The 41155-nt window shown below is 74.0% G+C and carries 36 protein-coding genes and 5 tRNA genes; 20 read left to right on the top strand and 21 right to left on the bottom strand.

What is annotated here, in order from left to right:
• Positions 1-80: 80 nt before the first annotated feature.
• Together ACFV4G_RS16250 and hrpA are read right to left on the bottom strand one after the other, a co-directional pair.
• A tRNA-Asp gene (locus ACFV4G_RS16250) sits at positions 81-154 on the bottom strand.
• A 120-nt stretch (positions 155-274) separates the two neighbouring features.
• On the bottom strand, positions 275-4258 hold the full coding sequence (gene hrpA, locus ACFV4G_RS16245; RefSeq protein WP_380440675.1) for an ATP-dependent RNA helicase HrpA: 3984 nt from the start codon (positions 4256-4258) through the stop codon (positions 275-277).
• 199 nt (positions 4259-4457) lie between these two features.
• Between hrpA and ACFV4G_RS16240 the strand changes: the two genes are divergently transcribed.
• The 3 genes from ACFV4G_RS16240 to ACFV4G_RS16230 all read left to right on the top strand — a co-directional run bounded on the left by ACFV4G_RS16240 (position 4458) and on the right by ACFV4G_RS16230 (position 7212).
• Positions 4458-4979, top strand: a complete 522-nt coding sequence (locus tag ACFV4G_RS16240; protein WP_380440673.1) for a SigE family RNA polymerase sigma factor — start codon at positions 4458-4460, stop codon at positions 4977-4979.
• A complete protein-coding gene (locus ACFV4G_RS16235) occupies positions 4976-5911 on the top strand; it encodes a hypothetical protein (RefSeq protein ID WP_380440671.1) in 936 nt (311 codons plus the stop codon). Before ACFV4G_RS16240 ends, ACFV4G_RS16235 begins: the two co-directional genes overlap by 4 nt.
• Positions 5912-6024: 113 nt before the next feature.
• On the top strand, positions 6025-7212 hold the full coding sequence (locus tag ACFV4G_RS16230; RefSeq protein ID WP_380440669.1) for a serine hydrolase domain-containing protein: 1188 nt from the start codon (positions 6025-6027) through the stop codon (positions 7210-7212).
• A 15-nt stretch (positions 7213-7227) separates the two neighbouring features.
• Here ACFV4G_RS16230 and ACFV4G_RS16225 read toward each other — a convergent pair whose 3' ends face one another.
• Positions 7228-8205, bottom strand: coding sequence for a LysR family transcriptional regulator (locus ACFV4G_RS16225; protein WP_380440668.1), 978 nt, complete (start codon positions 8203-8205; stop codon positions 7228-7230).
• Positions 8206-8370: 165 nt separating this feature from the next.
• Between ACFV4G_RS16225 and ACFV4G_RS16220 the strand changes: the two genes are divergently transcribed.
• Together ACFV4G_RS16220 and ACFV4G_RS16215 are read left to right on the top strand one after the other, a co-directional pair.
• Positions 8371-9291: a zinc-binding dehydrogenase gene (locus ACFV4G_RS16220; protein WP_380440666.1), complete on the top strand. Its 921-nt coding sequence runs from the start codon at positions 8371-8373 to the stop codon at positions 9289-9291.
• Positions 9292-9314: 23 nt separating this feature from the next.
• Positions 9315-10379 carry an alpha/beta hydrolase family protein gene (locus tag ACFV4G_RS16215; protein ID WP_380440664.1) on the top strand — a complete coding sequence of 355 codons (1065 nt, stop codon included), beginning with the start codon at positions 9315-9317 and terminating at the stop codon, positions 10377-10379.
• A 24-nt stretch (positions 10380-10403) separates the two neighbouring features.
• Here ACFV4G_RS16215 and mpaP read toward each other — a convergent pair whose 3' ends face one another.
• The 7 genes from mpaP to ACFV4G_RS16180 all read right to left on the bottom strand — a co-directional run bounded on the left by mpaP (position 10404) and on the right by ACFV4G_RS16180 (position 14485).
• Positions 10404-12041, bottom strand: coding sequence for a daptide biosynthesis intramembrane metalloprotease (gene mpaP, locus ACFV4G_RS16210; protein WP_380440662.1), 1638 nt, complete (start codon positions 12039-12041; stop codon positions 10404-10406).
• Position 12042: 1 nt separating this feature from the next.
• Positions 12043-12795: an ABC transporter permease gene (locus ACFV4G_RS16205; protein WP_380440660.1), complete on the bottom strand. Its 753-nt coding sequence runs from the start codon at positions 12793-12795 to the stop codon at positions 12043-12045.
• Positions 12792-13523, bottom strand: coding sequence for an ABC transporter ATP-binding protein (locus tag ACFV4G_RS16200; protein WP_380440658.1), 732 nt, complete (start codon positions 13521-13523; stop codon positions 12792-12794). The genes ACFV4G_RS16205 and ACFV4G_RS16200 overlap by 4 nt, the downstream gene beginning before the upstream one ends.
• A 28-nt stretch (positions 13524-13551) precedes the next feature.
• Positions 13552-13710: a hypothetical protein gene (locus tag ACFV4G_RS16195; protein WP_380440656.1), complete on the bottom strand. Its 159-nt coding sequence runs from the start codon at positions 13708-13710 to the stop codon at positions 13552-13554.
• A gap of 149 nt (positions 13711-13859) precedes the next feature.
• On the bottom strand, positions 13860-14018 hold the full coding sequence (locus ACFV4G_RS16190) for a hypothetical protein (RefSeq protein WP_380440654.1): 159 nt from the start codon (positions 14016-14018) through the stop codon (positions 13860-13862).
• 67 nt (positions 14019-14085) lie between these two features.
• A complete protein-coding gene (locus tag ACFV4G_RS16185) occupies positions 14086-14253 on the bottom strand; it encodes a hypothetical protein (protein ID WP_380440652.1) in 168 nt (55 codons plus the stop codon).
• 82 nt (positions 14254-14335) lie between these two features.
• Complete coding sequence (locus ACFV4G_RS16180; protein ID WP_380440650.1) at positions 14336-14485, bottom strand: hypothetical protein; 150 nt, start codon at positions 14483-14485, stop codon at positions 14336-14338.
• Between the two features lie 257 nt (positions 14486-14742).
• On the opposite strand from ACFV4G_RS16180, the gene mpaB reads away from it, so the two are divergent.
• Genes mpaB through ACFV4G_RS16155 form a run of 5 tightly spaced genes read left to right on the top strand, consistent with a single transcriptional unit; the run spans position 14743 to position 20309 of the window.
• The gene (mpaB, locus tag ACFV4G_RS16175) at positions 14743-15783 is read left to right on the top strand and encodes a daptide biosynthesis RiPP recognition protein (RefSeq protein ID WP_380440648.1); all 1041 of its coding nucleotides are present in this window, start codon (positions 14743-14745) and stop codon (positions 15781-15783) included.
• Positions 15780-16583: a daptide-type RiPP biosynthesis methyltransferase gene (gene mpaM / locus ACFV4G_RS16170; protein WP_380440646.1), complete on the top strand. Its 804-nt coding sequence runs from the start codon at positions 15780-15782 to the stop codon at positions 16581-16583. The genes mpaB and mpaM overlap by 4 nt, the downstream gene beginning before the upstream one ends.
• A complete protein-coding gene (gene mpaD, locus ACFV4G_RS16165) occupies positions 16580-17848 on the top strand; it encodes a daptide-type RiPP biosynthesis aminotransferase (RefSeq protein ID WP_380440644.1) in 1269 nt (422 codons plus the stop codon). Before mpaM ends, mpaD begins: the two co-directional genes overlap by 4 nt.
• The gene (locus ACFV4G_RS16160; protein WP_380440642.1) at positions 17845-19011 is read left to right on the top strand and encodes an iron-containing alcohol dehydrogenase; all 1167 of its coding nucleotides are present in this window, start codon (positions 17845-17847) and stop codon (positions 19009-19011) included. The genes mpaD and ACFV4G_RS16160 overlap by 4 nt, the downstream gene beginning before the upstream one ends.
• Positions 19008-20309: a YcaO-like family protein gene (locus ACFV4G_RS16155; RefSeq protein WP_380440640.1), complete on the top strand. Its 1302-nt coding sequence runs from the start codon at positions 19008-19010 to the stop codon at positions 20307-20309. Before ACFV4G_RS16160 ends, ACFV4G_RS16155 begins: the two co-directional genes overlap by 4 nt.
• Positions 20310-20348: 39 nt before the next feature.
• Here ACFV4G_RS16155 and ACFV4G_RS16150 read toward each other — a convergent pair whose 3' ends face one another.
• From ACFV4G_RS16150 to ACFV4G_RS16130, 5 genes are all read right to left on the bottom strand, one after another.
• Positions 20349-23156, bottom strand: coding sequence for a helix-turn-helix transcriptional regulator (locus tag ACFV4G_RS16150; protein ID WP_380440638.1), 2808 nt, complete (start codon positions 23154-23156; stop codon positions 20349-20351).
• Positions 23157-23860: 704 nt separating this feature from the next.
• Positions 23861-23934 (bottom strand) — tRNA-Phe (locus ACFV4G_RS16145).
• A 27-nt stretch (positions 23935-23961) separates the two neighbouring features.
• Positions 23962-24035, bottom strand: a tRNA-Asp gene (locus ACFV4G_RS16140).
• A gap of 66 nt (positions 24036-24101) precedes the next feature.
• Positions 24102-24174 (bottom strand) — tRNA-Glu (locus tag ACFV4G_RS16135).
• A gap of 138 nt (positions 24175-24312) precedes the next feature.
• Positions 24313-24654, bottom strand: a complete 342-nt coding sequence (locus ACFV4G_RS16130; RefSeq protein WP_380440755.1) for a metallopeptidase family protein — start codon at positions 24652-24654, stop codon at positions 24313-24315.
• 70 nt (positions 24655-24724) lie between these two features.
• On the opposite strand from ACFV4G_RS16130, the gene crcB (ACFV4G_RS16125) reads away from it, so the two are divergent.
• The 6 genes from crcB (ACFV4G_RS16125) to ACFV4G_RS16100 all read left to right on the top strand — a co-directional run bounded on the left by crcB (ACFV4G_RS16125) (position 24725) and on the right by ACFV4G_RS16100 (position 30404).
• Entirely contained in the window at positions 24725-25225 is a 501-nt protein-coding gene (gene crcB, locus ACFV4G_RS16125; protein WP_380440636.1) for a fluoride efflux transporter CrcB, read from the top strand.
• Between the two features lie 83 nt (positions 25226-25308).
• Positions 25309-25695, top strand: coding sequence for a DUF190 domain-containing protein (locus ACFV4G_RS16120; RefSeq protein ID WP_380440634.1), 387 nt, complete (start codon positions 25309-25311; stop codon positions 25693-25695).
• Positions 25692-26066, top strand: coding sequence for a fluoride efflux transporter CrcB (gene crcB / locus ACFV4G_RS16115; protein ID WP_380440632.1), 375 nt, complete (start codon positions 25692-25694; stop codon positions 26064-26066). The genes ACFV4G_RS16120 and crcB (ACFV4G_RS16115) overlap by 4 nt, the downstream gene beginning before the upstream one ends.
• Before the next feature lie 283 nt (positions 26067-26349).
• Positions 26350-27057: a hypothetical protein gene (locus ACFV4G_RS16110; protein WP_380440630.1), complete on the top strand. Its 708-nt coding sequence runs from the start codon at positions 26350-26352 to the stop codon at positions 27055-27057.
• 195 nt (positions 27058-27252) lie between these two features.
• Complete coding sequence (locus tag ACFV4G_RS16105; protein ID WP_380440628.1) at positions 27253-29346, top strand: DEAD/DEAH box helicase; 2094 nt, start codon at positions 27253-27255, stop codon at positions 29344-29346.
• A gap of 233 nt (positions 29347-29579) precedes the next feature.
• Entirely contained in the window at positions 29580-30404 is an 825-nt protein-coding gene (locus ACFV4G_RS16100; protein WP_380440626.1) for a TIGR02452 family protein, read from the top strand.
• Between the two features lie 16 nt (positions 30405-30420).
• Here the strand turns inward: ACFV4G_RS16100 and ACFV4G_RS16095 are convergent, their stop codons facing one another.
• Together ACFV4G_RS16095 and ACFV4G_RS16090 are read right to left on the bottom strand one after the other, a co-directional pair.
• Complete coding sequence (locus ACFV4G_RS16095) at positions 30421-30759, bottom strand: hypothetical protein (protein ID WP_380440624.1); 339 nt, start codon at positions 30757-30759, stop codon at positions 30421-30423.
• A gap of 148 nt (positions 30760-30907) precedes the next feature.
• Complete coding sequence (locus ACFV4G_RS16090; protein ID WP_380440622.1) at positions 30908-32002, bottom strand: hypothetical protein; 1095 nt, start codon at positions 32000-32002, stop codon at positions 30908-30910.
• Between the two features lie 122 nt (positions 32003-32124).
• Between ACFV4G_RS16090 and ACFV4G_RS16085 the strand changes: the two genes are divergently transcribed.
• Positions 32125-33279 carry a low temperature requirement protein A gene (locus ACFV4G_RS16085; protein ID WP_380440620.1) on the top strand — a complete coding sequence of 385 codons (1155 nt, stop codon included), beginning with the start codon at positions 32125-32127 and terminating at the stop codon, positions 33277-33279.
• Complete coding sequence (locus ACFV4G_RS16080; protein WP_380440618.1) at positions 33272-33712, top strand: RICIN domain-containing protein; 441 nt, start codon at positions 33272-33274, stop codon at positions 33710-33712. The genes ACFV4G_RS16085 and ACFV4G_RS16080 overlap by 8 nt, the downstream gene beginning before the upstream one ends.
• 13 nt (positions 33713-33725) lie before the next feature.
• Here the strand turns inward: ACFV4G_RS16080 and ACFV4G_RS16075 are convergent, their stop codons facing one another.
• From ACFV4G_RS16075 to ACFV4G_RS16060, 4 genes are all read right to left on the bottom strand, one after another.
• Positions 33726-36878 carry a DUF3427 domain-containing protein gene (locus ACFV4G_RS16075; protein ID WP_380440616.1) on the bottom strand — a complete coding sequence of 1051 codons (3153 nt, stop codon included), beginning with the start codon at positions 36876-36878 and terminating at the stop codon, positions 33726-33728.
• Between the two features lie 64 nt (positions 36879-36942).
• Complete coding sequence (locus ACFV4G_RS16070; protein ID WP_380440614.1) at positions 36943-37644, bottom strand: tyrosine-protein phosphatase; 702 nt, start codon at positions 37642-37644, stop codon at positions 36943-36945.
• Between the two features lie 99 nt (positions 37645-37743).
• Positions 37744-38502: an SDR family oxidoreductase gene (locus tag ACFV4G_RS16065; RefSeq protein ID WP_380440612.1), complete on the bottom strand. Its 759-nt coding sequence runs from the start codon at positions 38500-38502 to the stop codon at positions 37744-37746.
• A gap of 52 nt (positions 38503-38554) precedes the next feature.
• Positions 38555-39778, bottom strand: coding sequence for a DNA glycosylase AlkZ-like family protein (locus tag ACFV4G_RS16060; RefSeq protein ID WP_380440611.1), 1224 nt, complete (start codon positions 39776-39778; stop codon positions 38555-38557).
• 183 nt (positions 39779-39961) lie between these two features.
• Between ACFV4G_RS16060 and ACFV4G_RS16055 the strand changes: the two genes are divergently transcribed.
• Both ACFV4G_RS16055 and ACFV4G_RS16050 read left to right on the top strand, forming a co-directional pair.
• Positions 39962-40732: a DNA polymerase beta superfamily protein gene (locus tag ACFV4G_RS16055; RefSeq protein ID WP_380440609.1), complete on the top strand. Its 771-nt coding sequence runs from the start codon at positions 39962-39964 to the stop codon at positions 40730-40732.
• 36 nt (positions 40733-40768) lie between these two features.
• Positions 40769-40841: transfer RNA gene (locus tag ACFV4G_RS16050), tRNA-Lys, on the top strand.
• Positions 40842-41155: the final 314 nt, after the last annotated feature.

Below are 41155 nucleotides of genomic sequence, written 5' to 3'. Positions count from 1 at the left end.
TGTGGGGGGGGTGGTGTCTCCCACCCCCAGCCCCGCCCCCCCCACCCCCCCCCCCCGCCCCCCCCCCCCCCCCACTGCGGCGATCCCGACGGGACTTGAACCCGCGACCTCCACCTTGACAGGGTGGCGAGCTAACCAACTGCTCCACGGGACCAGAGTTTTCTGATCTCGTTCACTCGCTTGCCGCGCTGCGAACAAGACAGATCGTAGCCCATGGTGGGCCCCCAGGTCGAACTGGCTCCTGAGGGCCCCACCCCCGGCCACCGGCGGGAACTCAGAGCGCGGCCCGCGCCGCCTCCATCGCCTTCATGATCCGCTTCTCCGACACCGGGGTCGGCGTGCCCAGCGACTGCGCGAAGAAGCTGACCCGCAGCTCCTCGATCATCCAGCGGATGGCCCGCACCTCCGCGGACGGCTGCCGCCCGGCCGGGACGGCCGCCAGCAGCTCCCCGTAGGCCTGCTGCACCTGCTGGACCTTCAGCAGCTGCTGGGCGTCCCGCTGCGGGTGGTTGGGCAGCGCCTCCAGCCGGCGGTCCACCGCCAGCAGGTAGCGCTTGAGGTCCGGCAGGCGCTGCCAGCCGGTGTCCGTCACGAAGCCCGGGTGGACGAGCGAGGCCAGGTGCAGCCGGACGTCGTTCACCGCGTTCAGCAGCACCGGGCTGCCGACCGTCCGCAGCCGGGTCGAGGCCTTGTGGAAGGCGATCAGCGCGGTGGCCGTCTTCAGCGTGGCGTCCGCGGACAGGTCGTACAGGTCCGCGCGCACCTTGTCGTGCAGCTTGCCGAAGGCCGCCTCGTCCCAGGCCGGGCCGCCGCCCAGGGTCATCAGGCGGTCCGTCGCGCAGGCCACCACGTCCTCGAACAGGGCGGTGATCGAGCCGTGCGGGCTGTGCGAGAGCGCCAGCTTGGCCTGGTTGCCCAGGCGGCCCTGGATCGACTTGGCCGGCGAGTTGGTGGTCAGCATCAGCAGCCGCCTGGTGCCGTCCCACATCGCCCGCTCCTGGGCCTCCGGGGTGTCGAACAGCTTCACACCGACCGACTGCCCCTCGTCCACCAGCGCCGGGTAGGCGCGCAGCGAGTGGCCGCGCGAGCGCTGCTCGAACGTGCGCTGGAGCACCGGCAGGCCGGCCGGCCAGGCGGTCAGCCCGCCCTGCTCGATGCCCTGGCCGGAGGCCGCCGAGGACAGCGTCTCCTTGAGCTTCGGCTTGAGCCGCAGCCGCAGTTCCTCCAGGTCCTTGGACTCGGCGAGCTTGCGGCGGCCGTCCACGACCCGGAAGGTGACCTTGAGGTGGTCCGGCACCCGGTCGTCGTCCCAGGCCTCCGGCGGGACGGTCACGGCCGTCAGGCGCTTGAGCGCGTGCTCCAGGGACGGGAGCAACGGCTCCTGGCGGTCCTTCACCGCGCGCAGCGCGGCCTTGGCGAAGTCCGGCGCGGGCACGAAGTTGCGCCGGACCGCCTTCGGCAGCGACTTGATCCACGCGGTGACGAGCTCCTCGCGCAGGCCCGGGATCTGCCAGTCGAAGCCCTCCGCGGTGACCTGGTTGAGCACCGGCAGCGGGATGTGGACGGTCACGCCGTCCGCGTCGCTGCCCGGCTCGAACTGGTAGGTCAGCGTGAAGCGGAGCTTGCCCTGCTGCCAGTGGTCCGGGTAGTCGGCCTCGGTGACGCCGTCCGCGGCGTCGTTGATCAGCATCGACTTCTCGAAGCTGAGCAGGTCCGGCTGCTCGTGCCGGGCCTTCTTCCACCACGCGTCGAAGTGCCGGGTGGAGACGACGTCCTCGGGCAGCCGGGCGTCGTAGAAGTCGAAGAGGGTCTGGTCGTCGACCAGGATGTCGCGCCGGCGGGCCCGGTTCTCCAGCTCCTCGACCTCGCCGAGCAGCCTGCGGTTCTCCGCGAAGAACTTGTGGTGGGTCTCCCAGTCGCCCTCCACCAGCGCGTTGCGGATGAACAGCTCGCGGCACAGCTCCGGGTCGATCTTCCCGTAGTTGATCTTGCGCTGGGCGACGATCGGCATCCCGTAGAGCGTCACCCGCTCGTAGCCGAGGACGGCGCCGGCCTTCTTCTCCCAGTGCGGCTCGCTGTAGCTGCGCTTGAGCAGGTGGCCGGCCAGCGGCTCGACCCACTCCGGCTCGATCTTCGCGTTGATCCTCGCCCACAGCCTGGACGTCTCGACCAGCTCGGCCGACATCACCCAGCGCGGCGGCTTCTTGAACAGGCCGGAGCCCGGGAAGACCGCGAACCTGGCGCCGCGCGCGCCGCCGTACTCGCGCTTCTCCACGTCGAACAGGCCGATGTGGGAGAGCAGCCCGGCGAGCAGCGACTGGTGGATCCGGTCCGCGTCCGGCTCGGCGTCCGGATGCGGCTCCTCGATCGTCACCCCCAACTGCTTCGCCACCGTGCGCAGCTGGGTGTAGATGTCCTGCCACTCCCGTATGCGCAGGTAGTTGAGGAACTCCGCCTTGCACATGCGGCGGAAGGCCGAGGACGAGAGCTCCTTCTGCTGCTCCCGGACGTAGCGCCACATCGCCAGGTAGGAGAGGAAGTCGGAGGTCTCCGAGGTGAACCGGCGGTGCCGGTCGTCGGCGGCCTGGCGCTTCTCGGTGGGGCGCTCGCGCGGGTCCTGGATGGACAGCGCGGCGGCGATCACCATGACGTCGCGCACGCAGCCGTTCTTGTCCGCCTCCAGCACCATGCGGGCCATCCGCGGGTCCACCGGGAGCTGCGCCAGCTTGCGGCCGAGCGCGGTGAGGCGCTTGCGCGGGTCCTTCTCGTCCGGGTCCAGGGCGCCGAGCTCGTGCAGCAGGTGCACGCCGTCCTTGATGTTGCGCGAGTCCGGCGGGTCCAGGAACGGGAACGCGGCGATGTCGCCGAGGCCGGCGGCCGTCATCTGCAGGATGACCGAGGCCAGGTTGGTGCGCAGGATCTCGGCGTCGGTGAACTCCGGCCGGGAGAGGAAGTCCTCCTCCGAGTACAGCCGGATGCAGATGCCGTCCGAGGTGCGCCCGCAGCGGCCCTTGCGCTGGTTGGCGCTGGCCTGGCTGACCGCCTCGATCGGCAGCCGCTGCACCTTGGTGCGGTGGCTGTAGCGGGAGATGCGGGCGGTGCCCGGGTCGATCACGTACTTGATGCCGGGGACGGTCAGCGAGGTCTCGGCGACGTTGGTGGCCAGCACGATCCGGCGGCTGCCGGAGCGCTGGAACACCCGGTGCTGCTCGGCCGAGCTCAGCCGGGCGTACAGCGGCAGGATCTCGGTGGACTTCAGCTTCAGGCGGGTGAGCGCGTCGGCGGTGTCGCGGATCTCGCGCTCGCCGGAGAGGAAGACCAGGATGTCGCCCGGCCCCTCGGCCTGGAGCTCCTGGGCGGCCTCGCAGATCGCCTGGATCTGGTCCCGGTCGCGGTCGGCGTCGGTGGAGTCGTCCTCGGCGTCCTCGTCGAGGATCGGGCGGTAGCGGACCTCCACGGGGTAGGTCCGGCCGGAGACCTCGATGATCGGGGCGTCGTTGAAGTGCCGGGCGAAGCGCTCGGGGTCGATGGTCGCGGAGGTGATCACGACCTTGAGGTCCGGGCGGCGCGGCAGCAGCTGCTTGACGTAGCCGAGGATGAAGTCGATGTTGAGGCTGCGTTCGTGCGCCTCGTCGATGATCAGGGTGTCGTACTGGTGCAGGTCCCGGTCGGTCTGGATCTCGGCGAGCAGGATGCCGTCCGTCATCAGCTTGACCAGGGTGTCCTGGCCGACCTGGTCGGTGAAGCGGACCTTCCAGCCGACGGCCTCGCCGAGCGGGCTGCGCAGCTCCTCCGCGACGCGCTCGGCCACCGTGCGGGCCGCGATCCGGCGGGGCTGGGTGTGGCCCACCAGGCCGCGCACGCCCCGGCCGAGCTCCAGGCAGATCTTCGGGATCTGGGTGGTCTTGCCGGAGCCGGTCTCGCCCGCGACGATCACCACCTGGTGGTCCCGGATCGCCGCCAGGATCTCGTCCTTCTTCTGGCTGACCGGGAGCTCGGCGGGATAGGTGATCTTCGGGACGGCGCCCCGGCGCTGCTCGACCAGCAGCTCGGCGCGTTCGATGTCGGCGGCGATCTCGGTGGCGATCTTCTGCCGGGCCTCGGGTTTGCGGACCCGGCGGGCCCCCTCCAGCCGGCGTCCGATCCGCACCTCGTCGCGCAGGGTCAGCTCGGGCAGGCGGGCGGCCAGCTCGCCGATACCGGGGCCCTCCGCGGGAGCGGCGGCGGACTGGACTGCGGGAGAACTCACTGCGGGCATCCCTCTAGGTTCGCAAGGAGGCACGGCGGCGCGCACCTCGGTTTTCGAGCCCCTCCAGTGTCACAGTCGCCGGTGGCGATCCGCGAACGGCGGGTGGCCGGGTCGGTGCGAAAACGCCACGGCGGGCCCGGAGGATTCCGGGCGGGTGCGGGCAACGGTTTCCGGGCGCCCCGGACTCAGGTGGGGTGAGGAGGTGCTCATGGGAGCCCACAAGGCCGCGCGGGACGACGAGTTCCGCGCGTTCACCGGCAGCGCGTGGACGCGGCTGCTGCGCACGGCGTACTTGCTGGCGGGGGACCGGCACGGCGCCGAGGACCTGGTCCAGCAGGCGCTGGAGCGCGCGTACGTGCACTGGAACAAGGTCCGCGCGGCGGACGACCCGAACGCGTACGTGCGCCGGATCCTGGTCAACGAGCACGCCCGGCGGTGGCGGCGGCGCAGACCGGCCGAGTACCTGGTCGAGGCCCCGCCCGACCGGCCCGCCCCGGCCGGGGCCGACCCGGACGACCGGGCCGTGCTGCTCGCCGCGCTCGCCGCCCTGCCGCCGCGCCAGCGCGAGGCGGTGGTGCTGCGGTACTGGGAGGACCTCAGCGAGTCCCAGACCGCGGCGGCGATGGACTGCTCGGTCGGGAACGTGAAGAGCCAGGCGGCCAGGGGGCTGGCCAAGCTCCGGGAGTCCTCCTCGCTGGACGGACTGACCACCATCGGAGGTAGCAGATGAGCACGGAGTCCATGCCCGGGAACGAGCACGCGCCGACGGCGGCGGAGGAGGCCGCCGCCTCGTGGGCGCTGGGCGACCTGGCCGGGAGCATCGAGGCCGACGCGGTGCCGTACGACCGGCTGGTCGCCGGCGGGAGGCGTCGGCTGCGGTGCCGTCGGCTGCTGGCCGGGGCGGCGGCCGCGGCGGCGGTCGTCGCGGTGGCCGGGGTCGCCTCGGCGTTCGGCGGCCACGGGCCGGGGACGGGCGGCGCCGCGGTGGCGGCGGCTCCTTCCACGGCTGCCGCTCCCTCCGCCTCCCCGGCTTCGTCGGGTACGCCGTCCGCCCCGGGCAGCCCGGCCGGGGCCGCGCGGGACCCGTTCACCCCGATCCGCGTCAAGATCGGCGAGGGCAGCGCGAACGGCCACACCTGGCAGGCCTGGGTCGCCGAGTGGCCCGGCCCGGCCACCGAGCAGGACGCCCTCCGGCAGATCGAGACGATGCGGAAGGAACGGACCGCCGCCGACCCGGACCCGCGCTCGCTGCTCCCGCAGGACGCGGCCGGCAACTGGGCCCCGCACAACGACCTGGCGAACCTCTACTACACCGTGGACGGCAAGCGGCAGCCGGACGACTCCGTCCACGTGGTCAACGAGCCGGGCGGACCGTACAAGGGAGGAGTCGCCGGCGTGAGCACGTCGCTGGGCCTCAAGGACGCGGCGGAGTCCGGCCTCCCGCCGGTGGTGGCCGGCGGCGTCGGGCCCGAGGTGGCGAAGGTCGTGATCACCTGGGCGACCGGCGGCTCCACCGAGGCGGTGCCGGTCGCGGCCGGGGACTCCACGCTGCGCTGGTTCGGCCTCATGGCGAAGCCGGGCTCCGGCGTCAAGACCTTCACCACCTACGCCGCGGACGGTTCGGTGCTGCGGACCACCGACCACTGGCTCCGCACCAACTGAGCCGCGGCAGCCCCTTCCCGCCCCGTTCCGCCCCGATCGTCGCCGCCGTCCGCCATCGTGGTGCCGGACGAGTCGATCGACGGACCGTCAGCGGTCCGGAAGGGCGGTGGACGATGAGCGGGTTGTCGAAGGAACGGCTGGAGCGCCTGCACCGGGTGCTGGCCGGGCACGTCGAACGGGGTGCCGTGCCCGGCCTGGTGGCGGCCGTCGCCCGGGACGGCGACGAGCACGTCGAGGTCCTCGGCAGCCACACGGCCGGGGGCGGTGCGCCGGTGCGGCGCGATACGATCTTCCGCATCGCGTCCATGAGCAAGCCCGTCACCGCCGTGGCCGCGCTCACCCTGGTCGAGGAGCGCGTCCTGCGCCTCGACGACCCGCTCGACGACCTGCTGCCCGAACTCGCCGGCCGGCGCGTGCTGCGCCGGCCGGACGGCCCGCTCGACGACACCGAGCCCGCCGCCCGCCCGATCAGCCTGCGCGACCTGCTCACCTTCCGGCTCGGCTACGGACTCACCACGCCGAGCGGCGCCCCGATCGCCGCCGCCATGGCCGAACGCGGCGTCAACGTCCTGCCGCCGCGCGCCGACTACCCAGCGCCGGACGAATTCCTGCGCCGGCTCGGCGAGTTGCCGCTGCTGCACCAGCCCGGGGCCGGCTGGCACTACCACACCGGCTCGGTCGTCCTCGGCATCCTGCTCGCCCGCGCCTGCGGCAAGCCCCTCGGCGACGTGCTGCGCGAGCGCGTCCTCGGCCCCCTCGGCATGCGGGACACCGGCTTCACCGTCCCGGCCGACCGGTTGCACCGGCTCCCCGTCGAGTACTGGCACGACCCCGCCCGCGGCCTCGTCGTCTACGACGACCCCGCCGACAGCGCCTGGTCCCGGCCCGCGGCCCTCGACGACGGCGGCGCCGACCTCGTCTCGACCGTCGACGACTACCTCGCCTTCGCCCGGATGCTCCTCGCCGGCGGCACCCACGGAGACGTCCGGATCCTCTCCCGCCCCACCGTCGAGCTGATGACCACCAACCAGCTCACCCTCGCCCAACTCACCGCCTCCGCACCGCTGCTGGGCCGCGACGAGCTCACCGGCTGGGGCTTCGGCGTCTCCGTCGCCACCACCCGCGACGGCCTGCCCACCCCCGGCCGCTATGGCTGGGACGGCGGCCTCGGCACCACCTGGTTCAACGACCCGAAGGAGCGGCTGACGGGCATCCTGCTCACCCAGCGCATGTTCGACGGCCCCACCCCGCCCGCGGTCGCACGGGACTTCGAGGTGCTCGCGTACCAGGCGGTGGCGTGACGGGGCCAGGGGGTCCTACGGGGTGAGCGCGGCCTCGTCCGGGTCCGGCAGCCAGTCGCGGGCCGGGTCGTACTCCAGCCACCTGCTGCGCCGCGCCTCCTCGGCGAACGCCCGCAGCAGCGGCTGGAGCCGGGGGTGCTGGTCGGCGGCCGCGCCGTCACCCGGGCCGCCCTCGGTGCGCCAGAGCAGCGACCACGCGTACAGCGGCGTCGGCTCGACCAGCGGGACGGTCCGCACGCCCGGACGGTCCGGGAGCGGGACGTCGGCGGGGACGAGGGAGAAGCAGTCCGGGGCGGCGCGGACCTGCTCGACGAAGTGCTCCAGCCCCAGGTTGGTCGAGCCGGCCCGCCGCTCGATGCCGAACCGGTCCGCGAACCTGGTCAGGAAGTCCAGCCGGTCCACCGCCGCCGGGTAGCGCAGCACGCTGCCGCGCAGGTCGGCCGGGCGCAGCACGTCCCGGCCGGCCAGCGGGTGGCCGGCCGACAGCAGCACGTCCACCGGCTCCAGCCGCACCAGCCGGTGCGTCAGCCCCGCGTCCCGGCCCTCCGGCAGCGGGTGCACCCGGCCGAAGCCCGCGTCCGACTCCCCGCGCAGCAGCGCCGCCGCGACCGACGGCAGGTCCCGGCCGGGCACCGGCTCCACCTCCAGCCCCGGCGCGCCGTCCAGCGCCTGCGCGACGGTGCGCATCGGCGCGAACAGGTGACCCCAGACGTCGATCCGCAGCGGCCGGGCGGCGCACGTCACCGCCGCCACCGCCCGGTCCCCCTGGTCGAGCACCCGCCGGGCCGGCTCCAGGAACCGCCGGCCCTCCTCGGTGAGGCCCACGCCCCGGGCGTCCCGGTCCAGCAGCCGCACCCCGAGGGCGCCCTCCAGCCGGGCCACCCGCTTCGACAGCGCCTGCTGGCTGACCCCGAGCCGCCCCGCCGCCCGCCCGAAGTGCGCCTCCTCGGCGGCGGCCACGAACGCCCGCACCTGCGCGAGATCAAGATCCATGAGGCGTCAGCTTAGGGCGTGTCTCTCGGCTCAGGCCGGGTGCCGCCGTTCCCCGGACGACAACCGCCCGTTGTCGGCGGCGCCCGGCGGTTGTTGGACCGGCTCCGGGCCGCCGCGGTGTGCTGGGCCGGTCAACGGGACGCTACGCCGAGAGGGGAGAACGGGATGAAGGCGCTGGTACCGACCGGCCGGGCGGACGCACCGGTCGGGTTCGCGGAGGTCGCGCAGCCGGAGCCGGGACCGGGGGAGGCCCTGGTCAAGGTCGAGGCGTTCTCGGTCAACCGGGGTGAGACCTTCAAGCTGGAGGCCCCCGAGCCGGGCTGGCGGCCGGGCAAGGACGTCGCGGGCCTGGTCGTCCAGGCCGCCGCCGACGGCTCCGGGCCGGGCGTGTGCCGCCGCGTGGTCGGCCACCCGCCCGCGGGCGGCTGGGCCGAGTACGTGCGCGTGCCCACGAGCTCGCTCGCCGAGCTCCCCGACTCCATCGACGCCGTCCGCGCCGCCGCCCTGCCGCTGGCCGGCCTCACCGCGCTGCGCCTGCTCCGCACGGCGGGCGCGCTGGCCGGCCGCCGGGTGCTGCTGACCGGTGCCTCCGGCGGCGTCGGGCACTACTTCACCGAGCTGGCCTCCGCCGCCGGGGCCGAACTGACCGTCGTCGCCGCCTCCCCCGAGCGCGGCCGGCGGCTCGCCGAGCTCGGCGCGGCCGAGGTGGTCCACGAGGTCGGCGCGGCGCGCGGCCCGTACGACCTGGTGCTGGAGTCCACCGGCGGCGACGCCCTGCCGCTCGCCCTCGCCCGGCTGGCCCGGCGCGGCACCCTGATCTGGTTCGGCCAGGCCTCCCGGCGGCCCGCCACGCTCGACTTCTTCGACTTCTTCACCGGCCCGGAGTCCGCGACCCTGCGGCACTTCCACTACGCCGACTCCGACGTGCCCGACGGCCGCGACCTCGCCACCCTGGTCCGCCTGGTCGCGGAGGGCCGCCTGACCCCCGAGCTCGGCCGGGTCGCGCCCTGGACCGAGACCGCCGCCACCCTCACCGACCTGCGCGACCGCCGCATCCGCGGCAAGGCCGTCCTGACCGTCAACTGATCCGCGCCGAAAGGGAACCGACGATGTCCGACGACTCCTTCTTCTCCTTCCTCGACGACCCCGGCTTCCTCGCCGCCTTCGTCGAGGTCAGCCGCCCCCGCGCCCACGGCGCCGGCCTCGACCCGTACGACTACGACCGGGTGACCGCCCCGCTGGCCTCCGCGCACGACTGGCCCGCCGCGTGCGCCGCCGCCGGGCAGCGCCACGCGGAGGCCGCCGGGCGCGCCGCCGCCGAGGGCCGGGGCGTCACCGCCGGCGAGGCGTACCGGACGGCCGCCCGCTGGCACCACGTCGCCGGGTGGCTCCCGCACCCCGACCGCGAGGCCGCCGCCCGGACCGCCGCCGACGCGGACGAGGCCATGCGGCGGGCGCTGGCCCACCTCGACCCGGCGGCGGAACGGGTCGAGGGCGACGGCTTCGCGGGCTGGCTGCGCCGCCCGTCCGGCGGCCCGGCGGCACCCCGGCCGGTCGTGCTGGTCGTGCCGGGGATGGACTCCGGCAAGGAGGAGTTCCACGCCGTCGTCGAGGCCCTGCTGGCCCGCGGCTCGGCCGTCCTCGCGATCGACGGCCCCGGCCAGGGCGTCCTCGCTGCCGGCAGCGTCCCCGAACCGGACTACCACCGCGTCGTCGGCCGCGCGATCGACGCCCTCGCCGGCCGCGACGGCCTGGACCCCGACCGGATCGCGGTCGTCGGCCTGAGCCTCGGCGGCTACTACGCGGCCACGGCCGCCGCCCACGAGCCGCGCGTACGGGCCGCCGCACTGGTCAGCGGCCCGTACCGGCTGGCGTGGGACGAGCTCCCCCCGTTCGTCCGCGCGACCCTCGTCCAGCGCTGCGGCGGCCCCGAGGCCGCCCGCGCGTTCGCCGCCCGGCTGGACGTGACGGGCCTGGTGCCCGCGCTGACCGTGCCGGTCCTCGTCGTCGAGGGCGGCGAGGACGTGATCCCGGGCGTTACCAACGCGACCCCCCTCGCCGCCGAGGCCCCCGCCGCCGAGCTCCTCCTCGTCCCGCACGGCAACCACCTGCTGGGCACCGCCCTCCCCGACTGGCTCCCCACCACGGCCGACTGGCTCACGGGCCGTCTGTAGGGCGGGGATTCCCCGGAGGCGACGTCAGCCGTCGACCACGAGTCGCCACGGGTCGAGCACGGCCGCTCTGGCCAGGTGGGTCAGGAGGTCCGTGCTCCCGGTCGCAACGACCGCCATGCCCTGGTCCCCCGGTTCGGCGCCGGTGGGGCGGGAGAGCGTGTACACCTTCGCCGACAGCGAGCCGGGGATCCCCGTGACCGGGAGGAAGGGCTCCGCCGGGACGGTCTCCGTGCCCATGGAGGTTCCGGTGACCGCGGTGCCGACGGGCTGTCGCCCGAGGATCCCCAGGTGCATGAGGGAGACCTCGCCACCCGGCTGGGGGGCGCGGACTCCCGGTGCGTCCGGGAGCAGCAGACGGACGCCGTCGCCGGTGACGGTGTAGGCGCCGTACTCGGTCTCGGTGTACGGGCGGGCGTGTGCGAGGCCGGCGAGGACCGCCGCGCCCGCGCCCAGGGCGAGCAGACCGCGCAAGGGGGTGCGGGCGCCGCTCGCACGGTAGGCGTGGAACAGCCGGACCGCGATGTGGAGGGCCAGCGCGGCGAGGAGGCACAGCCAGGACAGCGCCCCCATCGGCCCGAAGCCGATCAGGGCCGCCCGCCCGGCGATGAGCAGGTTGCCGAGCAGCAACCAGGGGAAGAGCAGGCAGACGGCCCCGTACACGGCCCAGCCGTCGGCCAGGGTGCGGGCGGGCCGGGGTCCGCCGAAGGCCACCCAGCCGGCGAGGGCACGGACGTCGGCCATGCTCTTCTCCCGCAGGTTCGGGATGTCCACCCACGCCATGAGGGCGATGTAGCCGTCGAGCTTGATGAACGGCAGCAGGTTGAACAGCCCCGCGAACGTGGTCATCGTCGCGCACACGCCGAGCAGGTCGCAGGCGGCGCCGGCGGTGACCGCCGAGCCCAGCGCGAGCACGCCCGCGCAGCCGAGCTGGCAGGTGACCCCGGCCAGCGCGACCATGACCCGCTGGCGGCGGTCGCGCAGCCGCCACACGTCGGTGACGTCGCAGAACATCGCCGGCGTCAGGTACAGCAGCATGACGCCGATCCGGCGGGCGTGCCCGCCGTACCGGGCGAGGCAGGCGCCGTGGGCGAGTTCGTGCAGGCCGTTGACCGCGATCACGACGCCCATGGCGATCGCCCAGTACTGCCAGGGCTGGGGCCGCCAGGCGGCCTCGGAGATCCGGACGGCGCCGGAGAGGACCACCGCCAGCCCGGCGAACACGGCGGCACCGCACAGCGCGGTGCTCACCCGGTTGGCCATCAGCCGGGGCAGCGGGCGGCCCGGAGCGAGGAAGCCCGGGCGCCGGAACACCGTGAACTGCAGGGCGGCCGGGCGGCGGTACTGGAAGCGGCCGTTGCCCGGGCTCTCGGGGGCGGTGCCGGTCAGCAGCCCGAGGTCGGTGAAGCGGCGCAGCGCGGTGTCGAGCACCTCCGCCGGGACGGACGGGGCCAGGTCGGCCCGGAGCCGGTCCAGGTCACGGGTGCCGTCGAGGCCCTGGAGGAGGGTGGCGGCGCCGGCGCCGAGGCGGGTGAACCGGCCCGAGTCGTGGTCGGCGGCCGTCCAGGCCCGCTCGCCGTTCTCCGGTGCGATGAGCTCGATCCCGGGCCGCACCTGCGGCCTGGTGGGGACGTCCGGGACGGGTGCGGCAGTGGCGGTCCCCATGTCAGTTCGGCTCCGCCGTGCGCTCCCGGAACACCGCACCGAAAAGGGCCGCCGCGATGTAGCCGAGGAGCAGGGCCAGCGCGGCCCAGCCGGGCAGCGGCGCGGTCAGCTCGGGGTCGTGCAGCAGGGACAGCTGGGTGCCGCCGGGCAGGAAGCGCCCGAAGTCGGGGAGCGCGACGATCACGACGGCCTCGATGCCGCTGGTGTACGCGACGACGGCGAGCACGGTGGCGACCTGGTTGCGGATCAGGTAGCCGAGGGCCACCCCCCAGGGGCCGGCGAGGGTGCTGACCAGCACGATCGTCAGCAACAGCCGCCACACCTCCCAGGTGTTGACGGGGGCGTGGCCGAAGCCGGCCGCGATGGCGGTGCTCACGAGCGCGGACAGCACGCCGACCGGGAGGCCGACGGCCACCGAGGCCGCCGCCTTGGCGGCGAGCACCCGCGTCCGGTCCGGCGTGACCAGGTAGGTGCGGGTCCAGGTGCGGTGCCGGTACTCCCCGGTGACCAGGAGCGAGCCGGTGATGGTGGCGAACAGCAGCCCGGCGAAGCCCTGGCGGATGACGGCCAGTGCCGCCTCCTCGGCCGGCATGGCCGCCTCGGTGGCGTGCCGGGCCGAGCCGATGGCGGCCAGGGCGATCAGGGCGAGGCCGGTGCCGACGGTGTAGAGCAGGCCGCGGCCGGCGCGCAGCTTGCGCAGCTCGGTGCGCAGGACGGTGGTGAACCGGGCGGGGTGGGTGGGTCCGGCGTTCACGCGGCGGCCCCCTCGGTGTCGCGGGTGCCGTCCAGGAGGTGGTGGAACGCGTCGTCCAGGCTGGCGTGGGCGTCGTCGAGCAGGCCGTCCAGCGGGCCCGCGTACCGGACCGTCCGGTCGAGCACGACCACGTGGTCCGCGGTGCGCTGGACCTCGTCCAGGCTGTGGCTGGAGACGAGCACGGCGCCGCCCCCTTCGGCGAAGGAGCGCAGGAAGCCGCGCAGCCAGCGGATCCCGTCCGGGTCAAGGCCGTTGGCGGGCTCGTCCAGGACCAGGATCCGGGGCGAGCCCACCAGGGCGCAGCCGAGCGAGAGCCGCTGGCGCATGCCGAGGGACAGCACGTCGATCCGGCGGTACTCGGCTTCCTCCAGGTCGATCGTCCGCAGGACCTCGTCGACGGCCCCGGGCGGGGCGCCGACGGCTTCGGCGACCAGGCTCAGCTGGGCCCGCACGGTGAGCGCGGGATGTCCGGGGACGTCGGTGACCGCCGCGCCCACGACCCTTGCGGGGCAAGGGAGTTCGCGGTACGGGACCCCGTCGATCAGCGCGCTGCCGGAGGTGGGGGCGGTCAGCCCGAGCAGCATCCGGAGCGTGGTGGACTTGCCGCACCCGTTGCGCCCGAGGAGGGCGGTGACGCTGCCGGCGGTGACCTCGAAGGAGACCCGGTCCACGGCGCGGAATCCGCCGTATTCCTTGGTCAGATCTGTGCAGACGATCAGAGGCTTCAAAATGTGGCTCCAGATGGAGCCCGGGCGGTCAGTTCCTGCGGGCCATGACGGCCAACGCGGCCACGCACTCGACGCCGACGAGCACCCAGAGGCCGGTCTGAAGCGGGCCGTCGGTGTGCCGGGCGAGAAGGCTGGTGAGGAGTATGGCCAGGCTGACGATGCCCAGGCTTACGTAAAAGCTTCGCATGGTCGGTCGGAGGTGCGCCGCCATGGTTGGAACCGGAGCACCCCCAGCTCCTTTCGGACATGAGGTGGCGGTGCATCGGTCTCGCAGCGCCTGCTGTGGCGGCGGGCGCAGGGTCGCCCCCGTCGCCCGCCCCCACAGCCTACGGTGGATCAGGTGATGCTCAGGCCAATGACGAAGGCCGCGCCACCGAGGGCGGTGATCTGCGTGACGTCATGGGCGGTGTCCAGCCAGCCCGGGGCGGCGAGGGTGTCGAGCTCCTCGACCGCGAAGTCCGCGGCCTCCGGCTGGGCGGTGATGTCCTGGTTCACTGGTTCTCCTTGACTGGTCGACCGGTCGACCGGTCGATCGGTGGGATTTCTCGGGTGTCGACCGCGGTCAGGTCAGGGCGATGACGCCGGCCGCCTCGAGGATGGCGGCGCCGCCGCCGACGATGGTGATGCCGGTCCCGAGGCCGTCCATGAAGCCGGGGGCGTCCAGCTCCTCCAGGGGCTCGACCGCGAAGTCGGGGCGGGTGGCCGGATCCTGGTCCTGGTTCTGCTGCATGTGATTCTCCAATTGGCAGTCGTTTATCGGGCGTGGTCTATCGGGCGTGGTCCATCAGATGTGGTCCATCGGGTGTCGCTCGTCAGGTCGCGAGGATTCCCGCGCTGATGCCGGCGCCGACCGCGAAGCCGGCCCAGGTCTCCTTGTCCCAGCCGAGGAAACCCGGCGCGTCGAGCATTTCCAGCTCTTCGACGTCGAATTCCGGCAGGTTCTCAAACTCGACAGCGGGCATTCCGTGCCTCCAGTCCGGTTGCGGTGTTGCTCCCAATCCTGGCCCCCGGTGCGGCCGGTGGGAACACCTTGCGGTTTTTGCTTCGGGGATCGCTACGTGTCCGACGGCTCTTCGCTGCGGAGGCGCGGACAAATACCTGTGGTCGACTCCAGGGTCGTTCAACGGTGTTCCCGATGGGCTTTCCGGCCGTACGTTCGTCCTGATCGGGCACGCCGGGAAAAGGCGGCGCCGGCGGCAATCGGAGAGGGAGAACAGCGGTGGAGGAAAAGCTCCGCGAGGGCGTGGACCGGCTCTGTGAATGGTTCGCCGGCGACACGGCGCCGGACCGGCGGAATCCGGGCGGCGTGCTGGTCGAGCCGGGCGGCGACGTGGACCCGGTGCTCGCCGCCGGCCTGGTCGCTCCCGGGGCCTGGCTGTTCGCGGAGGACGCCGACGGCGGTGGCACCGGGGTGCCCGGGATCTCCGTCGGGGGCGGCCTGGCGCACCCGGGTGACGAACTGTCGGTGGCCGACGAGGTCTACGTGCAGACCTTCGACTACTGCTCGCTGCCGTACCTGTCGATCGCGGGTCCGACGGTCGTGCGGATCACCGGCGAGGCGGACCACGCGGCGTTCCTCGCCGACGCGGACCGGGCGGCGCACGGCGGCGTCTGGGCCGCCGCGCTCGGCCACTCCTCCGTCCACCCGGCCGACATCGGCGCCCTGGCGGCGCCCGCCCGCCGGCCGGGCACCGGGCGGCTGTACGTCACGACGGACGGAACGGTCCGCACCGGGATCGGCGGCAGCGACCTGGCCCGGGTGGAGGACGGCGCGGAGGCGGTGGCCATGGCCCTGGCCGCGCACGGCGGCGATCCCACGCTCGACGGCGTGCTGGAGCGGTCCGTCCTGCTGGCCGGCGCGGCCTCCCGGCCCTGGCTCGGCCGCTACCTCCGGGCGCTCGACGTCCGCCGGCGGCTGGCCGGCCGGTTCGGCGGCGAGCCGACGGTGTCCGGGTTCGGCGTGCGCCTCACCCCCGGGCTGCCGACGGCGCCGGTCGAGGCCGTGGACGCGCCGCTGATCACCGAACACGACGGCACCTGCTACGCCGTGCCGGCCGACGGCTCCCGGCTGTTCCGGCTCGGACGGGACTCCGCCCGGCTGCTGGAGGTCTTCGCGGTGCTGGACGAGGCGGAGCAGGCCGCGGCCGAAGCCGCCCGGCTGTTCCAGGTGACCCCGTCCCGGGCGGCGGAACTGCACGCCGACCTGACCGCCCGCCTCGGCGGCAGCGGCTCGCCGGCCCGTGCGGAGGGCGACCGATGAGCACCGGCACCATCGAACCGGCGGCGCTGCCCGGCCTGGCCGGCCGGATCGCCGCCGCCCTCGGCACCTCGCTCACCGTCACCGACATGTACGGACCCCTGGGCGGGCCGGTGTACCACCGGCTCACCGTCCACGACACCAGCGAGATCCCCGATCTGCTCACCCGGCTGCGCGGCGTGTCCGGCCCGGTCCTCGAACTCGCCTGCGGCTCCGGCCGGCTGACCATCCCGATGCTCGCCGCAGGGCACCGGGTCACCGCGCTGGACCTGTCCGCCTCCCTGCTCGCCGAGCTGACCCGGCGCCTCGCCGACCCCGCCGCCCGGCACCTGGCGCAGCGGCTGGAGACCGTCGAGGCCGACATGTTCGAGCTGGACCTGGGCCGGACCTTCCGGGCCGCGGTCCTCGGCACCACCACCATCGGACTGGTGCCGCCCGAGGTACGACCGGCGTTCCTGCGCCGTGTCCACGACCACCTGGAGCCCGGGGGCGAGTTCGTCCTCAGCCTCCACCCCCCGGCGGCCGCGGCCACCGAGGCCGTGCACCCCATGACCACCGCCGACGCCGTGGACTTCCTCGTCGAGTACCAGGAACCGCACCTGCAGCGCCGCCGGGTGGCCGTCCTGCACCTCGGGCGCGAGGGCCGGCCCCTGCTGCTGACCTCCACCGTCCACACGCCCGACCTGGACACGCTCCGGCAGGAGCTGTCCGACGCCGGGTTCCCGGCCGTCGAAGTCCACCCCGTGCGCCGGATGGCCGAGGGCTCGCCCCTGTTCGTGCTGACCGCCAGGAGGCCCGCGTGACCACCGTGAACACCTATCCGCTCTGGGAGTTCCTGCTCCCGCCCAGCGAGTTCGGCCGGGTCGACCGCCGGGCCACCGGCGCCCGCGGCACCCGGCTGCGCTTCGCCGACGGCACCGAGGTGCTGGATGCCACCAGCGGCCTGTGGAACGTCAACCTCGGCTACGGCAACGACGCGATCGGCGACGCGATCGCCGCCACCGGCCGGGACGCCTCCTACCTCAGCCTGTTCCGCTACTCGCACGACTACGCGGTCAGGGCCGCCGAGGACCTGGTGGCCGCCGCCGGAACGGCCTACCGGCGCGCCGTGTTCTCCACCTCCGGCGGGGCGGCGAACGACCTCGCGATGAAGCTCGCCCGGCAGTACGCGGTGCTCCGGGGCCAGCCGGAGCGCAAGCTCGTCGTCGGCCTGCGCGGCAGCTACCACGGGCTGACGTACGGGGCCCACTCCCTCACCGGGGAGGCGCTCGACCAGCAGCTGTACGGCGTCGACCTGCGCAACGTCCGGCACGTCGACCCGGCGGACCCGGAGGAACTCGAGCGGTTCATGGCCCGCCACGGCTCCCGCGTCGCCTCGCTGGTGTGCGAGCCGGTCCTCGGGTCCGGGGCGCACCCGCTGTCCGACGCCTTCGTCGAGGCCATGATCAGGCTGCGGCGCGAGCACGGGTTCCTGCTGGTCGCGGACGAGGTGGCGACCGGCTTCGGCCGGACCGGCCCGCTGTTCGCCAGCTCGCGCTGGGCCGAGGCACCGGACCTGCTCCTCACCTCCAAGGGCCTGACCAACGGCAGCTGCGCCGCCTCGGCCGTGCTCGTCTCGCACGCCGTCGCCGAGGGGTTCGAGCGGCGGGACGCGATCCTGGTCCACGCCGAGACCCAGGCCGGCAGCCCCGCCAGCTGCGCCGCGGTCTCGGCCACGCTCCGGCAGTTCGACGAGCTCGACGCCCTGGCCGCCGGCGCACGGACCGCCGCCGCCCTGGACGCGCTCCTCGCCGAACTGACCGACCGGCTGCCGCTGGTGGCCAGGACCACCGGCGTCGGCTGCTTCCGCGCCCTGCACCTGCGCGACGCCGACGGCGACCCGCTGGACGGCCGGGCCGTCCAGGGCGCGATCGCGGCGATCCGCTCGCACGGCGCCCTGGTCTACCCCGGCCCCGGCGCCGTCCAGCTCATCCCGGTCCTCACCAGCACGGAGCAGGACCACGCCGACCTGGCCGAGGCGGTGGCCGAGGGCCTCGCCGAGACCTCCCGACGGGTGGGGCACCGGTGACCGGCGGGACCGAACGCCCCGGGCCGCCGGCGGTCTGGCGCCAGCGCACGCAGATCCACTTCGGCGAGGGCGCGCTGGCCGAGGTGTGGCGGCGGGTCCGCTCCCACCGGACGGTCCTCGTCGTGGACGCCGACCAGCCCGGTCTCGCCGAATCGCTCCCCCACGACGGGGAGGTGATCCGCGTCGACCCCCTGGCCGGTGACCTGGACAGCGCCGTCGTCCTCGCCGGGCAGCTGCGCGAGTTCGAGCGCGTGGTCGTGGTCGGCGGCGGCGCGGTGCTGGACCAGGCCGCACTGGCCCGGCTGTTCACCGCCGCCCCCGGCACGCCGACGCGGATCCGGCTCGGCGGTCCCCGTCCCGGACTGGTGCACGGCGGCCCGGCCGAACCGCTCGCCGGACCGTACCCGGAGCTCGTCGCGGTCCCGACCACCGTCGGCACCGCCGCCGAGGTGAGCTGCGCCGCCACGGTGCTGGTCGAGGGCCGCCGCAAGCTCGTCATGCATCCCCTGCTGTCCGCCGACACGGCGGTGCTGGACCCGGTCGCGACCGCCTCCCTCCCGGGCCCCCTCCTGCGGGAGGGGACGCTGGAGGCGATGATGCGCATGGCCAACGCCTACCTGACGATTCCCGGAAGGCGCTGCCCGGCGGCGGCCGAGACCGAGGCCCGCGACCTGCTGCGGGAACTCGCGGCAGCCGGGAGCACCGGACGGCCGGCGGCCGAGGTCGCCGTGCTGAGCGCGCGGACCGTCCTCGGGCTGAGCATGGTCGGCCGCGACCCCTTCGCCGCGAAGACCTGGTTCCTGGCCAACGAGCTGTCCGCGAGCGCGGGCGTGCGCAAGATGGCCGCCACCGCCGCCGTCCTGCCCGTGGTGTGGCGCCGGATCATGGCCGGCGACGCCAGGCTCGGCGACCGGGAACGGCTCCGGCAGGCCTGGGACGCCGTCAGGGCCGGAGCGCCCGGGCTGGCGGACGACCCCGTCCGCGGCATCAGGACGCTGGCGGCCGACTGGGGCGTCGACGCGTTCGCCGGCCCCGCGCCCGCGCCCGCCGACCTGGCCAGGGCGGCCGCCCGCGCCTGGGGCGGCGGCCTGCCCATGCTGGCCGGCTTCACCGTCCACGAGCTCACCGAACTGTACGCCGAGGTCCTCGAGGCAGCCCCGTGATCGACTTCATCGCCACGCTCGACCCGCACAACGGCCTGGCCGCGGCCGGCGCGCTCCGCCCGCCCCGCCTGCCGGACGAGCCGCTCTGGCAGGGCCTGGTGGAACTGCACCCGGCGCGCACCGGGGCCGCCTCCCGCGAAGGTAGCACGCTCGCCCGCGAGGTGGTCGGCGCGTACGGCGCTTCGCGCGGCGACACCCTGGTGCGTGCCGCGGGCGAGGCGGTGGAGCGCTTCGCCCTGTACCCGGCGGGCGACCCGGTGACGGTCGCCTCGGCGGCCGAACTGGCGGGCTCCGCCCTGGACTTCACCCGGGAGGGCGCCGAGCTGGCGGACCCGGCCGCGGCCCGCCGGGAACTGCGCTGGTACCCGGGCCGGTCGCTCGTCGACGGCGGCGGGGTGCACGTCCCGGCGGGCCTGGTCGACTACCCGGCCCACCCGGACGACGCGGCGGGCTTCGACCCGTCCCCGTCGGGAGCCGCCTCCGGAGCGACCCCCGAGCAGGCCCTGCTGTCGGCCCTGCTGGAGGTGATCGAGCGGGACGCGCTCATCACCGCCTGGCAGTGCCGGCTGCCGCTGCCCGTGGCCGACCCGGAGGCCGTCCTGCGGCAGAGCCCGGCGACCCCCGGCCGGCAGCGGCTCCGGCTCGCCCACCGGGCGGCATCCGCCGCCGGACTGCGACCGGTGCTGGCCTGGATCCCCACCGGCCTGCCCGGCGTCCACTGCGCCACCGCCGTGATCGTCGACACGGACGGCCCCGGGCGGCTCGCGGCCGTCGGCGCCTGCGCGTCCGGGGACGCCTGCACCGCTCTGGGCAAGGCCCTGCAGGAAGCCATGCAGATCCGTTCCGCGCTCCGCCTGGTCAACCGCAACGACCCCGCGGACGCGCCGACCGCGCAGCCGCGCACCGAGCTCGAACGCGCGCAGTACTTCGCCTCCGAGCACGGCGCGGCGGCGGTGGCGTCCTGGGCCGCCGGGTTCGTCCCGGAGGAGGCGCGGCTCCTCGCCGACGCCGGAGCGGGTGCCGCACCGGACGGGCTCACCGTCGACGGGCTGGTGCGGGCACTCGCGGAGCAGGGCGTGCGGCCGGTGGCGGTCGACCTCACCCACCGGCTGCCCGAGGCGCTCGTCCGCATGGGCTGGCACGCGGTCAAGATCGTGCCCGAGGGCCTGCAACCCCTGCGGCTGGACGAGTCCTGCGCCTTCAACTGGCACCGCGGCCGGCTCGCGTCCGCAGGCGCCAGGACCGGCCTCACACCCCTCGCACCCGAGGGCCGCCGGGAGCCGCATCCGCTGATCTAGCGCCTTGGCCGGCCCGGGGAGCCCCGGGCCGGCCAGCGCCTAGGCCGCCTCCCCGAACAGCGCGGCGCGCAGGCCGACCCGTCCGTCGATGCACAACTTCCGGTACGCGTGCGTCAGATGGAACTCCACCGTGCGCCGGGTGATGTAGAGCCGGGCCGCGATGTCCTCGTTGCTCAGCCCCTCGGCGGCCAGTCGGGCGATCCGCTGCTGACTCGGGGTCAGCGACTCCGGCCCGACCTGCGGGAGCCGCCGCGGGCGGGCGCCGGTGGCCAGCAGCTCGTTGTGCACGCGGCCCGCCAGCGCGGTGGCCCCGGCGGCCTGGGTGAGCGCGAGGGCCTGGCGCAACCGGGCCCGTCCGGCGTCCGTGTGCCCGGTGGCCGCGAGCAGGGTGCCGAGCGCCGTCACCGATCGGGCGAGCTCCAGCGGATCGGACGCGTTCTCCAGCAGCGCCACCGAGTCCTCCAGGCCCGTCCGGGCCAGCGCCCTGGGACCGACCAGCGCGGCCACCCGCAGGGCCCGGGCCAGCACCACCGGGGCACCCCAGGCGTGCGCCTGCTCCACCTCCTGGGCGGCGAACTCCTGGGCCGCCTCCGGGCGGTTCAGCCGGTGCTCGATGACCGCCGCCCGGGAGCGCCAGGCGATCCGGCCCGGATTGTCCCCCCAGAGCTCCTCCATGAGCCGTCCGCACTCCATGAGGTCCCGCAGCGCCGCCGCGGCCTGCCCCTGGGCCATGCGCACGCGCGCGCGGGCCTCCAGGAAGTACGGCCACGTCCAGCCGGCGTGGCCGGCGGCCCCGGCGACGCGTTCGACGAGCTCCGCCGCGGCCTCGACCCGGTCGGTCTCCAGCAGGACCTGCACGGCGGCCGCGACGACGTGCGGCAGGTACGGGTGCGGCTCGTCCGACAGGGCCAGGGCGTGCTCGGCCTCGTCCAGGGCCGCGGCCAGCTCACCGGTCCGGTGGCGCAGCCGTGCCCGGACCGCGGCCGTCACCGCCCGCGCGGCCGGCGGCCAGTGCGCGAGGTCGGCCGCCCGGATCTCCGAGGCCCCGCGACGGGCGGTCTCGATCCGGTCGGCGTCGAGCAGGGCGGTCACGGCCAGCACGGCGGTCTGGGCCTGGTCCTGCGCCGGGTGGAACCCGCGCAGGGCGTTCCCGGCGAGTTCTCCGGCACGGTCGGCGCCGTCCAGGGCGATCACGGACCGCATCGCGAGCGCCGCCAGCAGCCCGCGCTCGTCCGGCGTCCGGCCGGTGGGCTCCGCCCGCGGCCCGCGGGTGGTCAGGGAGCCCCAGCAGGCGGGCCGTCCCCCGTCGGGAATGACGGCGCGCAGGCTCAGGATCGGCAGCAGCAGCCGGTTCGTGTCGGAGAGTTCCGCCGCCGTGCGGTCGAGCAGGTCGATCGCCGGGCGGGGCAGCCCCGACTGGACCAGGGCGCGGGCGAGCAACGGCACGAACTCCGCCCGCTGCTCGGGATCGGTGCTCAGGGTCTCGGCCTCGCCGAGGTGCCGCACGCAGTCGTTCAGGTCGCTGTGGGCCTCGGCGGTGCCCAGCTCCACCAGGAGCCGGTGCCGGACCTCCGTCGAGGCGGTCTCGGTGAGCGCGTGCCGGAGGAAGCGGACGGCCGCGGCCGTGTCGCCCCGCTCGCCCGCGGACCGTGCGGCCCGGCGCAGCACCTCCACCCGCCACGGCTCGCCGGTGCTCGCGCCGGCCACCACGTGGGCCGCGATCCGTTCCGCGGCCGCCCGGGCCCGGAACAGCGCCCGTGCGGTGTCGGCGTGCGCGATGGCCCGGTCGGTGGCCGCGAGCAGGCCGGCGAGCGACTCCGAGACCTGCGGGTGGCAGAACCGCCCGGCCGGACCGGCGGCGAGCAGCCCGCTGCCCTCCAGGGCGGTCACCGCATGGTCGAGCAGCGGCTGTTCCAGCCCGGTGACGGTCCGCAGGACGTCGGTCCCGGTGTCGACGCCCAGTTCGGCCAGCAGACCGGCCACCCGCAGCACCACGGGCGGCTCCCGGCGGAGCAGGGCCCGCAACGCGGTCGGCAGCACCCGCTCACCGACCGCGCCGGGGCGAACGAGCCCGGTGGTCTCCGGCAGCCCGCCCGTCCTGCCCAGCTCGCGGACCAGGGCGGCGACCAGGGCGGGGTTGCCCCCGGTCATCGCGTGGAACTCCGGGCCGAACGCCTCGGCGGCCCCGGGACCGACGCCCTCGGCGACGACCCGGGCCGCGCCCTCCACGGTCAGCAGCCCGGGCTGGACCACCCGGCACGCCGGGTGCTGCATCAGCTCGTGGACCAGCTCACCGCCGGCGTTCGGCAGCGAGCCCCGGGAAACGACGGCGAGCTGCACCGGGACGTCGTCCAGTCGGCGCGCCAGGAACGCCAGCCACTGGGACGAGTACTCGTCGGCCCAGCAGACGTCGTCCACCGCCAGGACCACCGGCCGCTCCTCGGCCAGCTGCAGGACGGGTGCGCACAGCGACGCCAGCCGGTCGAAGTCGGCGGCCGCCGAACCGGGCTCGGGCATCCGGTAGGGCATCCCCTCCAGCACCGCCTCCGCCTTCTGCGCGGCGGCCGGGCGCCGCGCGGCCGGTGCGCCGAGCACGGGAGCGAGGAGCTGGCGGACGGCGCCGAAGTGGAAGTCGCGCTCGACGATGCTGCAGCGGGCCCTCAGCACCGTCATCTCCTGGTCCCGCGCCTCCCGGCCCAGGGCGTCGAGGAGAGCGGTCTTCCCCAGCCCCGAGGGGCCGTCGACCACGGTGACGGCCGCGCGCCCGGACCGGACCTCGGAGAGCGCGTCGAGCAGTTCCCGGAACTCATTGCCCCGATCGGCGAGAAAGGTCCTTGATTGCGCCAATGCATTCCCCCGAAATTGCATTCATGGCTGCGCCGCCGCGGCGCGATGCGATGGGGATCGCGACCTCGGCGTAGCCGTTCCACGGTGTTCCTGGGAGATCCCCGCACCGATGTCGGCCGCGCTGTGAATTCAGTGGAACCGTAGCCCGTTCCACTGACAACCGCGCGCATCCCCCCAGATGAGCGGAACTATACCGCACCAGGTCACAGGGGTGACCGGGCGTCAGGGCGGCTGCACATGACATTCAAATCCGCCGGGTCTGCATATTTATGCGACGCTCTGGAAAATTCGAAATCAGGGCCGCATTATTCACCGGATGCGGACGTATAAACGGCCTTTGAAAACGGTGCTGCGCGCACGGTCCGGAGGCCGCATATCCCGGCGTCGGACGAAGGGCGGGCCGTTGGTGGTCGATGTGGCCGGCCGTCGGCGCTCGAAGGGCCGGCCAGGCGTCCCACCGGTGTGCTCCGGGGGTTGGGGGCCCTGGCGGGTCCTCTGGCGCCCCCTGGTGCCCCCGGGCGTCCTCCGGCTCGAAGGGCCCGCTCGGCCCGCTCCGGGGGCCGTGGTGGCGGGTGTGGCGGGTGCGGTGGACGGGGTGCGGCGGAAGGCGGAGATCATGATCCGCGTCACACGGCCCGCCTGCTGATGGCACGCGCAAACGGCGAAGGCCCCGGAGAGTGATCTCTCCGGGGCCTTCCTGGCGGTGGCCAGGGCCGGGGTCGAACCGGCGACCTTCCGCTTTTCAGGCGGACGCTCGTACCAACTGAGCTACCTGGCCGTACTGCACCGTCTCTTGCGAGACGAGCGATCCCGACGGGACTTGAACCCGCGACCTCCACCTTGACAGGGTGGCGAGCTAACCAACTGCTCCACGGGACCTTAGGTGGCTGGTGGGCCACCAGGTCTTGCGGCACTGCACTTTACTACGGGTACTGCGGTACTGCGTGCCCCCAACGGGATTCGAACCCGTGCTACCGCCTTGAAAGGGCGGCGTCCTGGGCCACTAGACGATGAGGGCTTGCGGCCTGTCCCGCTGTGTTCCAGCGTTCGGGGACGTCGAGAAGCATATGGGATGTCGGGCGGATCGCCAAAACGGGTTCCGGCCGGGTGGAGCGGCGGCCGGTCGGGCCGGGTGCCGGCGCCCCTCCGGGAGGGGTCAGGACCAGCCGAGGTCGTGGAGCTCGTGGTCGTCGAAGCCGAAGTGGTGGGCGACCTCGTGGATCACGGTGATGCGGACCTCCTCGACGACCTCCTCGCGGGTCTCGCAGTGCCGGAGGGTGGGACCGCGGTAGATGATGATCCGGTCCGGGAGGACCCCGGCGTACCACTCGCCGCGCTCGGTGAGCGGGGTGCCCTCGTAGAGGCCGAGGAGCTCGGGGTCGGCGGGGTCCGGCTCGTCCTCGACGAACACCGCGACGTTGTCCATCATGGCCGCGAGCTGCGGGGGAATCAGGTCGAGCGCGTCGCCGACCAGCGTCTCGAACTCTTCCCGGGTCATCTCCACCGGATCATTGTCGGTTCTGGGACGGGGGCGTGCCAGGTGGTGGGAGCCGGTGTTTCATGGCCCTATGACGACCTCGGACGGGACGGTGGACGACGTGGCACGGACGGTGCCGCCGGTCGCGGCGGTGGCGCGGCCGCGCCTGCCGGTGCTGCGCGGGCAGGGGCCGGCCGTCGCGGTGATCGCGCTGGGCGGGGCGGTCGGCGCGGTGGCCAGGTACGCGGCCGGGCTGGCGTGGACGGACGGGCCGAGCGCGTTCCCGTGGACGACGCTGCTGATCAACGTGGTCGGCTGCGCGGTGATCGGGGTCTTCCTGGTGGCGATCACCGAGGGCCGCCCGGCGCACCCGCTGCTGCGGCCGTTCTTCGGGACGGGCGTGCTGGGCGGGTTCACCACGTTCTCGACGTACGCGGTGGACATCCGGCGCCTGATCGAGGCGGACCGGCTCGGCCCCGGCCTGGCGTACCTCGGGCTGACGCTGGCGGGGGCGCTCCTCGCGGTCTGGACGGCGGCCGTGGTGACGCGGCGTCTGATCCACCGCGGCGCTTGGGAAGGCGGTGGGGCATGAGTGACGTGAGCGAGCGGAGCGAGCGAACAGACCAAGAGGTGCGCGTTTCGCGAAGCGACCGCCGAGCGCAGCGAGGCGGGCGCATGAGCGGCCCCGCGCTGCGGCTGACGGTGCTGGTCGGGGAGAACGACCGCTGGCACCACCGGCCGCTGTACAGCGAGATCGTGCACCGGGCGCGCGCCGCCGGGCTGGCCGGGGCGAGCGTCTTCCGGGGGATCGAGGGGTTCGGGGCGTCGTCGCTGGTGCACACGACGCGGCTGCTGTCGCTGAGCGAGGACCTGCCGGTGGCGGTGGTGATCGTGGACGAGGAGCAGCGGGTGCGGGGCTTCCTGCCGCAACTGGACGAGTTGGTCGCCGAGGGGCTGGTGGTGCTCGACCCGTGCGACGTCGTGCGGTACGTCGGGCGGACGGGTTCGGCGGGCGCGGCCGGTGCGGCCGGTGCGCCCGGGGCCGGGGAGGACGGGAAGTGAACTGGCTGTTGGTGGTGGCGGGGGCCGTGGTCGGGGCGCCGATGCGGTACCTGACGGACCGGGCGGTGCAGTCCCGGCACGACTCGGTGTTCCCGTGGGGGACGTTCGTGGTGAACGTCGTCGGCTGCGCGGTGCTGGGCCTGGTGACCGGTGCGGTCGCGGCGGGGGCCGCGTCCCCGCACGTCCAGTTGCTGGTCGGGACGGGGTTCTGCGGGGCGCTGACGACGTATTCGACGTTCTCGTACGAGACGCTGCGGCTGGTGGAGACCGGGGCCGGGCGGTACGCGGTGGCGAACGTGGCCGGCAGTCTGGCGGCCGGCCTGGCGGCGGTCTACGCGGGGGCGGAGCTGGCCTCGGCGCTCTGGGGGTGACGCTCTGGGGGTGACTTGATGGGGTGGCGCTCTGGGCTGACGCTCTCGGGAGTGACGGGCCGCCGTTCTGCGCTCCCCCGCAGGGGTGAATTCCAACCGACACGCGTTTGAACCACCGGCGTTGGGCCGGGTGGTTGGCGGCCGGCGGCTTCCTCGTGCGCCGCCCGTGTCCCGCCGGGCCCGGCGCGCGTTGGGCACCGGGAGCGGCCGCGCGCATGGGGCGGCCAGGGTGGGGCGGTAGAGAGGGAGCTCGGTGGCTTCGGTGCGGGCGGTTCGGACGGCGGTGCGTACGGTTTCGGCGCGGGCGCAGGCGGCGGAGCAGGCGCGGGGCGCGCACCTGCGGACCGGTGTGGTGCGGGCGGCGGCGTTGCTGGCGGTGGCCGGGCTGGGGTTGACGGGGTGCATGTCGGTCGGCCCGGCGGCGGAGGAGAAGCCCGGCGGCGTCGCGCCGGTGGGCCAGGCCGGTCCGGCGGCCAAGCCGGGGGCGACGGGCGGCCCCTCGGCCCCGGCGGGCGGCGGGCACCTCGGGGGTGCGTCCGGGCGCTCGGAGCGGCAGGGGGGCTCGCAGACGGAGAACGCGCCTGCCGGGGGCACGTCACAGGCTCCGGGCGAGCCGGCGCCCGGCGCGAACGCGGCCACGGCGGGCGTGATCCCGGTACCGGGCGCCCCCGCGGCGGAGGGATCGCCGGGCGCGAACGGCGCGGCCGGGGGCGTGAGCGCCAGCCCCGCACCCAAGCCGGGCGGCGGCTCGTCGGCGGGCGGCGGAACGGCGGGCACGGGCGGCTCGGCGGGCTCCGGCGCCGGTGGCACCGGCGAGGGCCGGTCCGGCGGCGGCACTTCGGGCGCCCCTTCGGCCACGCCCAGCGCTCACCCGTCCACGACCCCCGAGCCCGAGCACTCCTCGCCCGCCGCGACCGTCCCGCCGGCCCCGGAACCGTCCTCCGGCAGCTCCGGTTCCTCGGCCCCGAGCCCCCGCCCGGCCCCGCATTAGGGGGATGGCCAGGGCATTTGCCTCCGATCCCGAGGATCCTCTATGGTGGTAGATCGTTCGTTTGATTCATTTGTCTGGCGCCCTACTCCCATCTGGCGCCCTTGGCGCGTACCGGCGATCCGTGGCTGACCGCATAGAGGCGGTTGTGAAACAGAACCCCGGACTTTGGCGCGTGCCACTTCCGGAAGGTTTTGCATGTCTCTCGTTGACGACGCCCGCTTCGCCATGCCCGCGAGCGAGTCCGCCGCCGATGTCACCACCACCCCCGAGTCCGACGCCGTCGAGGCCGTCGAGACCACCGAGACCGAGGTCGTCGAGGTCGTCGAGACCGACGCCGTCGAGTCCGCCGAGCCCACCATCACCTTCGGCGACCTGGGCCTGCACGACGACGTCGTGCGCGCCCTCGCCAAGCGCGGCGTGACCACCCCGTTCCCGATCCAGGCCGCGACCATCCCGGACGCCCTGGCCGGCAAGGACGTGCTCGGCCGCGGCCGCACCGGCTCCGGCAAGACCCTCAGCTTCGGTCTGCCGCTGCTCACCCGCCTCGCCGACGGCGAGCGCACCAAGCCCAAGCACCCGCGCGGCCTGATCCTCGTCCCGACCCGTGAGCTGGCCATGCAGGTGGCCGACGCGCTGGAGCCGTTCGGCTCGGTGCTCGGGCTCAAGCTCAAGGTCGTCTGCGGCGGCACCTCGATGTCGAACCAGATCTACGCGCTGGAGCGCGGCGTCGACATCCTGGTCGCCACCCCCGGCCGTCTGCGCGACCTGCTGAACCGCGGCAGCGCCAAGCTGGCCGACGTCCGCACCGTCGTGCTCGACGAGGCCGACCAGATGGCCGACATGGGCTTCCTGCCCGAGGTCACCGAGATCCTCGACCAGGTGCCGGCCGGCGGCCAGCGCCTGCTGTTCTCCGCCACCCTGGAGAACGAGATCGACACCCTGGTCAAGCGCTACCTGAAGAACCCGGTCACCCACGAGGTCGACCCGTCGGCCGGCGCCGTCACCACCATGACCCACCACATCCTCGTGGTGAAGCCCAAGGACAAGGCGCCGATCACCAACGCGATCGCCGCCCGCAAGGGCCGCACGATCATCTTCGTCCGCACCCAGATGGGCGCCGACCGCGTCGCCGAGCAGCTCATCGAGGCCGGCGTGAAGGCCGACGCGCTGCACGGCGGCATGACCCAGGGCGCCCGCACCCGCGTCCTCGGCGACTTCAAGGACGGCTACGTCAACGTCGTCGTCGCCACCGACGTCGCCGCCCGCGGCATCCACGTCGACGGCATCGACCTGGTCCTCAACGTGGACCCGGCCGGCGACCACAAGGACTACCTGCACCGCTCCGGCCGCACCGCGCGGGCCGGCCGCTCCGGCGCCGTCGTCACCCTGGTGCTGCCGCACCAGCGCCGCGGCGTCTTCCGCCTCATGGAGGACGCGGGCGTCGACGCCAGCCGCCACATCCTGGACCACGCGTTCGACGCCGAGGTCGCCAAGATCACCGGCGCCCGCTCGCTGACCGAGGTGCAGGCCGAGAGCGCCGCGAACATCGCCGGTGCCGCCGAGCGCGAGCTCGCCGACATGACCCGCCAGCTGGAGCGCGCGCAGCGCCGCGCCACCGAGCTGCGCGAGGAGGCCGACCGCCTCGCCGCCCGTGCGGCGCGCGAGCGGGCCGAGCTGGGCATCGAGGACGAGGCCCCGGCCGCGGAGGACGACACCGTCGCCGAGGGTGCCCCGGCCGCCGACGCCGCGGTCGCCGTGCCGGCGCAGTCCGGCCCGGCCGCCGAGGAGCGGACCCCGGCCTACCGCGAGGCCCGCAGCGAGCGTCCGGCCTTCGGCCGCGACCGTGACCGCGACGACCGTCGTTCGGGCGGTTTCGACCGTGACCGCGGTGGCTTCGGCGGCCGTGACCGTGACGACCGCGGCGCCCGCTCCGGTGGCTTCAACCGTGACGACCGCGGCGACCGCGGTGCCCGTTCCGGTGGCTTCAACCGTGACGACCGCGGCGGCTTCAACCGTGACCGCGACGACCGTGGCGGCCGTTCCTTCGGCGACCGTCCGGCCCGCTCCTTCGGCGACCGCCCGTCCTTCGGCCGTGACCGCGACGAGCGCGGCAGCAGCAGCCGTCCGTTCGCGCGCCGTGACGACCACCGCTCCGGCGGCCGTCCGCAGTCCTCGGGCTTCGGCGGCGGTCGTGACCGCGACGACCGCGGTGCCCGCTCCGGCGGCTTCAACCGCGAGGACCGCGGCGGCTTCAACCGCGACGACCGCAAGCCGCGCTGGAAGAACTGAACCCGTACCGCCGGTAGTTGACGAAACCGCCGGCTGACGGACGAAGGGCCCGCTCCACTTGGTGGAGCGGGCCCTTCGGCGTTCCCCCCGGAACTTCCCCGGCGTCCCCCCTGGGTCCCCGATATCCCCCGATACCCCCCTGGGACCCTCTGGACGTTTCCCCCCGAGGTGTTGTTCTTGGAGTGAGAATAACCTGTGGCGCGGGCTGAGGGAAGTCCATTAGCGTCGGGCCCATGAGCAGCAGACTGCACGGTGTGGCCGTGGTGAACGAGGAGATCGCCGCGCGGGGGAGCTACCGGGCGACCGGGGGCGAACTCGTCGAGGTGGGCGATCAGTTGGCGGCGGCCCGGGCCGGGACGGTGTCGTACGCGCCGGCCGCGCTGGACGCCCTCCTACGGGCCGGCAGCCCCGGTCCCGGGCCGGGCCGCGGGGCGGTCGAGGTGACGGCCGAGGGCAGCGTCCAGGCCGCGCGGCGCCTGGTCGAGGCCGGCGCGGGACCGGTCGGGGTGCTCAACTTCGCGTCCGCGCGCAACCCCGGCGGCGGATACCTGCGCGGCGCCCGCGCCCAGGAGGAGGACCTCTGCCGCAGCGCGCTCCTCTACACCTGCCTGCTGGAGGCGCCCGACTACTACGAGGCGCACCGCGCCTCCACCGACCTCCGGTACAGCCACCGGGTGATCGTCTCGCCCGGCGTGCCCGTCGTCCGGGGCGAGGGCGGCGCCCTCCTCGCCCGGCCCTACCCCGTCACGTTCCTGACCTCGCCCGCGCCCAACGCGGGCCAGCTGGCCCGGCGTTCGCCCGGCGTCGACGTCCGCGGCGTGCTCGCCGAGCGGGCCGTGCGGGTGCTCGCGGCGGCGGCCCGGCACGAGGTCCGCACGCTGGTGCTCGGGGCATGGGGCTGCGGCGTGTTCGGCAACGACCCGGCGGAGGTCGCCGAGGCCTTCGAGGGCGCGCTGGCCCGGTACGGGGCCGCCTTCGAGCGCGTCGTGTTCGCGGTGTGGGACCGCTCGCCGGTGTCGGCGAACCGGGCCGCGTTCGAGGCCCGGTTCACCGGCTGAGCGCTTCGGCGGCCGGTCAGGCCTCGGCGCGGCCGGACAGCGCCGTCGCCACGGCCGAGGCGGCGGCGACCACCCCGGTGACGGCGAACACGGACGGCCACGCGCCGATCCGCTTCGCCAGCGGGTGCGAGCCGCCGAAGGCCACCACGTACAGCCCGGTCAGCACGGCCGCCGTCCGCGCGCCCGAACGGCGGTGCCACTGCGCGGCCGCCCCGGCACCGGCCACCGCCAGCACCGCGCCGCCCAGCTCGCGCCGCCCGGTCCAGCGGGCCACGCCGTAGCCGCCGACCAGGCCGCTCGCGGCGGTCAGGGCGGCGGGCGCGCCGTCCGCGATCACGTTCGGGACCTTCGCCATCGTCGACTCCACTCGTCCGCTCGGGGGGATGCGTTCCGGCTTCCGACCATAACCCCACGCGCTCGGGCGCCCGCTCGCGGCCCTTGGTGCCTAGTGCCGTGGCCCTTGGTGCTTACTGCCGTGGTCCTTGGTGCTTACTGCCGTGGTCCTAGCGGAACGCCTGCGCGGCGGTCTGCGCGGGCACCGTCCGCGACAGCCGCTCGGCCGCCTCCGCCGGGGACAGCACGCGCTCCAGCCGCAGGTCGCCCGGGAGGTCCGGGATGAACCGGCCCGCCGACCACGTCCGCTCGTACGGCTGCGGCTCCAGCACCAGCGTCCGAACACCGTCCAGCACCGGGATGTCGGCCGGCGTCCCCTCGTTCCAGAGCCACGAGCCGTCCGGCGCCACCAGGTTGAACGCGCCGGCCGCGATCAGGCGGCGGCCGTCCGGGTGCGCCGTGCGGCACAGCGCCACGACCTCCGGGTCCTGCCGGACGCCCGGCAGGTGGCCGCCGCCGATCAGCACGTCGGCGAGGAGCGTGTGCAGCTGGAAGGTGTCGCTCAGGCCGTCCATGCGGAGCAGGTAGCCCGTGCCCGTCGGCCGGTCCAGCACCAGCAGCGGTTCGTCGTCGAGCACCTGGGCCAGGTACGAGAGGCCCTTGAGGTCGTGCCGCTCACCGCCGTACCGGGCGATCAACTCCAGCAGCACGGCCGTCACGCCCGAGGCGCGCGCCTCCGCCCGCACCGGCGCGTGCGCCAGCACCGCCCACGCGGCGCGCTGCCACAGCTCCAGCGTCCACCAGCCGACGACGGCCAGGTGCGCCTGCCAGGCGTCCAGGACGGCCGGATCCGCGATCCGCCCGTGGGCCGCGCCCGGGTCGTCCTCCTCCGGATCGGGCAGCGGACCGCCGCCCGTCGCCTCCCACCGTTCCACGAGCCGCTGCGCGCCCGTCAACGCGCCCCGCAGACCGGCCAGCACCGGGCCCGCGCACGCCGACGGATCGGCGCCCCGCTCGACGCAGGCGCCCACGAGCATCGCCAGGTGCGAACGCGGGAACGGCGGCGCGTCCGGCAGCAGCGCCGCCAGCCGGGGCCCGGCGGTCGCCACCTCCTCCGGGCCGGCCGGGCCGAAGAGCCCGCCGACCAGGCCGAGCGCCGGGCCGAACCGCTCCTCGTCCTCCGCCGCGACCACCGCCTCCAGGACGGCCACCGCCTCGGCGAAGGTGGGCTGCTGATGGGGCGTGGGGGTGTGCTGGGAGGCCATTCGCCGCAGCATAGGCGGCGGGCCGTGCGGGGAGCGGAGCGGGGGCCGTACGGGGCCGCATGGGGTGCGTGCGTTGGCAGAAGCAGCGGCGCGGCGAAGGCACCGTGACGCATACTCACGCGGTGACTGCGCCCCATCCGATACGAGTCCCCGGCCCCGGCACCGAGGCGGAACCCGCCCTGAAGGTCGCCCCGCTCGAACTCTTCCTCGACCTCGTCTTCGTCTTCACGATCACCCAGCTCACCGGCAGCCTGGCCCACCACCTCACCGTCGACGGCCTCGTCCAGGTGCTCGTCATGCTGGCGGTCATCTGGTGGATGTACGACGCCTTCATCTGGCTCACCAACGCCATGCCGCCCAGCAACCACCGCCGGCGCGGCCTCCTCATGCTCGCCATGGGCGCGTTCCTGGTGATGTCGCTGTCCGTCCCGCACGCCTTCGAGGGCAGCGGCGTCGCGTTCGGCTGGGCGTACCTGGTGGTCGTCGCCGTGCACACCGGCATGTTCGCGGCCTCCGGCGTCGCGCTGCCCGCCGTGTTGCGGATGGGCGGGGCCAACCTGGTGGGCGGCGCGCTGGTCGTGACCGGCGGCTACTGCACGGGCACCCTCCAACTCGCCTTCTGGGCCGCCGCCTTCGCCATGCAGTTCGTGACCCCGCGGGTCGCCCGGCTGCCCGAGTTCCGGCTCCGCGCCGACCACTTCGTCGAACGCCACGGACTGATCGTGATCATCGCCTTCGGCGAGTCCGTCATCGCGATCGGCGTCGGCGCCGGCGGCCTGGACCTCACCCTGCCCCTCGTCGCCGTCGCCCTGCTCAGCCTCGCCGTGTGCGTCGGGCTCTGGTGGGCCTACTTCGGGCACGACGACGACGCCCGCGCCGAGCATCACATGGCCGCCCTCACGTCCGCGCGCCGCAACTGGACCGCCGTCACCGTCTACTACCTCGGGCACGGCGGACTCCTGCTCGGCATCCTGCTGTTCGCCGCCGGGGTCAAGTCCGCCGTCGCCCACCCGGGGGCCCCGATCACCCTCCCGCAGGCCGGCGCCCTCGCCGGCGGCATCGCGCTCTACCTCGTCGTCAACACCGCCGTCCGCCGCACCTTCCGCCTCACCCCGAACGCGCCCCGGCTCGTCGCGGCGGTGCTCCTGCTCGCCACCGTCCGGCTCGGCACCACCGTCTCCGCCCTCGCCCAGGTCGCGGCCACCGCCACCGTCCTCGCCGCCGCCTTCACCTACGAAGCCCGTCGGTCCCCGGTGGCAGACTTCCCCCGTGACTGACACCGCGATCACGGACGGCGCCTACCTGATCCGCAACGCCGCCGACGGCCTGCTCCTCGAAGTCGCCGACGGCAGCCGCCGCAGCGGAGCCCGCATCCGCTGCGGCGAGGCCACCGGCACCGACGCCCAGCTCTGGCACCTCACCGCCGTCCACCCCGGCGGCGCCCTCTACCACCTGGAGAACGCCAACAGCGGCAAACGCCTCGACGTCACCAACGCCTCCCCCGACGACGGCGTCCCCATCCAGCAGTGGTCCGCCAACGCCTTCGGCGCCCAGGAATGGCTCCTCGAACACCACGACGACGCCCCGGGCACCTACACCATCACGAGCTTCATCAGCGGCAAACCCCTGACGGCCACCGAGGGCGGGGTTGAGCAGCGGGAGGACACCGACTCCCCGACACAGTGGTGGCACCTGGAACGCCGGGGGTAAGCGGTGGGGGGTGTCAGCCGGCGGTGACGGAGGTGAAGTGCTGCACGTCCGCCGGCAGCGGGGTGTGCAGCTTCCACGTCACTGCCATTGGCTTCCCGCCTTCGTGGGAAACGTAGTCGGCCGGTCCCAGCAGGACGTACGGGTTCGGTCGACCGATCTCGTTCTCCGTTTCCCGACGGACGAACAGCAGCACGGCACTGCCGTTCTCCCGGTGGTTCTGGTAGCGCCGGCCGGTTGGCGAGGTCGGGGACGTTTGGTTCTGCGAATCCCAGTGGAAGAGTTCCTCGTTGAGAGCGAAGTCGCGGTAGCGGGTGTTCTCCGAGAAGCTCTTTTCGTCCTTCTCGATGGTGATCATGAGGGCGTCGGTTTTGACCTTGGGGCACCAGGCCACGCCCGCGTTGTGCTTCGCGGGCAGGTACTTTCCCAGCTCCGCCCATTGCAGCGCTGCAAGCAGTTCGGGCCGGCTGTAGTGAGCATGGACGGCCAGCGGCTGGGACGACAGCGCGCTGAGGTCAGTCAGCAAGGGCCTGGGGGCGTAGGTCGTCGTTTCGAGGCCGTGGGCGAAGACCTCGCGCAGCTCGCTCCGGAGCGCTCGATGAGCCTTGAGGGTTCGCAGGCCCTCGGCGATGGAGGAGAATTTTTCACCGTCCGGCCACAGGGCGAAGAAGAGCATCGCCGCGTACGTTTGCATGCGGGGGTCGAGCTCGGTGAAATCGGGGGCGTCGTCGTCCGTGAGCTTGAGGTAGGCCTCGACGCGCTCGGGGTCGTCGACCTGGGCGAGCGTGACGACCCGCTCGAGCAGCTTCCGTTCCTCGGGGCTCTGTGCGTCTTCGCCGAGGCCCGCCCGGAACCGGATCTCCGTCCAGGAGTGCTTCGCGCGGTAGACCTCGAGGAGACTCCGGCCCGTCCTGCCGAGATAGCCGGCCAGGGCCGTGTCCCCGTGCTGTCGCACTTCTTGGGCGAGCGTTTTGACGTTCGCGTTGAGCTGTTCCTTGATGTTCTTGAGGACGATGTCCTTCGACACTCGGTCGAGAAGGATCTGGCAGCCCTCGGGGAGCGTCGGGAAGTCCTGTTCGAGATCGCGCTGGATGCCTTGCTTCGTATGCCCGGTGAGTGCCCGGAAGCGGTCTTCAAAGCGGAATTCCTGACGCTGGAATCCGATGAAGTCCAGGACCGTGAGCACGCTCTTGCCCTCGGCACGGCGCAGCCCGCGGCCGAGCTGCTGCAAGAAGATCGTGGCACTGGAGGTGGGGCGCAGCAGGAGCAGGGTGTCGACGCTGGGGATGTCGAGTCCCTCGTTGAAGAGATCGACGGAGAAGAGCACCTGTACGTCGCCGCTCTCAAGACGCTTGAGGGCTTTCTCCCGCTCCGCGCTCGGTGTCTCGCCCGACAGTGAGAGTGCGTTGAGGCCTGCGGCGTTGAACGCGTCAGCCATGTACTGGGCATGGCGTACGGAGACGCAGAAGCCGAGCGCCCGCATGTTGAAGGGGTCGCTGACCTTGTCCTGGACGGCGTTCAGGACGTGGTGGGCCTGCGTGTTCGACCGGGTGAGGAGCCTCGTCAGTTCGGCGCGGTCATAGCTGCCCTGTCGCCAGCCCACCCCCCGCAGGTCGGTGTTGTCGTGCACGCCGAAGTAGTGGAACGGGGAGAGCAAGCCGTCGGCGAGCGCTTGCCAGAGGCGTAGTTCGGCGGCCACGCGGCCCTCGAAGAACTCGTCCTGGACCCGCACGCCGTCAGCTCGCTCGGGGGTGGCGGTGAGTCCGAGGAACTCGCGTGGCGTGAAGTGCTCGATGATCGCCCGGTACGTGTCGGCGGCGGCGTGGTGGAACTCGTCGATGACCAGGACGTCGAAGTGGTCGGCCGGGTACGAGACGCCTCCTCCTGCGGTCAGCGACTGGATGCTGGCGAAGACGTGCCGCCCCTCCTTGGGCCGCTTCCCGTCGACGTAGAGCTCGCCGAAGTTCCCGTTGCCCACGACCGATCGGTACGCTCCAGCGGCCTGTTCGAGGATCTCCTTGCGGTGTGCGACGAAGAGGAGCGTGGGCTCCTTGCCGAGCGTCTTGGCCAGTTCCTTGTAGTCGAAGGCGGCCAGCCACGTCTTGCCGGTTCCCGTGGCGGAGACGAGGAGGTTGTGGTGGTGCCCGTGGACTGCACGGGCCCGGTCCAGCTCTTCGAGCATCTCCCGTTGGTGGGGAAGGGGCCGCATTTCGACCTTGGCCAGGTCGAGCGTGCGGCCACCGTTCCGGTCCCACGGCTTGCCGGCCGCCTCCAGGGCGCGGTCGAGCTCGTCCGCGTCGCGGTCGGGGTCGTACGACTTGAAATCGGGGTTGCTCCAGTAGGAGTCGAACGTGGCCGCGAACTTCCGCAGCACCGTCGGCGAGGCGACGTTCGAGAGGCGGACGTTCCATTCCAGTCCGTCCAGGAGAGCCGCCTTCGAGAGGTTCGAGCTACCGACGTACGCGGTGTGAAAGCCGGTGTTCCGGCGGAACAACCATGCCTTGGCGTGCAGGCGGGTGGTGTACAACTCGTAGTTGACCTTCACCTCGGCCCCGAAGTCCCGGACCAGTCGGTCGAGTGCCCGGCGCTCGGTCGCACCCATGTACGTCGTGGTGATGACCCGGATCGGAACGTTGCGCTGTTGCGCTTGGCGCAGTTGCTCTTCGATGACCCGAAGCCCGTGCCACTTCACGAAGGCGCAGAGCAGGTCGACGCGGTCGGCGGTGGCCAGTTCTGCGCGCAGTTCGCTGCCGAGGCTCCGCTCCTCGGGGGCGTTCGTCAGCAGGGCGTTCTCGGAGAGCGGGGTCAGCGGGCGGACCTGGAAGACGCCCGCGGCCTGCTCCTCGACCACCGCGATGAGCTCCTTCGGGCCCGCCTTGATCTGGTGGCCCGTGTCAGCGTCGTTGGCGGAGGCAAGGGCGGTCAGTATCCGGTTCGCCACGTCGACGCGCTGCTTGGGATCCACGGCCCTGAGCGCCCGTTCGACCTCGGTGCCGATGTGCCTGGCCAGGACGAACGGTGCCGACTCAGAGGTCACCTCACGCTCGACGGTGTGGAAGCCGGACTCCTTGAGGCCCTCGAGCCGGTCGGCGAGATCGACCGTCACGACGCTCTCGTAGAGGCCGGGCGCGATGGACTGTCGTTGAGCGATCGGGTCCGACACTGACATCTCCTGACGCCTACGAAGCGGTTGGAGACCGTTCTAGCAGTTGGCCCCGACAGGGCCCACCGAGTTACCCGAGGTTGGTGCGGAGGGCGGTGAGGTCGGTGTCGGTGATGCCGTGGGGGGCGAGGTAGGCGGGGATGGAGCCGTGGTGGGTTTCGATCCAGGCGAGGGAGGAGGCGAGGAGGGCGGCGGAGACCGGGCGGGAGACGCGTTCGGTGCCGGTTTCGTCGACGTACGGGGTGGGGCCGTCGAGGAGGCCGAGGCCGGCGTTGGAGCGCAGGAAGTCGGCGGTGATCTCGGCCTCGGAGGCGCCGAGGAGGGACTGGACGACCGCGATGGTGAGGCCGGTGCGGTCCTTGCCGACCGCGCAGTGGACGACGGCCGGGACGGCTTCCGGGGCGGCCAGGCGGCGGACGGTCGCGGCGATCGACGGGCCGCCGGTGCGGGCCATGAAGGGGTAGAGCGCGGCCTGGTCCTCGGGCCACGGGTGCTCGTCGTCCTCGCGGTCGGCGGGGAGGGTCGGCACGTGGAGGGTCTCGTGGTCGAGGCCGTGCCGCAGGTCGGGCCAGACCTCCAGCTCGAACGCGCTGCGCAGGTCGACCACGGTGCGCAGGCCGAGGGCCTTGAGGCGCCGGGCGCCTTCCTCGGTGAGGGTGTGGAAGGAGCCGGAGCGGTAGAGCACACCGCGGCGGAGGGTGCCGATGCCCCCGGCGTCGCGGAAGTTGCGCACGCCGGGGATGTCGATGAAGGCGTCGATGGCGTCGGTCATGGCACCACGGTACGGGTGCGGGCGGTGGTGGCGGAAGGAAACCGGAGGAGGCCTTTCGGTGCCGCCGGGTGACGTCCGGTCACCTCGGGCGGACCGTTCTCAGCGTCCGCCGGCGACGTCCAGGAACGCGCCCGTCATGTACGACGAGGCGGGGGAGAGGAGGAAGAGGATTGTCTCGGCGACCTCCTCCGGCCGCCCGCCGCGCCCCATCGGCAGGGTGGGGCCGACCCGGTCGACCCGGCCGGGCTCGCCGCCCAGGGCGTGGATGCCGGTGTGGATCAGCCCGGGGCGGACGGCGTTGACGCGGATGCCCTCGGCGGCGACCTCCAGCGCGAGGCCGCGGGTCATCGAGTCGACGGCGCCCTTGGCGGCGGCGTAGTCGACGTACTCGTTCGGCGAGCCGAGCCGGGAGGCGGCCGAGGAGACGTTGACGACGGCGCCGCCGCGACCGCCGTGCCGGGTGGACATCCGGCGGACGGCCTGCGCCGCGCACAGGAACGGGCCGGTGATGTTGGCCGCCCAGATCCGGTTCAGCCGCTCCTCGTCGAGGTCTTCGAGCCGGCACTGCCGCTCCAGCGTGCCCGCGTTGTTCACCAGGCCGGTGAGCGGCCCGAGTTCGGCGTCCACGGTGGCGAACAGCCGCTCCACCTCGGCGGTGCGGGTGACGTCCGCCCGGACGGCGACGGAGGTGCCGCCCTCGGCCCGGATGGCGGCCACGACGGCGTCCGCCGAGGCCTCGTCGGCCCGGTAGTTGACGCACACGTGGTGGCCGCGGCGGGCGGCGAGCAGGGCGGTGGCGGCACCGATGCCGCGGCCCGCGCCGGTGACGAGCAGGACCTCGGGGGGAGTGGTCGACATGTCCGTACGCTATCCGGTGACCCGCTACGCGGTGGGCGTCACCGGGTGGCCGCTACCGGGTGGCCCGGTCCGTGGTGCCTGCCGCCGCCCGTAGGGCCGCGATCTTCGGCGCGCGGCTCTTCGGCGAGTCGAGGCTGAACCCGCGCGCGTCGCCGAGCTCGTCGCGGACGAACGCCTCGGTGCGGGCCACCGCCTCGCGCAGCGCGTCGTCCGGCGGCACGAAGGACTGGTGGACGATCTCCGCGCGCTCGGTGTCGTACTCCCACAGCCCGACGATCCGGCCCCGGTCGAGCACCACGTGGGTCTGCGGGTCGGCCTCGCTGCCGAACGACCGCCCGGCCCGGCCGGCGTGCAGCGGGCGTGCGGCGTCGGCGGGGTCGAGCAGCCGGGGCAGGTCGCGGTGCAGGAGGTGGATGCCGTCGATGCCCGCGAGCAGGGTGTAGCGCGGCTCGGCGGGGATCCTGAACTCGGCATACTCGTCCAGCAGTTCGGACGGCATCAGGAATTCCGAGCCGGGTGCGAGCGGGACCAGCCCGGCCTCGGCGACGGCCCGGCGGGCGGTGGCCGCGGTGAAGCCGGAGAACCAGCGGAAGTGCCGCAGGGTGGCCGGGGCGGCCCAGGAGAAGTAGCGGCGGGCGAGGTCGACGGTGCCCCCGGCGACCGGCTGGTCCCAGCCCACGTAGCCGTAACGCTGCTGGTCCAGACGGCCGTTGACGGGCACCCGGCGGATCCGTCCGCGCGACTGCATCAGCCCGAGCGCGAGCGGCAGCGTCGTCGAGACGCCGCGTTTCTTCCCCGCCTCGCCGAGCGACCGGACGGCGTCGCCGACCTCCTCCCGGATCGACGTCGGGTCCAGCGGCTCCGCCTCCGACAACACGCGCTCGATGGCCAGGCAGAGCTTCTCCACCTCGTCCCGGCCGACCCCCAAGTGCTTCTCCGCGGAGGTCAGTTCGGCCGCCGGTCCGGCGGCGCCGGCGGCCAGCCCGAGCGCGAAGTCGGCGGCCGGCAGGACGTAGGTGCAGCCGCGCGCCGCCGGCAGCTCGTGCACCTCCAGCCGCGCCACGGCCGCGTCCACCGCCGCCCGGCGGAGCCCGGCCCGGGCGAACAGCCCCAGGTACGGGGCCGCGCCGCCCACCGACCGCGCCCACCCGGTGGCGGCCAGCACCTCGGCGGCGGGTGCGCCGGGGTGCGGGCGGTCCAGCCACTGGCGGTGCGACCACCAGGCGCGCAGTTTCGCGGTGTCGGCGTCGGTGCGGGTCTCCGGTCCGTGCTCCATGGGGCCAGTATCGGCCGACGGGCGGGCCCCGAGCAGGAAATCGGTCGCCCGGCGCGGCCGGGCTCGGGGAGGATGCGATCACCACCGCCACGGCCGACCGAGCTGTTCGAGAGGAGAACGCGCATGCCCGTAGTGCCCATGGCTGCCGCAGTGCCCGCAGTGCCCGCAGTGCCCGTAGTGCCCATGGCCTCCGCAGTGCCCGTAGCGCCCGTAGCGCCCGGGGCCGTCCTGCTCGCCGGCATCGTCGGCTCGACCGCGTACGGCTTCGCCCACGCCGGCTCCGACATCGACCGGCTGGGCCTGTTCGCCACCCCCACCGAGGAGTTGCACGGCCTGCACCGCCCGGCCGAGTCGCACGTGACCACCCGGCCGGACGCCACCCTGCACGAGGCCGCCAAGTGGTGCCGTCTCGCGCTCTCCTGCAACCCCACCGCGTCCGAACTCGTCTGGCTGCCCGACGACCTATACGAGACGCGCACCCCGCTCGGCGACGAACTCATCGGCATCCGCGGCTCGTTCCTCAGCGCGCCGGCCGTCCGGAACGCCTACCTCGGCTACGCGGACCAGCAGTTCCGCAAGCTGCTGACCCGCGACACCACGGACGCCGCCGCGCGGCGCCGCGCCGCCAAGCACGCCCGCCACCTGGTGCGGCTCGTCGAACAGGCCGTCCACCTGCACGAGACCGGCACCAACCTCGTCCGCCTGCCCGACCCCGAACGCATCCGCGACCTCGGCGAACGCATCGCCGACGACCCGGATGCCGCCCGCCCCGTCCTCGTCGCGGCCGCCGACCGCCTCGACCGTCCCGGCGTCCTGCCCGCCGCCCCCGACCAGCGCCCCGCCGAGGCCTGGCTCCGCCGGGTCCGCGCCGCCCACTACACCCCGCCCCCGGCACCCCCGGCCCCCGGCGAGTCCCTCCAATCCACTGGCGGACCCCTGGGGCCCACCGGGTAGGATCGCGGTGGCCCTCCCCACACGGGGCAGGGTCGCGGGCCACTAGCTCAATTGGCAGAGCTGCGGACTTTTAATCCGTAGGTTCAGGGTTCGAGCCCCTGGTGGCCCACCGTGCGAAGAGGCGGTCCGACCTCCTCCGACCTGCGGTCCGGCACTGCGGCTGCTCGATGCGGCTGCGGTGCCGCTGCGTTTTCGGGGCCGTGGAGGGGTGGCGCCGGAGGCAATAGGTCGGTCATGCCTTCGTCTCAGCTCTGTCGCGAGGGGTTCGCCGGGCGGTCGAAGGTTGGTAGAACTGGAACAGGCATGTCTGGTCGGACGGACGGGGGAACGGTATGAAGTTCGACATGGGGAACCAGGCGCTGCAGACGCTGATGTCGGGGTCGAAGACCTCGAACCAGGATCTGGGTGCGCTGGTCAAGCAGC

This window comes from Kitasatospora sp. NPDC059747 (genome assembly GCF_042732955.1).
GTDB lineage: Bacteria > Actinomycetota > Actinomycetes > Streptomycetales > Streptomycetaceae > Kitasatospora.
Note: the sequence above shows the minus strand (reverse complement) of the source record. Positions and strands in the feature narration are given on the sequence as shown.

What these genes read in the sequence shown, in the direction of transcription:
- ACFV4G_RS16215 (WP_380440664.1), top strand. Translation starts at nt 9,315, where the DNA reads ATGTCCGACGACTCCTTCTTCTCCTTCCTCGACGACCCCGGCTTCCTC.
- ACFV4G_RS16195 (WP_380440656.1), bottom strand. Translation starts at nt 13,710, where the DNA reads ATGCGAAGCTTTTACGTAAGCCTGGGCATCGTCAGCCTGGCCATACTC.
- ACFV4G_RS16180 (WP_380440650.1), bottom strand. Translation starts at nt 14,485, where the DNA reads ATGCCCGCTGTCGAGTTTGAGAACCTGCCGGAATTCGACGTCGAAGAG.
- ACFV4G_RS16120 (WP_380440634.1), top strand. Translation starts at nt 25,309, where the DNA reads ATGAGCGGCCCCGCGCTGCGGCTGACGGTGCTGGTCGGGGAGAACGAC.
- ACFV4G_RS16055 (WP_380440609.1), top strand. Translation starts at nt 39,962, where the DNA reads ATGGCCTCCGCAGTGCCCGTAGCGCCCGTAGCGCCCGGGGCCGTCCTG.
- ACFV4G_RS16240 (WP_380440673.1), top strand. Translation starts at nt 4,458, where the DNA reads ATGGGAGCCCACAAGGCCGCGCGGGACGACGAGTTCCGCGCGTTCACC.
- ACFV4G_RS16065 (WP_380440612.1), bottom strand. Translation starts at nt 38,502, where the DNA reads ATGTCGACCACTCCCCCCGAGGTCCTGCTCGTCACCGGCGCGGGCCGC.
- ACFV4G_RS16220 (WP_380440666.1), top strand. Translation starts at nt 8,371, where the DNA reads ATGAAGGCGCTGGTACCGACCGGCCGGGCGGACGCACCGGTCGGGTTC.
- ACFV4G_RS16230 (WP_380440669.1), top strand. Translation starts at nt 6,025, where the DNA reads ATGAGCGGGTTGTCGAAGGAACGGCTGGAGCGCCTGCACCGGGTGCTG.
- ACFV4G_RS16095 (WP_380440624.1), bottom strand. Translation starts at nt 30,759, where the DNA reads ATGGCGAAGGTCCCGAACGTGATCGCGGACGGCGCGCCCGCCGCCCTG.
- ACFV4G_RS16100 (WP_380440626.1), top strand. Translation starts at nt 29,580, where the DNA reads ATGAGCAGCAGACTGCACGGTGTGGCCGTGGTGAACGAGGAGATCGCC.
- ACFV4G_RS16060 (WP_380440611.1), bottom strand. Translation starts at nt 39,778, where the DNA reads ATGGAGCACGGACCGGAGACCCGCACCGACGCCGACACCGCGAAACTG.
- mpaP (WP_380440662.1), bottom strand. Translation starts at nt 12,041, where the DNA reads ATGGGGACCGCCACTGCCGCACCCGTCCCGGACGTCCCCACCAGGCCG.
- hrpA (WP_380440675.1), bottom strand. Translation starts at nt 4,258, where the DNA reads ATGCCCGCAGTGAGTTCTCCCGCAGTCCAGTCCGCCGCCGCTCCCGCG.
- ACFV4G_RS16235 (WP_380440671.1), top strand. Translation starts at nt 4,976, where the DNA reads ATGAGCACGGAGTCCATGCCCGGGAACGAGCACGCGCCGACGGCGGCG.
- ACFV4G_RS16130 (WP_380440755.1), bottom strand. Translation starts at nt 24,654, where the DNA reads ATGACCCGGGAAGAGTTCGAGACGCTGGTCGGCGACGCGCTCGACCTG.
- mpaM (WP_380440646.1), top strand. Translation starts at nt 15,780, where the DNA reads ATGAGCACCGGCACCATCGAACCGGCGGCGCTGCCCGGCCTGGCCGGC.
- ACFV4G_RS16090 (WP_380440622.1), bottom strand. Translation starts at nt 32,002, where the DNA reads ATGGCCTCCCAGCACACCCCCACGCCCCATCAGCAGCCCACCTTCGCC.
- ACFV4G_RS16225 (WP_380440668.1), bottom strand. Translation starts at nt 8,205, where the DNA reads ATGGATCTTGATCTCGCGCAGGTGCGGGCGTTCGTGGCCGCCGCCGAG.
- ACFV4G_RS16105 (WP_380440628.1), top strand. Translation starts at nt 27,253, where the DNA reads ATGTCTCTCGTTGACGACGCCCGCTTCGCCATGCCCGCGAGCGAGTCC.
- ACFV4G_RS16075 (WP_380440616.1), bottom strand. Translation starts at nt 36,878, where the DNA reads ATGTCAGTGTCGGACCCGATCGCTCAACGACAGTCCATCGCGCCCGGC.
- ACFV4G_RS16070 (WP_380440614.1), bottom strand. Translation starts at nt 37,644, where the DNA reads ATGACCGACGCCATCGACGCCTTCATCGACATCCCCGGCGTGCGCAAC.
- ACFV4G_RS16185 (WP_380440652.1), bottom strand. Translation starts at nt 14,253, where the DNA reads ATGCAGCAGAACCAGGACCAGGATCCGGCCACCCGCCCCGACTTCGCG.
- crcB (WP_380440636.1), top strand. Translation starts at nt 24,725, where the DNA reads ATGACGACCTCGGACGGGACGGTGGACGACGTGGCACGGACGGTGCCG.